Here is a 57,261-nt window from a genome sequence, read left to right as displayed (position 1 = left end):
CAGAGTCGAGACCTGGCAGATCCACGACTTGTCGTCGGCCATGATCACTTCCAGCGCCAAACCGAATTCCGAGAGCGCCTGGCGGCAAGCGCCGCACGGCGAGGCTCCGTCCTTGGTCATCACCGCGATCGCGTCGAACTCCCGCTCGCCCGCCGCCACGGCGGCGAACAGCGCCACCCGCTCGGCGCACAACCCGACGGGGTAGGCGGCGTTTTCCACGTTCGCTCCGCGGTAGATCTTGCCCGCCCGCGTGCGGATCGCCGCGCCCACCGCGTAATGCGAATACGGCGCGTAGGCGTTGCCGCGCGCATCGCGCGCTTCGGCCACCAGCGTTTTCCGTTCCTCCGCGGTCAGTTCACTTTTTTCGGACATTTTTTTTCCGCGCGGCCTTTTTCTTGAACGTCCGCGCCGGCACGCCCACGACCACGCCCCCGTCCGGAACATCGTGCGTGACCACCGAACCGGCGCCGGTCTTGGCGCCGCGGCCGATCTTCACCGGCGCCACCAGCATCGAATCCGATCCGATGAAAGCGCCTTCACCGATTTCGGTCGGATGTTTCTGCTTGCCGTCGTAGTTGCAGGTGATCGTCCCGGCACCGATGTTCGCGCTCGGCCCAACCGTGGCGTCGCCGAGGTAGGAAAAATGGCCCATCTTGGCGCCCGCCCCCAGCCGCGAGTTTTTCATCTCGCCGAAATTGCCCATGTGCGCGCCCCGCTCGAGCCGGGAGCCCGAGCGCAGATGGCCGAACGGCCCGATGTTCGATTCCTCCTCCATGACCGCATTCTCGACCACCGAGCATTCCACCCGGCAGCGGTCGCCGACCGTCATGTTGCGGAGGATCGAATTCGGCCCGATCACGCAACCGCGGCCGACGGCCGTCTTGCCTTCGATGTGCGTGTTGGCCAGGATCCGCGTATCCTCGCCGATCGTCGCTTCCAGCGAGATGTAGGTCGTCGCCGGATCCTGCAGGCCCACGCCCGCCTCCATCCAGCGCCTGTTGATCCGCCGCCGCAGGGCGGCTTCCGCCTCCGCCAGGTGCGCGCGGGTGTTGATCCCAATCCATTCCTCCTCGTCCTCCACTTCAAGCGCGGCCGCGCCGCCTTCCTGCGCCGCCATCGACACCAGATCCGTCAGGTAGTATTCGCCCTTGGGCGAAGGCTTCACCCGCCCGAGCGCCTCCCACAGCCATTCGGCCCGGAAGCAGTACGCTCCCAGGTTGACTTCCTTCACGGCCCGCTGTTCGGGGCTGAGGTGGGCGTCTTCGACGATTTCCCGCACGGCGCCCGCGGCGTCGCGGATCACCCGGCCGAACAGGCGCGCGTCACTCCCTACTCCGGTGAGCATCGCCATCGGTCCGGGGCCTTGTTGTCCGGCTTCGGCGAGGCGCCGCAGGGTCTCCGGACGCCACAGCGGCATATCCCCGTAAAACACCAGGATGTGCCCGGCTCGTCCGCGTAAGAGCCCTTCCGCGCGGCGGACCGCGTCGGCCGTCCCGAGCAATTCGGTCTGCACGATGCATTCCGCCCGTTCGCCGGCTTCGGCGCGCACCGCGTCGGCCCCGTGCCCGACCACCAGGACCGGCTTTTCGGGGCTGACCGCGGCGGCGATATCCAGCGCGATCCGCACCATCGGCCGCCCGCACAAGGGGTGCATCATCTTCGGCAAGGCGGACCGCATCCGGGTGCCGAGCCCGGCGGCGAGCAGGATCGTTCGTACGGTCATAGACCACTCCTCGGATTCCTGTCGGAGGATGCGCCGGATCGGCTTCGATCCGCTCCGGCATGGAAAAAAAGAAGACCCCCGACTTTGAGATCCGTTCTCTCTGCAAGTCTTGGAGGCTTCATGGCGATCGAGGCTGGGGCGCCAGGTTTCGAACCTAGATCCACGGATTCAAAGTCCGGTGTGCTGCCGTTGCACCACGCCCCACTGGAGTGTGCGCGTCGGAATTGTAGCACAGGAGAAGGGAAGCGGAGGTTCCCGGGGTTAATCGAACACCCGGTAGGGGGTGTTGGCCGCGTCTTCGGGAGCCCAGCCGAGTTTCTCGGCCTCGTCGAACGTCAGTTTTCCGGGGGAGAGGAAGCCGGCCGCTTCCAGGACCGCGTCGTCCCAGAAGGATTTGGCTTCCTGGGCTTCCACCGACTGCTCACCGAGATTCCACTCCGGCTCGCTGATGCCGCCCCCCACGGTTTGTTGCACCCAATCGGGCATCGGCACGACTCCCGAGGACGCTTCCTGCAGCAGCCGGTCGGTGTGGAAGATTTTTTCCAGCCGGCGGACGGATTCGGTCAGCTCGTCGTATAGGTTCTGGGCCGGGGTCGGTTTGGAGAAGAAGATCACCAGGCTCGGTCCGCTGGGCATCGGCGCTACGGCCATCTGCCGCTTTTCGCCCGAGACGAGGAACATGGACGGCGGGTCATCTTTGAGTTTGCCCAGGAACGGCGCGGTGCGGTGCAGGATGCCGGCGATCGAATGCTGGACCGCCTCCATGTCCTCCTCCATTACTTCCAGCACGTCGCCCGCGCGGTGGGTCGCCTGCCCGCCCTCCTGGCACAGCCAGGCGGCGTCGGCATCCAGCTTTTGGCGCAGGTCGGTGAGCACCTTGGCGGCGCGGTCCTCGCTGGGCTGGAATTCCTCGCCGGCCAGAATCGAACGCACGGCCAGGAGGAATTCGTCCATCGGGAGCGGTTTGTTGAAGAAGGCCCGCACCCCGAGCCGTTCGGCGAGGGCGCGGATCGCCGGCTCGGAGAAACCGGTGGTGACGATGACGGGGATGTGGATCTTCTGGATCTGCCAGCGTTCGACCAGTTCCAGGCCGCTGATCCCGGGCAGGCGGACGTCGATGATGATCAAATCCGCGCCGTGTTCGGCCAGTTCGAGGGAAGCTTCCTCGGCCGAGAGGCAATCCACCACGTCGAGCGACGGATCCATCAGTTGGATCGCGCTGTGGATCATCCGCGCGATTTCCCGCTGATCTTCCACGATCATCACGCGCTTGCGGCCCATAGCAAAGATTGTAGCATACCTGTCCGTGCCGGGGCACCGGTCCGTTAGTCCGTACCGCCCGGCCGCCATGGGGACGGGTATAATTCACCGATGATGGAAACGGCTACGCCCCCGCGGCGGCGCGTCCTGCGGTATGCCATCCTCGGGGGGATCATCGCGGCGACGATCCCCCTGTATTGCAGCGCCGTGGTGCTGATCGCCCTCCATCCCACCCCCACCGCAGCGTCCACCCCCAGCGCCACGCCTCCCGCCGTTCCCACGCGCTTCATCCCGCCGCCGGCCACCGCCGCGCCGCCGCCCGGACCGCAACTCACGTTAACGCCGAGCAACACCGTCTTCATCCCGCCCACGCCGACGATCACGCCGACCCCCAGCGAGACTCCCCCGCCCACCCGGACCCGCACGCACACGCCTACCGCAACGCCGCCGCCCACCGCCACCGAGACGGAAACCCCGACCGATACCCCGCCTACTCCGTAATTCGCTTGAGCAGATCATTCCGAAGTCCGGCGTTTTTCCAAGCCGAGGAATCGGCCGGGCATGGACAAAATTCGTCCGCCCAAAAGGACGACCTTGCTCCCCACGCGCTGCCGATTCCTCGGGGCTTCGCCCCTTCGGAACGACGTCCTCCGTTGTCCTTACAGCCGCTCCGCCACCGCCTTGGCCACATCCAGCGTGCCGCTCAATCCGCCCAAATCATAGGTCCGCACTTTCCCCGCCGCGATCACGCCGGCCACAGCCCGCTCGAGGGCCGCGGCTTTTTCCGATTCGCCCAGCCAATCCAGCATCAGCTTGGCCGCCAGCAAGGTGGCGATCGGATTGACCTTGTACTGGCCGGCGTATTTCGGCGCGGAGCCGTGGGTCGGCTCGAACACGGCGAACGACTCGCCGATATTCCCGCTGGAAGCGAACCCCAGCCCGCCCACCAGCTGGGCCGCCAGATCGGAAAGGATGTCGCCGAACATGTTGGTCGTCACAATCACCCCGTATTCGAGCGGGTTCTTGATCAGCCACATGGCCATCGCGTCGACGTTGGCTTCCTGCAGGGCGATGCCGGGGAATTCGTCCGCGATTTTCCGCGCCTCGCGGGTGATCAGGCCCGAGGTTTCGCGGACTACGTTCGGCTTCTCCACCAGGGTGACGCTTGGGTATCCGTGCTTCCGCGCGTACTCGAACGCGGCGCGCACGATCCGCCGCGATCCGCGGCGGGTGACGATCCGGCAGGAGAGCGCGATGTCGTCGGATTCGTCCTTCCGGAACGCGCCCATCGCCGGGCTGTGCACTTCCAGCGCGGCACGCACGTCCGCCGGGAGCGGGTGGAATTCCACGCCCGCATACAGGTCCTCGGTATTCTCGCGGAAAACCGTCAGGTCGATCCCCTCGCGGTAGTTCAGCGGATTGCCGGGGTAGGCCTTGCACGGGCGGAGGTTCACGTAGAGATCGAACAGCTGGCGCAAGCGGACGATCGGACTGCGGTAGGCGAGGCCCTTGGCTCGCAGTTCGGGGGCCAGCTCGGCGGCGGCTTCCTCCTTGGGCTTGGAGGTGATGGCGCCGAACAGCGCGCAACGGCAGGTCCGCAAAAGGCCGATCGTGCGCTCCGGAAGCGCGTCGCCCTCCCGGCGCCAGAATTCCCAGCCGATGTCGGCCTGCGGATACTCGGCATCCAGGCCGAGCGCATCCAGCACGATCCGCGCCGCTTCCATCACATCCCGCCCGATCCCGTCGCCCGGCATCCAGGCGATTCGATATGTAGCCATCCATCCTCCGATTGTTGATGGGCCGAGAGTATAGCATGGGCCGGTGAGAATCCGTGAAGCCCGCCCCTGACCGGCGGGCCCGGGGCACGAGAGAAAACCCGAAGAACACAAAGCAATGATATTCATAATGGCATATTGAAAAAAAGTAGCTACGGGGGTTGAGTAGCCCCAGTGGTCTGACGGGGCGTATCGAAACCACCAGGAAGAAACATAAAATTTACTCAAACTGGTTTTGGTTGTAGAAAACGGCAAAGAAAAAAAGGCCACCTAACAACGGGTTGCAGCCGACTATACTTCCCTGCGCTCCGCAAAGCGGCTGAACCCGACCGTTGCACGGTGTAAAATAACGCCACCATGATATAATTTCGTAATATTTTCTAGGAGACAATAGATGCATACACGTAATTCAAGATCTGCGATAATATACAAAATTGGTATGATGTTTTTCATTTTATTTGTACCTAGTTGTGTAGCCGGAGATTTGTTTAGCCAAGAATTAACTCCAAGTCCAACCAGTACACAAACGCAAACCGAAACATTTACGCCAACCATTACCGAAACCAAATTGCCAACATCTACACAAACCAAACCGCCACCACCACAAAAATTATTTATTTGTTATCACAATAACAAAACGGAGTTGTCGCTTAATTGCCTTTCGTCACGGGAAGATACTTATGTATTTATCTACTTTAATAAAGGGACAACTTTAGAGTACGAATTTGTATTAAATGGCGATATTCATGGGTTTATATATATTTTTAGATTATATATAGGTGTAGATGCATGTTTTACCGAAGGCACATTTCCGGAATTTATCGCTCAAATATTAATCGAACAAAATAACCAAGAGAAAGTCATTGCAGAAGTAAGTTTCTATACATTGTGCGCAAAACCAAGATTCTTGGAAGAATCAACACAAGGAAAAGATCCGAACACCAAAGCCGGTGACAAATTGATATTTCGAGTAAAAAATAATAGTAACTATAATGTTCCCGGAATATTTCAAACAGGAAATAAGGCAAACATCGCATCATATCTTTTAATTCCGGCAATATATTAATACCTGCCCACCGATGAATTGAAGTTGTGAAGAGGGAAAGCGGATCGAAAAATTGGACTGCTTCGCCAGTCCTCATATATGCGGAGGAAGAAGAATGGAATAGGAAGCGACCGCACGGCGGATAAGCCTTCGCGGTCGCTTTTTTATCCAAGAGTGCCCGCCTTGGAATGTCTCCGTATACGATAGAAATAAGTTCGTGGCCAAAGTTCAAACGCATCAGATGACAGCGAATTAACTCTTCAAGAAACAAGCAAAATAATCACCTGGGCGGGAAGAAAATGATCAGCGGATAAAGCAAATAGGCCTTGTTCGACATTTTTATGTCAGTAGGCTATCTAAATAATTAGGAATAAAGTATCAGCTTAACCTCAGTAATCTTGAAAAGAAATCCTCCTCTTTTCCATCCTCACCCCAATCCCCTGGCCCTCCTCTCGCTCCGCTCGAGGACTGGCTTTCCCCCTCTCCTGACAAAAGTCAGGAGAGGGGGAAAGGGTTGTGGGGGCAGGAGGTGAGGAAAGGGCAGGGACGGGAGGATGAGGAAATACGACAACATCTGATTTGCTATCCCCGGAACCCTCTGCTATCATCGAAACGCCATGGACGACAAGCTGCTTGCCGCGCATCTTAAAGATCTGGTCCGGGCGCCGGGGCTCTCGGCTTTCGAGGCGCCCGTGCGCGCGGTGATCGCCGCCGCCTGGCGGCGGTACGCGCCCAAGCAGACCGTCTCGCGCCTGGGAAGCCTGCACGCGCTGCTGCCCGGCACCAGCCGGGGCAACCGGCCGAAAATTCTCCTCACCGCCCACATGGACAAGATCGGCCTGATGGTCACCCAGGTGATCGACGGATTCTGCCGCCTGACCGAAATCGGCGGCGTGGATCCGCGGATCCTCCCGGGCCAGTTTTTCACCATCCACGGCCGCGAAGCGGTTCCCGCCGTCGCCGTTCTGCCGCCCGCCGCGCTGCTGCCGCCGGACCGCAAGACCGAGACGGCCCGTTTGAAAGACCTCTGGCTGGATACCGGGCTTCCGGCGGCGGATGCGGCGCGCCTGATCCGCACCGGCGATCCGGTCTCGTTCCGCCAGGAACCGCTCGACCTTGCCGACGGCCGCTTCGCCGGCCCTGCGCTCGACGACCGCGCCTCCGTGGCCGCGCTCACCGTGTGCCTAGAGGATCTGGCCGCGCGCCCCCACCGCTGGGACGTCATCGCCGCCGCCACGGTCCAGGAAGAGGAAACTCTCGGCGGGGCCTACACCTCCGCCTTCGCGCTCAAACCCGACCTCGCCGTCGCGGTCGACGTCACCTTCGCCGCCGGACCCGGATTGCCGGAGCATAAAACCTTCCCCATCGGCGAAGGACCCACCATCGGTTGGGGCCCGAACGCCCATCCCGGATTGTGCCGGGCGTTCCGGCAGGCGGCCGAGCGGGCGGGCATCAAATACGCGTTGGAGATCATGTCCCAGCATTCCGGAACCGACGCCTACGCGATGCAGACCGCCGGGGAAGGAATTCCCACCGCCGTGATCGGCATCCCCCTGCGCTACATGCACTCAGCGGTGGAGACCGCCGCGCTGGCGGACATCCGCCAAACCGGACTCCTGCTGGCGGAGACAGCGGCTTCGCTCGGCGACAATTTTCTGGATGCATTGACCTGGGAGTAAGCGGATGACTCCGTCGAAGGTCCGAAAAAAAACCGCCCGGCCTCGGAGCGCCCGGCCGCACAAAGCCGGGGCGGTCAGCCGCGCGGACCTCGCCCTCCTGCGCCGCCTGAGCGAAGCCTGCGGCGTATCGGGCGACGAAACCGCCGTCCGCAGGATCGTCCAGGACGCGCTCAAGGGCAAGGTCCGGGAGATGCGGACCGACGCGCTGGGCAACCTGCTCGTCCGCTGCCGGACCCGCGGCAAAGCCGCGCGGCGCGCGATGGTCGCGGCCCACATGGACGAAGTGGGATTGATCCTGATGCAAGCCGGGAGCGACGGCCTTTGGAAATTCGAGACGGTCGGCGGGATCAACGAGAAGACCTTGCCGGCCAAGCCGGTTTGGATCGGCGGCGGGCGAGTCCTCGGCGTGATCGGCACCAAACCGATTCATCTGGTCGAAAAAGAGGAAGCCGAAAACCCGATCAAGAAGGATTCGTTGACGATCGACGTCGGCGCGAAGGACAAGAACGGCGCCGCCGCGCTCGCCAAACCCGGCGACCGGGCCGCCTTCGCCACCCCCTTTCATGCCGAGCGGGGCCTGCTGTTCGGAAAAGCGCTCGACAACCGCCTCGGCGTGGCCGCGCTGATCGAGCTCGCCGCCGATCCGCCGCCGGGAGTCGACCTGTGGGCGGCGTTCACCGCGCAGGAGGAGATCGGCGCGCGCGGCGCGAAGGTGGCCGCCTACGCCCTCCGTCCGGACATTGCGATCGTCCTCGACGCGACTCCGGCCGTCGACCTGCCGGCGTGGGACGGCGCGGAAAACGCCGCCTACAACGCGCGGCTCGGCGGCGGGCCGGCGGTCTACGTCGCCGACCGCGCGACCATCTCGGATCCGCGCCTGGTCCGCCTGCTGAGAAGCGCGGCCGAACAGCGCGGCATCCGGTACCAGATCCGCCAGCCGGGCGGCGGCGGCACCGACGCCGGGGCGATCCACACCGCGCGCTCGGGCATCCCGAGCGTCTCGGTCTCGGTTCCCTGCCGTAATCTGCACGCCCCGGTGGCGATCGCCCGGCAGGATGATTGGCGCGCGCTGGTCGCCTTGGTGCGCGCGGCGCTGGAAGCGTACGGCCGGCGCGGCCTCGCCTGACCGTTCCCGCGCGCCTTGCGGCCGAAGGAGGAGCACCCGTGAAAGCGTTGATCCGAAAACTCACCGAAGCCTACGGGCCCTCGGGGCGCGAAGCCGAACTGCGGCAGATCGTGCGGGCCGAGATCAAAGGCCAGTGCGATTACATTTCCGAGGACGCGCTCGGCAACCTGCTCGGGGTGATTAAGGCCAAGGCGAAAACCGGCAAGCGGATCATGCTCGCGGCGCACATGGACGAAATCGGCCTGATCGTCTCGCACATCGACGAGCGCGGATTCGCGCGGGTCGCCCCGATCGGCGGCGTGTTCCCGCTGAATTGCGTCGGCAGCCGGGTGCGCTTCGCGTCGGGCAAGCCGGGCGTGATCGGCCTGGAGGAGCGCGAAGACCCCAAGCGGGCGCCGACCCTCGACCAGCTCTACCTCGACCTCGGCGCGGCCGACCGGGCATCCTGCCCGGTGCAGGTGGGCGAGATGGCCGTGTTCGACCGCCCGTTCGTCGAAGCCGGGACCCGCCTGATCTCCAAGGCGATGGATGACCGCATCGGGGTGGCGGTCCTGATCGAGGCCATGCGCCGCCTGAAGCGCACGCCGCACGAAGTCCAATTCGCGTTCACCGTCCAGGAGGAGGTCGGCCTGCGCGGAGCGCGGACGGCGGCCTTCCACCTCGACCCGGACCTCGCCCTCTCGGTGGACATTACCCTAACCGGAGATACGCCCCGCTGCCCGCCGATGGCCGTCAGCCTCGGCCGGGGCCCGGCGGTCAAGGTGCGCGACGGGCTGATGATCTCCGATCCGCGGGTGGTGGAATGGATGACCGCTACCGCCTCCGCCCAGCGCATCCCGCACCAATTGGAAGTCCTCGAGCGCGGCTCGACCGATGCCTCCGTCATCCAGGTATCGCGGGCCGGAGTCCCGGCCGGCTGCTTATCCATCCCATGCCGCTACGCCCACTCGCCGTCCGAGATGGTGGACCTGGGGGATGTGGAACATGCGGTCAAATTGCTGCTGGCTATGCTGCAGGGACCGGTGGGCTTTTAAGCGGATCCGCCCCGGCGCGGGGCAGGCCAAGACCGCTTCTTGGTGGGGAGTCCGCTTCTCCACCCGAGATTCATCGTTGCTTCCATTCCCGCCAAGAACTCCGGAAAACCTACGTTTCCTTGACGATCCTCCGGCGAATCGCCGCAAACACAGCGTCCGAATCCGCCCGCCTTGCCGGATTGGTAAAATCTCCCTTGGGGGTTCCAGGACAACCAATAGAAAGGGAGGGTTCATGGAAAAATACGCCATCAAGACCGTGTGCATGCTGTGCGCCGCGGCCGCGTTGAGCGCCTGCAGCCCGGGCGCGTCGAGCCCCAGCGATTTCGAAGCTTCCATCACTTCCGCAGCCCTGACCGCCGCCCGGATCGTAGCTTCCCCGATCCCCTTGGACACGCCGACGCCAACCGAGGCGGCGCAGACGGCGGAGTCGAGTCCGACCCTCTCATCGGCCGGCTCGTCGGCCTCGCGCACGCCAACCCGTCCGCCGCAAAACACCATCGTCTATTGCGACGACGCCGCCTTCGTCACCGATGTCACCATCCCCGACGGAAAAGTGATGAATCCCGGCGAGGAGTTCATCAAGACCTGGAGGATTAAAAACACCGGAACCTGCACATGGACGACGTCCTACCAGCTCGTCTTTGTCAGCGGCGAGGCCATGGACGGGGTCGATACCGCGCTGGAAGGCGACGTCGGTCCCGGGGAGACGGTGGATGTGTCGGTCAACATGGAGGCGCCCGCGGCCGCCGGATCGCACATCGGGTATTGGCGGATGAAAAACGAAGCGGGAAATCAATTTGGGCAGTTGATGTACGTGCAGATCACCGTGGCCGCCGCGAAGACCGAGTCGGCCATCCCGTCGCCGACGGATGCGGAGCCGACCGAGACGGACGTGCCCACGGTAACGCCTACGGAGGAAGAACCCGGTTAAGGGCTCTCCCGGACCGGGACGCCCGGCATCGGACCGCGGATTGCGGCTTATTGCGGTACGGAAAAAGGCTGTCAAGAATTTGCCCGCGGAGTGCGAGGGGGCTTCGGAATTTTCCTTATCCGGTCGTTGGCAGCCGCGCGTCTTGCGGAGGGATCCGCCCCGCTGACAGGTTGCTGATAAAGGCCATAGACAATCTCACCGCGGTCATGTCCCTTGGCTCGCAAAGACATCGCCTGCCTTTTTCCCGCGCCCTGCTACAGGAGAAGGAGAAACCCGACCAAGTTCACGCCCGCGTGCACCAGAATGGGCGGGAACAACGACCGCGTTTTTTCACACAAGAAGCTCATGAACAAACCGAACACAAACGCGCTCACCACCCAAGCCGCCGCCGCCCCCCAGGGAATCCGCGGATACAGGAAGAAAAAGTGAGTCGCATGCCGGATCCCGAAAAACGCGGCCGACGCCAGGGCCGATCCGCCGAAACCCAAAGGGGAGCGCAGCGCCCCCTGCATATACCCGCGGTAGAACAGCTCCTCCCCGACGGGAGCCCACAACAGCAGGAACACCGCGTAGAGGGCCATCGCGGCTTCCGGGGAAATTCCGAATTTGAAGGCCGCCCCGTCCGCCAGAGTCTTCAGCGCGGCCTCGAGCGAATAAAAGGGGTTGGCGCCCACGCCGAAGGAATCCAGGATGCGCTGATACGCCCATCCGGCCAGCCCCTGATCCACAATCACGGCCGCCAGGAACACCCCGAGGGTGAGCCGCCAATGCTTGCGGATCACTTCCGCGAAGGATCCAAACGGATAGGTGCCAAGCACCAGGGGGAGGATGATGGCCAGGGCGGCGTACACCATGAAGTACGGAGACCAAGCCGGAAACATGCTCTCGGCCAGGACGATCAGCGTGAGCGCCGCCGCGGCAATGAAAACGCCCGGAACCGAAAGCAGCCATTCTTTGACCTTCATCGCTCCCTCCTCGTTGGAAGCGCCGGCTTCCCCGCCGCCGGATCCGCGCCGTCCGGGATCCCGGCCGGCCGTTCGACGATGTCCCAGACGATTATATCAATCGCGCTTCCGGAGCGCATGCTCCACGGAAAACGGTTGGTGCGGCCCTCGCGGGAAAACATCGCTCGGGTTGAGTGGTAGAATGAAATCATGGATAGTTGGAAGGGAGGGCGATCCATGTCCCGCACCTGTCCACGCGTCTTCTGTGTTCTGATCCTGGCGCTGGCCGCAAGCGCCTGCGGCTCCGGCGCCCCGGCCGGCGAATACTCCGCAACCTTCACGCCGACCCTGACCGCGTTCGCTCTTCCCCCGGAAGCCACAACCGCCCCCACGCCGACCATGGAAACCGCCCCGGCCGAAGCGGAACCTTCCGGCGAAGATGCGGATCCGTCGACCGAGTCCGCTCCCGAGCCTTCGGAGGAAGCCGCCGGCCCGGCCACGTTGACGCCCGACTCCGGGGAAGCCGGCGCCGCCACCCCGCCGCCCGCCGCGGGTTCCTCCGACGTCCGGTGCAACGACTCGCTGTTCATCGAAGACATGACCGTCCCCGACGGCACGATCCTCGCGCCCGGGCAGACGTTCGAAAAGACCTGGCGCTTGAAGAACATCGGCGTATGCGCGTGGACGACCGGCTACGTCCTCGGTTTCTCCCACGGCGAACGGATGATGGGAGCCGAGTCGCATTTATCCAAGCCCGTCAGTCCGGGCTATACCATCGACGTCACGGTCCAAATGACGGCGCCCATGGAAAACGGCTGGTACGGCGGGTGGTGGAGGTTGAGGAGCAACACCGGCGAGAATTTCGGGGATTTCGTTTTCGTTTCGATCTTGGTGTCCGACGGCCGGGAATCCCCGACGCCCGGCGGATAGGCTTTCGCGCGGCACGCCCCCCTCGTCCGGAAAAACCCTCCACAACCCCGTTCCCATCGGCGCCGGACCGCAAAGCCGTTCCCTCACCTCCGGCCGCCCGGGTTCCAACGGATCTCAACCGCACCTTTTCCAGCCAGCCGCAGGGGGATCTTCCAGATATCCTCCCCCGCCTGTTCGAAGGACGCCGGTTTGCCGTTCCACCGAACGGCGGTTGGACGGGCGGGCAAGGCGATCCAGACGGCGCCTTCGGCCTCCCGCCCCAAATTTAAAACCGCCCGCAGCGAAAGGCGGGATTTCCTCCACTCCGCCACTTCCATTCCCTGGCTGAAATGCAGGTTCGATCCGGCATACTGGACTCCCTTTGATTTCATCCGCGCCGCCAAGAGGATCGACCCGTGCGGTTGGATTGTTCCGCAGTCCAGGATTCCTCCCGCTGTTTCGATCATCCGTTCGTCCCAAAGCGAGAAGGCCCGGGCATCCCCGCGGACGCCGGTCAACTCCCGCAGGTCGACGGACCGGTCCGCCGGGAGGTCGCCCCAATTGAAGATGCCGATCACCCACCATGCTCCCTGCGGCCCGCGCATCGGCAAAACCGCCAGCGAAGACGCTTCCTCGCCGCGCCAGCCGGGCAGATCCGCGGCGCGGTGCAGCGGCGGGAAAAGCATCTGCGCCAGCCGCACGGCATCCGGTGAAAGCTTGGAAAGGTCGTCCGACAGCAGGATCATCCCGCCCGAAAGGGCGATCGCCGCGGCGAGGGTCCGCCGTTCGTCGCGGGTCAGGGTCGTCTCCGAGTCGCGCGCGAGCAGGCAATCCGGATCGTTCCACCACCAGCGGCGGTGCAGCGGCGCGCGGGCGAACGCATTGCGCACCGCGTTCCAAGCCGAGGGGACGGTCGGATCGCCGAGGCCGGCCCAAACTTGATGGAAGAGGTGCGGTTTCCAGACCGAATCGACGTCCGGTCCGATGCGCATCGCGTCGAAGACGCCGATCCCCGAGCCGAGCGGACAGCCGCATCCGAGGAGGAAGGCTTTCTCCCCGGCCGCCCCGCGGACCGCTTCCAAAGCCCGGCGCAGCGCCTGGGCCCGGGTGGCGGTCGGGTCGGCGTACCGCGTGCCCTTCGCCGCCGGGTGGTACAGAAAATCCAATTTCAAGAAGTGAAATTTCCATTCGATTACGGCGGTTCGGATCAGCCGCCGGATATGGGCCAACACCTCCGGCCGGGTGACGTCGAGCGAGCGCGTCCGCCGGACGGCGCCGACGGCGACGTTCGACATCACCCCGCCCGATCCCGGGGCCACCCAGTCCGGATGCTCCCGGGCGGTGCGCGAATCCATGCGCAGAATGAACGGAGCAAGCCAGATGCCCGGGAGGAAACCGGCCTTGCGGATGCGGGCTGAAAGCTCCGGCATCGGGGATGGGAATTTTTCGTTGCGTTCGAACCAGTCGCCGACGTCCGCCTGGAAACCGTCGTCCAGCTGGATCAATTCCAAAGGAAGCTTCGGCCTCAGCGCTTTGGCCGCATCGGTGTTCGTTTCCAGATCGGTTTGGCGGACCTGCGAATAATAGTAGTACCAAGAACCCCATCCATCGGGCGCGGCGCGGCGGGTGCGGGCCCGGTTTTCGCGCGCCGCCGCATCGAAATATTCCGCCGCGGAGGCTTTCCGGCCAAGCGCAAGGAATGCCCGGTCGGTGGCGAGCGACTTCTCCGGATCGAGCCGCACGCCGTCGGCGTCGGCCTCGATCCGCAGTGAAAGGATCCCGTCGCCGAGCCAGGTTTCCACGATTCCGAATTGTTCGCGCTGGGCCAGGAATCCCGCCACGAGCAATTCCCCGCCGGATTCGCCGCCGAGGGCGGCGAACATGTCGGAGACGAAATGGCCCGGCCGCCGGGAGGTTTGGACGTCCGTGCCGATGTGCATCGACGCGTTGATCGGACCCAGCTTGTGGGTCGGCTGGCGGTCGCGGCCGCGCCGTCCGCCGGCGAAGCTCCACGTCTGCCAGCCGTTGACGAACATCGTCCGCCGCGCCGGATCCATCGGCAGGCGCACGCCGCCCTCCGCCGCGAACCGCGGTCCGGCCCGGCACAGGCCGATCGAATCGATCCTCAGCGGCCGGGTTCCTCGATTGGTCAGGATCATCCGCCAAAGCAGGAACGGGCGGGCGGCGGGCAACGCCCACTCCATCCGCACGGTTAGCCCGCCGTCGGCGTCCGCCTCCGCCGCAAGCAGGCGGCACGGGCCATGAAACGGGTCGCGGCGCGTCTTCGCCGGCCGGCATCGAACCGGCCCGCATATCCACTCGGTCCGGCGCGCCCCCTCGCGGTAGGCTACGGTCATGCGCGCGCCTTCGAGGGCGGCCGCCTCAGCTTCCGGGAAAACAAGCCCCCAAGTTCCGGTTTGCGGATCAAAGAAAAAACGCAGTTGCGGATTCGCAAAGGCAATCATGGAATCCATTGTATACCAGGAGCAGAGCGGAGTACGCCGCCGAACTGGGTGCTTCCGGGCAGTACGGCATCCTCTTTCGCGGCCGACCGATTCCCGGGGGCATGAAGGCCTCTCCGGAGGACGCGTTGTGCGGGCAGTCTCTTGAACCGCCCGGCGGTCCGAGGGAACGGTTGCCTCTGTGCCGGGGCGGCTTATTCCGCCAGTTCGATCCGCGCGTCCGCCACGGGGACGATCGGCTCGCGCCCCAGATCGTAGAAACACGCGCTGGAATACACATACTCGGAGCGCTTGGCCGCCAGGCGCCACTCCGCGGACAGCGGCTTGTCGTGCAGAAAATCCAACACCGACGCCAGCCGGTTCCTGGAGGAGATCTCCTCGACCCGCAGATCCCCCCAAATCGGCGCTCCGTGTTTGACGTTCTCCGACCGTGCGTGGAGGTAGTGCATCAGCGGATGCCGTCCCCGCCGGCGCAGCGCCGAAACCATCCGCGCGGCGGTGAAATCCGCAAATCCTTCGAGGACCCGGCGGAGATCCCCTGACTGCGGGCGGCAAAGCAGGTTCAGGTGCGAAGGCAGCAGGACGAACGCGTACAGCAGAAGCTTCCGCGTGCGCCCCAGGTGCGCCAGCGAATCGAAAACGATCCGCGCGCAGGCCTCGTTGGCGAACAGGTGCTTCCAGCCGCCGACGGCCGCCCTGACGTAAAAAACCGGCGTCGATAGAGTATTCTCAGTTGGGTTCATCGTCTCCCCCTTGATGGTTTTTTTGTAAGCCGGCGGATCCGGCCTTCCTACGATTGAGTTTTCGCCATGCTCGTGATCTCCGGTCCTTCCTGCGCCTCCGAAGGAGTCGGCAATCCGCGCAGGATCCGCACCTCCCTCGCTTTTTGATAGAACAATTTCAAAATCGCTCCGGCCCGCCAAAACGCGGTGGCCGCCATCCCGTGCGCCAGCACGGCGAACAGCGGGGGAGTCTCCCGGGTGTAGTAGGTCCAGCACTCGCGGGTCGTCCCCCACAACTCGAGGAAATACCCCAGCCCGGCCCCGCCCGCGAACAACAACAGCGCGGCGCGCTTGTCGCCCGGAGAGATTATGATCAGGGCGCACAACAGCAGCGCGGCGAGGGTGAACGGCTTGTCGAAGGTTCCCCGGACGTAGTAGACCATCAGCAGGTAGAAGCCGCCGAACACGATCCAAAACAGGCGCGCGGTCCACCGTTCAGGCACCCGCCGGTAAAGCCCCCCGAGAAGGCGGCAGATGCGGTCGATCGCCAGGGTCGCGATCGGCCAGGCGGGGACGATCCACAGCGGCGGCCGTTCGTCCGTATAGTAAGTCCACAGCAGGGTCTGGGTTCCCCAGGCTTCGATCGTCAGGCCGCCGACCGCTGCCACGAACGCGGTCCAAGCGTCGACCCGCAGATCCGCGCCCGACATGATCAAAACCGACATCACCAGGAAGATTCCGATCAGCAGCCAATCCACCTGGGCCCAGATCGGAAAATCGGGGTTGATCGATCCGAGGTACGCCTCCGCCAGCGGCCACCAGACGGCGATGATCAGGGCGATCAGCGCCAGGAACATGCTGAGGAGAAAATATGAGGTTCGGTTCCAGCGCAAGCTGACGCCGTCCGACGGCTGCGATTCCGCCATGCCGATCGACTCCATCGTGAGGGGGCGTAGGCGCCGCGGTGCTCCCGCGGCTGCACCATCTCCCCCCTTGTCCATTACGCCCGCGCATTATAACCCGGGAGCGGACAGGCATCTTCTCCGAGGAACCACAACTCGCCTCCGGCTCCCTCCCAGCCGATTGTTTCTGCCGGATGCGCTGGACATATTCTGTCCGGAGGAAGGGAACACTTCGAAAGCAGCCGAGGACGCGGAGAAGCGCAAGCGGATAAAAAAAGACGCCCTTTCGGGCGTCTTGAAATCCATTCGGATTCGATGGATATCAGCAAACCGGATACCCCCCCGGACAGGTCGCCGTTGGTGTCGGGGTCAGGGTCGGCGAACCGGTGGGCGTGAAGGTGGGCGTGGCCGTCCGGGTCGGCGTCTTCGTGGGCGGCGGAGTTCCGACCGTCTTGGTCGCGGACGGCGTGCCGCTCTTGGCGACGACGATGATCACCCAAAAGGATTGGTCGCCGTTGTCGCCGGTTCCGAACCGGCCGCCGTTGGGCACCTTGAGCATCCAGTAGCCCTCGTATTTTCCCGCATCGTTCGGCGCCTTCATCGTCAAAGAAATATCCACCTCCGCGCCGACCGCTACCGCTTCGCCGATCTCCTGAGATTCGGGAGCCCCCATCTTGTTCCCCGAAAGGAACACCACCTGGATCCCGGCCGACCAGTTGCAGGTCCCGGAGTTCCTCAGGCGCCACGTTTTCACAAACGTCTCGCCCGGATCCATCTTGGTCTCGTCCGGAACCGTCATGTCCTTCACGAAGTAAGCCCGGTAGCAGGGCGTCGGCAGCTGCGACGACGTCGGGGTCACCGAAGGCAATTCGGCGGTGTTGGTGGGAGCGGGCGTGAGGGTCTCGGTTGGGATCCCCGGAGTGGCCGTGGGAAGCACAATCGGGTTGGTAGGCGTGGTGTTTTGGACCGGCGCACTGTCGGTCAGGACGGCGTATAGAGTCAGGATATGCGCTGTCGCCTGGTTCATCTGCGACGGTGGCTGGACCCCGCCGCATCCGGTCGTCGCCAAACCAATCAGAAGCGTCACCCCTATTATTCGGATATTTTTTATCATATTTCCGCCTTTCCCGGAGTATTTTAGAGCGAACCACCGTCCGGTTTCAATCCTACTTTCACCTCAATCTCTTGGGTGCAAGTTTCATTCCCGGACCGGTCTTTTCCGCATACCTTAACTTTATGGGTTCCAGATGATAAATCCCGCCAGCGGACGGAATAAGGCCCCACCTCCAATCGGGTGCGGACCGCCCCATCCAGATAAAAATCCACCCGCTCGACCTCCAAGTTGTCCGCGGCCTCCACCTGCAGGATCAGCGCCTCGCCCCTTAAAAGCGAGATGGTTTTCGGAACGGTCGGCTGGATCCATCGCAGGACCGGCGGCGTGTTATCCAAAATCACCGGAATGGCGACCGAAAGAGTTATCCCGCCCTCGAACACGGCCGTCAATTGGATTGACCAGATTCCTTCCGCCCCCGCGGCGTTCCATTCTCCAAGGGTGCCGCCCCGCACCGGCCTTTCCCCCGATCCGAGGGTGTACCAGACCGAGGGGTAGAGTCCGGGACCAGCCTGCAGAAGATAGCGTTCCATACCCGCCGCATCCGCGGTGCCCTTCAGGCTGATCATCCCCCGCAGGGAGGCCAGCGGTGAAGGACTGGCGATATGCAGGCCTTCGTAATACGGAAAGGAGTGCGGAAGCGCGTCGTAGGTATCGGGCGGGATGGGAAAGCCGGAGCGCTCGGCCCAGATCCGGGCTTCGCCCTCCGTTATAAAGAACACCTTCTCCTCCACCAGGTCGAGCGGAGTCCACAGCGTAGCCAGGCGCCCGCTTTCGCGGTTGACGGCCACCGGCCGATAATAGGTGTCCGTCTGAATTGGTTCGTTTCCGGTCAGGAAGAGTTCCGAAGCCACGTTCGGGCAGTAGCGGCTCGGCAACAGGCCCGTGGGGACACATACATCCCGGCGGACAATCCCGGGGGGTTCGGTCCAAACCTGCATCGGCATTGCCCGCAAGGCCCAGCCGGCCGCGGCCTGGGCGAGCATCCAGGGCGAACGCGGATCGGTTCTTCCCGCCGGGTAAGCCCGGCCGCGGACCCCGACCGCCAATCCGGAGCTCGCGGCGAAGGCCCAAGCCCCTTCGCCCTGCAAGCCCTCGGCCGGCATGGCGGCGACCGCGCTGCGCGATCCGGCCAGGGCCGGGGCGGAGAGGTCCGCGCGGCCGGAGGGATCGGTGAGGATATCCTGGACCAGGAAAGCCAGATCGGACCCGAAAATTTTACGGGTCTGGCGGCGCGAATATTCCTCCAGCTGTGCGCCGTCGCTCCGTTCGACCCGCAGAATGACGGCGGCGGTTCCGCTTCCCGCGTCGGCCGTCTCCAATCCGCCGCCGGCGAGCGTGGCATACGCCTGCGTCAGATCCAGCAGATCCGCTTCCTGCTGCCTCCAGAGCTGCAACGAGGGATCCGCCGTGGTTTCAGTCGACACGCCGAGCAGGGAAAGCGTGCGGGCCGCCTGATCGGCGCCCGCGGCGGCGACCATGCCGTCGGCGGCGGCCAAAGCCCGCCGTTGCAGCGCCGTCCGCGCGGAAACGGGCCCCAGATACTCGCGGCTCTCCTCCTCCGGAAAATCCGGGCGGGGGATGTCGAGCAGCATCGAACCCGGAGAGAAACCCCGCGCGAACGCCGAGAGGTACACGAACGGCAGCACGGAGGATCCGGCCGGACCGCGGGCCGCCGATCCGTTTCCGCGCGCCGAATCGAAATAGGCCAGCAATTCCCCGCTCGCGGGATCGATCACCGCCAGCGCAAGATCCTCCGGGAGATCCCCGGCCCCGGCCGGCCCCAACAGCGCCGCCAGATCGCACGGGTTTCCCTCGAGTGTGGTCCGCGGTCCGGAAGCGCCGTCCGCCGGAGCCAGCAGGTTTTGCGCCGCGCACAGCACCTGCATTTCGAAGGCGGCGTCCATCGTCGTGAATACCCGGATTGCGGCGCGCGGTAATTCCTCAGGCGGGAATCGTCCGCCGAGGCGGTCGACGGCCAGCTCGAGGAAGGAATCCAGGATCGGCAGCCTTCCGCCGAAAATCGGATCGGTCGCCGCGCCGTCCGCCTCCCGGGCGCCGATCTCTCCGGCAACGGCGCGCTCCCACTCCGCCGATCCGAGGAAACCGCCGTTGAACATGCGGTTGAGCACCGAATTGCGCGCGATTTTCCATCCCGCCGGGTCCTCGCCGCGCCGCGGGTCCTCCGCCAAGGCTTCCAACGCGGCGCATTGCGCGGGACTCATCCCATCGGCGCGCACCCCGAAGTAGGTCAGCGCGGCGTCGTCGATCCCGACAGCCCCCCGCCCGTACAGCCGCACGTTGATGATCCATTCCGCCAAAGCCGACGGGGTATACCGCAAGGCCAGCGCGCCCGCCAGGCGCGATTTCCGCCAAATTCCTCCGGATGCTCCTTCCATGGAAAGCAATTCTCCGGCCGCTTCCCCCGCCAAGCCGTCAACCCCCGCCAGTGCGCCGGCCATCGCCCGCAAGCCCGCCGCAAAAACCGTCCCGCGGATTTCTTCCGCCGCGATCCCGCGCGCCGCCAGGAATGCCGGCAGCACGCAATCGTCCGCAGCCGCCTCATCCAGGGCGTACCAGCGGCTCATCGTTGCGCTGGCGGATCCGGCTTCGGCCAGCAGCCTTCCCGTGCGGTCGTAAAACCGCGCCGCTTGCGGCCGGTTTCCCAGGTTCAATTCGGGTTCGGGCGGCGGCAGAGGATACAACAGGATTCCCGCCGCCGCCGCGCAGATCAAGTTCACGGCGGCCAGCAGGATCCTTCCCGCCGGGCGGAAAACCCGTCCGGCGTCCGCTTCCCGCACGCGCCGCCGGCGCACGATCCGCAGGATGCGCATTTCCTCGGACATGCAAAGGATTATACTTTAGCCTCACGGCTGCGCCATTACATCGTTGTGCGCCGGAACGCCGGAAAGCGGAGCAGGAAACCCCGGCTTCGGTTTCATCGGCCTGGGCGGCGCCTCGGTGCGCGTTTTCTGGGAGGACCATGCCGGAATTGAAAGCGGGATTGACGCACGAAATCGCGATGACCGTCACTTCAGACCGCACCGCCAAACACCTCGAAACCGGAGACGCGTCGGTGCTCTCGACGCCGTCGATGGTCTGGCTGGTGGAGCACGCCGCGCAGGTCCTCGCGCAGATGCACCTGCCCGAAGGGCAGACCACCGTCGGCGCGGAAGTGGCCGTACGCCACCTGGCTCCCACGCCGCTCGGAATGCGGGTGACCGCCAAGGTCCGGATTGAGGAAGTGAACGGCCGGAAAATCCTCTTTTCCGCCGAGGTGACCGACGAGAAAGAGAAGGTCGGCGAGGGGCGGCACGTGCGCGTGATCGTCGATCAAAAACGGTTCATGGAGAAAGTAAAGGAGAAGACCTAGCCCCCATACCCCTGGACCCCTTTCCCCCTTCCCTTAAGGGAAGGGGGAAAGGGGACGGGGGATAGGGGATTAGGTCGGTCGCCTTATGTTCTACCACCTCTGGACCGAAGGCTGCCAGATGAATGTGGCGGATTCGCGGCGCGTGGCCGGCGCGCTGGAAGCGCTCGGCTACCTGCCCGCCGAACGCGCCGAAGCCGCCGATGTGATCGTCCTCAACACCTGCGTCGTGCGCCAGAGTGCGGAGGACAAAGCCTGCGGCCGGCTGACCTCGCTGCGCCCGCTTAAGGACCGCAATCCCGAGTTGGTGATCAATCTGATGGGCTGCCTGGTCGGCCGGCGGGATCCGGACGGTCTGCGCCGGCGCTTTCCGTTTGTGGACGTCTTTTCGCCGCCTTCGGATCCGCGGCCGCTTGTCCGTTTTCTCCTGCGCGAGCGTCCGGTGCGCGCTTCGGGCGAAATCGTCGCCGCGCTCGCAGCCGCCGCGGAGGAATCCCCCGCCGGACTCCCGCGCTTTCCCTTGCTCGTCGCGGGCGGTTCCGGCGCGGCTCCGCCCGCCGCGCTGGTGCCGATCGTCCTCGGATGCTCGCACGCCTGCACCTATTGCGTCATTCCCTACCGCCGCGGAGGAGAGCGCTCGCGGCCGGAATCCGAAATCCTCGAGGAAATCCGCGAGTGGGCGGCGATGGGGGCGCGCGAAGTGACTCTGCTCGGGCAGATCGTCGACCGCTATGGACAGGATACCGGCGCGCCGGGCCTGCCCGCCCTGCTCCGCAAAGTTCACGCGATCGACGGCCTGGAGCGCATCCGCTTCCTCACCTCGCACCCGAATTGGATGAGCGACGAGCTGATCGAGACCGTCGCGGCGCTTCCCAAAGTGTGCGAACACATCGAAGTCCCGGTCCAGTCGGGCGACGACGAAGTGTTGGCCCGCATGAAGCGCGGCTACACGGTGGAAGCCTATCGCCGTCTGATCGGCCGCATCCGCGCCGCAATTCCCGGCGCGTCAATCGCCACCGACGTGATCGTCGGCTTTCCGGGCGAGACGGCGGAGCAGTTCCAACGCACGGTTGATCTGCTCGCCGAATTGAAAATGGACACGGCCCACCTGGCGCGCTACTCGCCGCGCCCGGAGACTTTTTCCGCGCGCAACTTTCCCGACGACGTCCCCGCCGAGGAGAAGATGCGCCGCTTCCGGACGCTGGAGGCACTGCAGGAGCGGATCGCCGCGGACAAGAACGCCGGGATGCTCGGAAAAACGGTTGAGGTGCTCGTGGAGGGGAAGCATAAAGGGCGCTGGTTCGGCCGCACGCGTACCAACCGCTTGGTGTTCTTCGACGACCCGTCGCGCGAGTGGTCAGCGCGCTTGGCGCAGGTGAAAATTTCACATACGTCGGCTTGGAGTCTTCAAGGGGCGGTTGAACGATAGACGGAAGTGGGGGGATTTTCTACCTACCCCTCATCCGTCCTTCGGCCACCTTCTCCCAGCGTACGCTGGGAGAAGGACGGGATGAGGGAAAAATCGCCGGACTGCGTCCGGCGATTTTTTTGTCCAACGTACCCCGCCATGCCGTGTGCTGCTGGATTTTGAACCTGCTTTCGCAGGTGGGAACCTTCCGTCGGGGTCAGCCTTGGCCGAGGCCTATCGCTTCGCCCTCCTGAGATAAGGTTCCCTGGTTCAGAGTGTTGGCTCAAAACCGTTGTGCAACATCACGAACACAGCAGGGCGCGATTCTTATACCACCATTGCCGGCGGAGCGCAATTGTCGGGCAATCCGGTTTTTCCGTTGCGGCTTCCCCCGGCACGGCTTGCACCGGAGTCGCGAGAGGGCGCCGGGCATCCGCCGGAGGAAATTTCTGCAGAGCGCAAGTACGGCGTCGTTGGCGGATGCCTTTCGGCTTCCCGATTGTCATTCCCGCGCCCGCTCTCGGCGAAGGACATCCGCAATCGGGTGCGGATTCGATGCCCGTCTGAAACCCGCGGGCGCAGTGGCCTCCGAGGCCTTCTTACCCCATCGCCGGCAACCCCGGAGTCCCCGGAAAATTAATTCTCCTCGATCAGGCGGATGTGCAATTCTTTGAGCTGTTTTGGATCGGCCGGCGAAGGCGCGTCCGCCATCACGTCCAGTGCCTGCTGGTTCTTCGGGAAGGCGATCACCTCGCGGATGTTGGGTTCGTCCGCCAGCACCATCGCCAACCGGTCGATTCCCGGCGCCATGCCGCCGTGGGGAGGAGCGCCGTACTCGAAGGCTTCGAGCAGATGCCCGAACCGATCCTTGATCTCCGCGCCGCTTAACCCGATGCGTTCAAACACCTTTTGCTGGATTTCGCGGCGGTGGATTCGGATCGAACCCGACCCGAGTTCGATGCCGTTGATCACCAGATCGTAGGCGTCCGAAAGCACCGCCCCCGGATCCGAGTCGATCTTGTCCAGATCGGCCTCTTTGGGCATCGTGAACGCATGGTGCTCCGCCTCCCAGCGCTTCTCGTCCTCGTTCCAATGGAACATCGGAAAATCGATCACCCACACCAGGGAGACGGTGCTCGGATCGGCGAGGCGCAATCGCTCCCGGAACAGCAGGCGCAGCGCGCCGAGCACCTTGTTGGCCGTCATCAGCTTGTCGGCCGCTACCAGGATCAGGTCGCCGTCCTTCGCCCCGGCGAGGGCGCGCAGGGCGTCGGCTTCCGCGGCCGAGACGAATTTGGACACGTTGCCTTTGACCCCTTCGCCGGTGTAGGCGACCGTTGCCAGCCCCTTCCCGCCCTGTTCCTGGGCGAAGGCGGTCAGGTCGTCCACTTCCTTGCGGCTGTACGCCGCGCACCCGGGGACAACGATGCATTTAACCACTCCGCCGTTCTTCAGGGCTTCTTGGAACACTTTGAATTCGCTCTTCGCGAACACCGCGCTCGCGTCGAAGAGTTCCATCCCGAAGCGCAGGTCGGGTTTGTCGATCCCGTAGCGGTTCATCGCCTCGTGCCAGGTCAGGCGCGGGAAAGGAATTTCCTGGATTTTCTTCTGCGGGGCGACCGCGGGGATTAATTCGGTGAAGAGGCCTTCGATCAGATCGAGCACGTCGTCGCGGTGGACGAACGACATTTCCAGGTCCAGCTGGGTGAACTCCGGCTGGCGGTCGCCGCGCTGGTCTTCGTCGCGGAAACAGCGGGCGATCTGGAAGTAGCGCTCCACGCCGGCCACCATCAGCAGTTGCTTGAGCTGCTGCGGGCTCTGCGGCAGGGCGTAAAAGCACCCGGGATGGACGCGCGAGGGGACGAGGTAATCGCGCGCGCCCTCGGGGGTGGTCTTGAACAGGATCGGCGTTTCAACTTCGATGAAGCCGCGCGCGTCGAGGTAGTCGCGCATGTACTTGATGATCTTGTGGCGCAGGAGAAGGTTCTTCTGCATCCGCTCGCGGCGCAGGTCCAGATAGCGGTACTTGAGGCGCACGTTCTCGTCGACCGGGAGCTCTTCGTTGATGTTGAAAGGAGGGGTCAGGGCCGGGTTGAGCACCTCGACCGCGCGGCTTTCGACCTCCACTTCGCCGGTGGCGAGGTTTGGATTCTCCATCCCGCTCGGGCGGCGGCGGACGACGCCGCGGATTTGGACGACGAATTCGTTGCGCAGTGTCGCGGCCGTTTCGTGCGCGGCGGGGGCGATCGCCGGATTGGCCGTCGCTTGAACCACCCCCCAGCGGTCGCGAACGTCGAGGAAGATCACCCCGCCGTGGTCCCGCCAACGGTCGACCCAGCCGGCCAGGGTGACTTCCTTGCCGATGTCCGCGGCCCGCAACTCGCCGCAGCGAACAGTCTTGTACATGCCTGCCTCCAAAAACGCGACTTCCGCGGGCCCGACCGACCGCGCGGATGGATGCGGATTATACCGGATGGCCCCCTCCTTCATCCTCCCCCGTTTAGCGTAACGCGCTAAACGGGGGAGGATGAAGGAGGGGGCTCTCCGCGGGCGATGCTCAGGATATCTGACAATAGCCCGTAGGCGGTCGTCCGGGGGCTGGGTTCGGCGCCGCTGATGCTCAGCCCTGGCAGTGCGTCGGATTCCAGGCATAGCATCGTCCCGGTGCCGCGGACGGACGCCAACGGATCGTCCGCGGCGACCTGCTCCGGCCGCACGGATGCCGCCACCCCCGCCGCCGCGCGGGCGGCGCGGCAGACCAATTTATATGGGCGCCCTTCCGACCGGGCGCGCCGGACGGCGGCGGGGTTCAATCCGCCGATTCCCTGCCGGAAGACCTCCTCCGGCCGCATAGGGTACTCCATCCAAACGTTTACCAAAGCCGCCACCTTCAACACCGCGTCCCAGCCCTCGACGTCCGCCATCGGATCGGTCTCGGCGATTCCGACCTTCTGCGCCGCCCCGACCGCCTCTTCGAAATCCATCCCCTCTTCCATCCGGCCGAGCAGGTAATTCGTGGTCGAGTTCAATATCGCGCGGAATCCCAGGATGCGCGCCGACGGCAGCGCCTCCCGCCGCAGCGAAAAAACCGGCGTGCCGTCCATGACGGCGGCCTCGAAAAGGAATCGGCGCCCGGCTTTTTCCGCCAGATCGCGCAATTCGCGGTAGGCGAAGGCCACCGGACCTTTGTTGGCCGTGACGACATGCATCCCGGATTGTAGCGCGGTACGGATGTGGGCGATCGCGGGTTCGCCGCTTGCCCGGTCGGTCGGTGTAAGCTCCACCAGGATGTCCGCCCGCGACGCCCTCAGCGCGGTCTCCAAATCTTTTTCGTCACACGCCTTCTTCCCGATCGGCGCGCCGGAATCCGCGTGTCGGAGCACTTCGCTCAAATCCAATCCCGCGGGATCCATCGCGCAACCGTGCCGGCGGGTGGCGACCGCGGCCGTCGCGAACGACACCCCGTACATATCGCGCAGGATAACGTCCTTTTCCAACAACAGGCGGGCCAACGCGCGGCCGATGGTTCCAAAACCGAGGAAAAAAAGTTTGTAGGTTTTCATGGCGGATCCGGAATAGGCGGGGATTGTACTCGATATCCCACGAAATACCCCATTTATCGCAAAGGACGCGAAGATTTCTGTTTTTATATCCTTTTTTGCGCCTTTTGTGACTCTGCGGTGAAAGGGGGTGGAAATTCAATGGGGCTGGAGGGCCATTCCCAGCAGAAAGTTTTGGCCGCCAGGACAGCGCCCTCCGCCCACGTCACTGCACGGATAGAGCGCCTGCCCATGGGTTTGCAGGTTGGCAGGCATCAGAAATATTGCAGATGCCAGCAGAATGCAAAAAACAAGAACTGACGTTATTGCGCGTTTTGGCATAGGCGAAATGATAATACCAACTGGTTCGGGACTAGCGGACTGGCGGGAGAAGCGCCGCCTAGCTCCTGATAGGTGCGGGTCGTCATCTCCAGGACGTCATCGGGGCAAAACAGCGTCTCTAAGTTAGGAACAGGCAGCGACCTCACCATCTGGACGGGCTTCGACTCCACTGCTCCTCCGTATTGTCCAAGCTCGGCAAGTGTGGCGGTCTGCTCATAGACTGTCGGATCAAAACGCACAGAAATGACGTTCCCTGTATAGGAACTGATGGTCAGGAGCCTCTCCTGCCAGTCCCATGCGACCACCCTGCCGTACGATATATAGCCAATAGTCTCTCCTTTAAAATCATACCGCGCCATAATGCGCGGCGGAAAGAATACGATCTTGTCGCTGTTGCGTAGTACTGTGCGGTACACTGTGCGCGCCCACGCTGCCCGTTGTATCCATGCGGACCGAAGCGTCCTGCCAACCGCCACCCTGATCGTGTCATACGGTTCGCCTGCCGGAACCGGACGGACATATGCCTGAAGCAGGATGTAGAAACCAAGAAGAATGATGAAAACACACGAGCATATGGCAGTAAGAAATTTCATAGTATAGATTAAGTAAATACTACCCCGAACGTCCCGCAAGGCGGGGCGGTTACAGTTAGAGGAAGTTCGGGTCTATGCGGCTCAGCCACACGGGGACATACTGCATGGCATCGGTGATGATATGGTCATCCTCAAATGTGTCCACCTCTTTCTGTTGCTCTGGTGGCCTATCTAACAGCAGCGTATTGAGTGCCGGATTGTCAAACGTCTTGTAAAGTGTTGTTACCAAATAGAAGTCAAGGCCAACGCCACGGCCTTGTTTATACATATTTATTTGATCGAGCATTGCCATTATGTCTCCTTGAATATAATTAGCCTCTTTACTATTCCCACCGACATACGTAGTCACCGATCTTGATTGTTTATCTCCGGGATTACGGATTTCCCAGACGATATAATGATCCTCGCCGACGCGCACATACGCACGGTCTATACACGTTATGCCGTACTTGCAGCGAAAAATAATTGCTGTACGCGAGGATTTGATATCCGTCCGAAACGGATTGAAATCAACCGGCCCGGGTTCTGCCAGGAGCGGATGGTCAATAACGTCCTGTTGTATGGGCCTCAAGCTTTCATGGACTGAAAAATCTTTCGGCCGAACGGCTTCCGTGGCATATATTGGCCTCGGCTCGGCTGTTTCTGTGGGAGCAGGGCCGATGTTCATAAACTTCCCCAAATCCGCGTTATACCATTCTGTGGGCGTATTTTCCCAATTAACGTTTACGAGTATCGGCCAATGAGTAGCCATGTCGGCACCAGGCTCGCTGGCTTTAATCAGTGTAAATTCAAAATACCTATGCCCTTCTATTTCTCCGCCGATCGGGCTATCTACCACCCATCGTGGAATCATGAGGTCCCGGCACAGTTGTCCCGCCTCTTCCCCTGCGGTCAGGCGCGGAACCATGAACTCACCGGTTGCTTTTTTCTGGAGAACAAGAAGCGATCCGTCACCGGCAAATGCGCTCAGGTGAACGTGATATTTCTCAAATAAATCGGCATCCAGCTCTTCTATAGTATCTCCTGAAATCATCTTCTCATATGCCAGATGTGCCTGGAGGTGCCCGAGCATCGATTCGGCAACATTGTCCTTCGTCTCCAGAAAATACTCCCGGTTGGGAACCAAAATGTGGGCGCCAAAATCAATGTCAAGCACTTCTGCGGGGTATACCATTCCTTCCGGAATCCGTGCTTCCGGATTGAGGACTATAGCCGGCGCCGCTTCTTGCATCGGGGTGCCCGATGGCGCAGAAGAAACGTCCATCGTCGGCGCCGGGTCTTCTTCGGCCGGAGCACACCCGCCCAAATATCCCACCGCTACAGCGCCTCCGGCGGCCCGGAGCATAACGCGAAGAAAATCCCGCCGGGTCACCCCGTGAGTCGGCTGTTCCGCCGGTTGATCCGCGCCAGCTTTTCGCAAAGGTGTCATGACATCCAATGGTTTCATTATACCCATTGTCGGACCATTCCCGCGGCGGCGCATAAGAGCAGGGTGGGCTGACGGCACTGTGCAATCCCCGGCCCGTCAGCCCACCTTGTGGTTTTTCTGAAGGACAGATCCTTCAACCGTAAAGAACGCGACCCCCGGCCCGCCCGGTGGGCGTTCCGGGGCGGGCTCAGGATGACTTATTCGGCGATCTCAGGATTACTCCCAGCGGAAGGTTTTCGCCGCCAAGAACACCCCCGCCACCAGAATGCCCGCCAGGACGAGCGCCTCGGTTCCATGGGCGCTCCACGAATCGCCCTTCCACAATCCTTGCATCAGGGTGACGACATGGGTGACCGGAAGGAATTTTCCGACCGTGCGGACGGTATCCGGAAGGAATTCCGTCGGGATGGTCGCTCCGGAGAGGAACATCATCGGAAAGGCGATCACCATCCCCGCCGTCTGGGCGATCCGGGCCGTCGGCGCGAGGCCGGCGATCAGGTATCCGCAAGCCAGGATCGCCAGGGTTCCCAGGCTGAAACCGCCGAGCACGCTTAGGATGTTCCCGTCGAACCGCATGTTGTAGCCGAACCGGCCGACCAGGACAAGCAGGATCACGCCCGCCAGGGTCATCAGGAAGTAGACCGTCACGTCGGAGAGCAGGTACAGCGCCGGCGGAAGGGGCGTCACCCGGAAGCGGCGCAGCACCCCGGCCTCCCGGCTGCTGGAAGTGGCGATCGGAACGCTCATCAAACCCACGCTGATGATGATCAGGCCGATGTAGGCGGGGACCGAGACGTCCACCGTTCCGCGCCCGCCGAACGTGGCGATCGGCTCGTTGCCGTAGATCGACCCGAACAACACCAGCATCATCGGCGCGTAGGCGAGCGTAAAGAACAGCGCGATCGGCTCGCGTAGGAAGAGTTTGATCTGGATCAGGGTCAGTTTGGCCAAAGCGCGCATGGGTCCTCCTTAATCCCGGAGTTCGCGTCCGGTCAGGGCGAGAAAGACGTCGTCGAGCGAGGGCTGTTCGGTTCGCAAGCCGCGGTAGCGGATGCCCTTCGCCGCAAGCAGGTTCACCACTCCGCCCACCAGCGCGTCGCCGCGGCCGTACACGGTGACGCGCTCCCCCGTCCGTTCCGCCCGCGCCGCACCCGGCGCCCGGCACAGATCCTCGGCCGGGAACCAATCGTCGGTTTCGAAGATCACCCGGTTCTCGGCGCCCAGCCCGCGCACCAGGTTTTGCGGCGCATCAAGCGCGATGATCCGCCCATGGTCGAGAATCGCCACCCGGTCGCACAGCCGCTCCGCCTCTTCCATGAAATGCGTCGTCAGGAACACGGTTTTGCCCTTGGCGCGGATGTCGAGCACCAAATCCCACATGGCGCGCCGCGCCTGCGGATCCAACCCGGTGGTCAGCTCGTCCAGAAACACCAATTCCGGATCGTTGAGCAGCGAAAGGGCGATGAACAGCCGCTGGCGCTGGCCTCCGGAAAGCTTCGACACGTACGCGTTGCGCTTCTCCGCCAAACCCATCCGCTCCATCAACAGCTTCCAATCCGCCGGGGGATTGTAGAACGCGCCGAAAAGATCCAGCGCCTCCCAGACCTTCAACCGCGGGGGGAGGGCGGCGGTTTGCAGTTGCACGCCGGTCCGTTTGCGGAGCGCCTTCTCGTCGGCCCGCGGATCCATCCCCAGAACCCGCAGCGATCCCCCGTCCGGCCGGCGCAAACCCTCGCAGCATTCGATTGTGGTGGTCTTGCCCGCTCCGTTGGGGCCGACCATGCCGAAGATTTCACCGGCGCGGACTTCGAACGTGACCCCGTCCACCGCCGCAACCGGCCCATACCGTTTCACCAATTCTTTGGCTTGGATGACATCCATGGAAACCTCCCGCCTTCCCGGCCGACCCGGGGGAATCACCTGCTCGCTCCAGTATATTTTTACTCCTGGGGCGGAAACAGGGAAACAGAGGGGCGATAGGGGTTCAAAACCGGGCCGGCGGCGGGACGCGGACGCGGAACGTCGGTCTGCGGAGCCGCCCGGTAACGCAAGGGGCGGAAATTACGGGAACGTCACTTTCGTCCACGTCAGCGGATTGACTTGAATTCCCCCGACCCAAATCTCCCAATGAAGGTGGGGGCCTGCCGCTCGTCCCGTATGCCCGATCAGGCCGATTTCCTGGCCGGGTTGAACCATCTCGCCCACTTGCACTTTGATCGTTTGCTGATGGCAGAAACGGGAATACACGCCCCAACCGTGGTCGAGGATCGTCGTGTTCCCGCAGATGGTCAGCGGCCCGGTGAAGATCACCCGGCCGGCGGCCGGCGCGTAGAACGGATCCTTTTCCAGGGCGGCGTAGTCCACGCCGGTGTGAAAGTAGTAATAGGCGCCGTTGTTGTAGCTGCGCCGGTTGCCGTACAGCGACGTGATCCCTTTGTTGGCGGGCGCGAGGAACAAATCGTCCCAATACCGCTCCTGGGTAAATGGGGCGACCATCGATCGGACCTGCTCGGATTCCGAATCGATCGTTGCCGGATCGAGCGTTTCGGGCGGGACTTTAAGATCGGGCTCGGTCGGGTAATTTCCGCTGATCACCAGCACGTCCTGTTGGAAGGCGGCGGTGCGGCCGTCGGCCAGCGCGACCGTCAGCGTGAACGGGTAGGTTTGCGGTTTGGCCTGGCCGTGGATGCCCTGCAGGCTCACCCATTGCCCATTCCAGTCTTGGAAGTGCAGCGTGTATTCTCCAAGGGTTCCTTCCACCTGCGCTTCTTGGGAAAGCGAAAGGATGACTTCGCCGGTTTCCCCCTGGACCAGCGGCAGGGATTTGAATTGAATGTCCTCCACGGGAGCCGGCCACGCCCGCAACGGCTGATCCCCTCCGACGACGAGCAGATTCTGCCCGGAAAACTGGCCCGCCGGGGAGGAAACGCCGTTCCAAGCGGCCAGTTCCCACGGATTCGCCCCCTCGGCGGCGGCCGCCGCGAGCAACGGAGTCCCCGCCGCGAGCGTGACGGTCTTTCCGTTTTCCCGGCGGATCAACTCCGGGGATCCTTCCTCGGGAGCGACGACGATCAGAGTCTGCCCGGCATACAACCGCTGAGGGTTGACCAGGCGGTTCAGCCGTAACAGGATGTCGGCGGGGATTCCGGTGCTGAGCGAAAGGGTCGCCAGCGTCTCGCCCAATTCCACCGTCCGGGTCGAAAGGATCCCTTGAATTCCCTCGTATCCGGGGATAACCATCCGGTCGCCGGGGTTGATGATATGGTTCTCCCCGAATCCATTGGCGGCGAGCAGATCGGGGATGGTCACCTTAAACGTGTCGGCGATCGCCCAATACGAATCTCCCTCCTGGACGATGTAAACCGGACCGTCGACCTGGGCCCGTACGGCAGGCGTCCGCGGCCAAAGGGCAAGAATCAAAATCAGGCTAAGAAAGAGGATCCGCTTCATACATCTCCACACGGCCGCCACGAGGCAAGACATCCAAAGCGCGCGGGTGCAATTCCAGCACGTAGCAGGCCGGAACGGCCGAAGCATAGAACGGCCGCCAGGGCATGGCGCGCACGCGGTCGACCACCGTTCCCCGCTCGTCCAGCCAGAAAACCCCCAGGGGGAACGGGACAAAGAACATATGGATCACAGTTTCCGTCCGCGAAGGGCGGGAATACACCAGCAAGGCGCCTTCGGTTTCCGCCAGGCGCCTGCGGAACATCAGTCCGAGCAGCTTGGCGCCGAATCCGCGGCAGATTTTCACCCGCCGGGCGAGCCGCCTGCCTTGCGGCGCCAGCCGCACGGCCGCTGTCCGTCCGCACGAACGCGTCAGCTCCGCTTCGCGCATCATCCCTCAATTAAAACGCGCCGGAGACGGCGCGCTGGCGGTTTCCATATAGGCTTGCGGGATCATCCGGCCGGCGGCCTGCCGGTGAACCTTGCCGCCAGCACCCGCTCCACGCTCTCCACCAAATCCTGCGGGGTGAAGGGTTTGGAGACGTAATCGTTCACCCGGGCGACATGCAACCCCAATACCCGGTCGATGCTCTGGGCCCGGGCGGTGACCACAATCACCGGGACATTGGCCAGAGTGTCGTCCGCCCGAATGCGGTGGAACACCTCCCAGCCGTCCATGTCCGGCATCATCAGGTCAAGCAGAATCAGATCCGGCTTCCACGAGCGCGCCTTCGCCAGCCCCGCCTCGCCGCCGATGGCGCCTTCGACTTCATACCCCTTGCGTCCGAGAATCAGACGGATCAGGTCCAGGATTTCTTTTTCGTCGTCGATGCTCAGCACGCGGACAACGGGCATCCATCCTCCTGCGACGGTCTCGGCGGCCTCCCGGCAATCATCGCGAGTAGTCTACCACCTCACGGTCAGAATGCAAAGAAGGCGGATGGCCTCCTGCGCGATGACGCGCATGCGCGCGGCGAATCCCCAACCGGATCGGGCCCGGCCTTGCGCGGAATCGGCCGATTCCCGCCGGCAATACCCCGCCGCGGCGGATCGGCCGGCGGAACGGCCGCCGGCTACCGGGGGCGGCAAAGCAAGGGCATACCATCGTTTTGCAGGATCTCCTTCGGGTATAATCCCGGCATGGCGAGGATCTTCCCGTTTGCATCGCGCTCGACCGAATTGCCGATTCGGCGATTCCACCGCGGGGGGTTATTCAAGCCCCGCGGCCGAGCAGACTTCCGTTCGGCCGCCGCCGCGGCGCTGATCTGCGGCGGATTGTGGGCTTGCGGGTCGCCGCCCGCGGCCGTTCCCGCCTCCACCGCCAGTCCGACGCCCTTTCTTCCGTCCCCGTCCGCCACCTCCGTGCCATCCGCCACCGCCACGGCTTCCGCCACCGCATCGCCGACCCCCACTCCGGAGCCGATCGCGGAGCGGATTCCCGTCATTGAATACCACCACACAACCTTCCGCCTCAGCGACGAGGTGATGATGCAGACCGAATGGTTCCGTTCGCAGATGGACTGGCTGTCGGATAACGGATACCGCACCATCACCGCCGAGCAGTTGGCGTCCTTCCTCGACGGCAGCGGCGTCCCGGCGAAATCCGTCGTCCTGACCTTCGACATCGGCACCGCCCATCGCGACGACTACGAGGAAAACATCCTTCCCCTGTTCCGCCAATACGGCTTCCACGCGCTTTTCTTCGTCCTCACCAACGCCATCGGCGAGGAATGCGGCGGGGAAAATAAAGTCTGCTGGCAGGATCTAAAGGATTGGTCCGCGGAAGGATTGGTCTCGGTGGAATCGCACGGGGTGTACCATCCCGACTACGCCCAGTTGTCCGCCGCGGAGCAGCGCTGGGATTCGGAAACCTCGCGGCAGATCATCGCCGAAAAAACCGGCCGCGCGCCGGTCGGCTTTGCCTACCCCTTCGACTCGTCCGACGAGAGCGCCAGGAAGGTCGTCGAAGCCGCGGGGTACCGCTTCGCCCTTTCCGGCAACACCCGCGACGACCGTTCCGTTCACCGCTCGGATCCCGACCGGTACAACCTCCCCCGCGTGTACCCCTACTCCAATCCGCAGATCTATCCGGCGGTCTACGCGGCCTACGGAAAAACTTTTGGGGAAGTCATATCCGACAACAGCGAAACCGCGTCCTCCGCTTCTTCCGCGCCATCGCCGACGGTCTCCGTCAGCCCGACCCGGACCACAGCCTCCGCGGACGAATATTTCGCCGCCTGCGCCGCCGTCGACCAAATCGCAAATCCCGCCCAGCGGTCGTCCGCCCTGAACCGGCTCTCCTTTCCGCTGGACCTCACCGCCGAAGCCCAAGCGGAACTGTCGAGTCCGGTGGTCCTCAAGCCATCCTGCAACATCGCCCGGGGAAACCTCCCGCGCGGAGTCGTGCTTCACATTACGCGCGGCACGTTGACGGCATCCCTGAGCCAGTTTCAACAGCCGGGTTCCACCAGCGCGCATTACGTCATCGATCGCAACGGCCAGGTCTACCAGCTCGTCCCCGAATCGCTGGGCGCGTTCCACGCTTCCTGCGGCGGGAGCCGCTCGGTGTGCATTGCTTCCTGTCCGCTGTGCGAGAATCCGGACGGAACCTTCCGCGAGCCGTACCTGCAATCGGTCGGGATCGAACTGGTCAACGACGGCCAGCTTCCTCATCCGGAGACGTACGCCGGATTGATCTACGAGGACTACCTGATGGCGTTCGGATACCGCTATTGGGAGGATTTTCCCGACGCGCAGCTTAAGGCGATGGTCACCCTGGTAAACGACATCCGCGCACGCTGGGGAATTCCGCTCGAACTCGTCGTCGGCCACTACCGGATCAACAATAAAACCGATCCCGGACCGGCGCTGAACATTTCTTGGCGTCGGGTGGGAAATCCGGCCCGGGAACCGATTTTTTCAGAATAGCTAGTAACATCTTTACAGCCTCCCCCCTCATCCGTCTTCCCTCGCCTTCCCTCGCCTTCCCTCGCTCTCCCTCGCTCTCCCTCGCTCCGCTCGGGACAGGCGCTCGGGACAGGCGCTCGGGACGGGCTTTCGGGGCAGAGGTTCAGGCGCTTTTACCGGAATTGCGCCGGGACCGGCTTCCCAGCCCCAAACCAGCGGAGAATTTTTTTCATTCACAACCATCAATCTTGAGAGATGGGCTGGGAGAAGGGATCCCGGAACGCTTGTCCCAAGTGAAGCGAGGGACAGGAACGGGAGTATGAGAGGAGAATGAAATGAAAAAAGGTTTTCTTCGAGTCCCGGCGTCTTCGCGCCAGAAAACGCTAATCGATTTCGCGGATCAACTGAAACGCTTCGGCGGCCGGCACGCCCACGGTGCTGCCGCGCAAGCGGGCAAGGGCTTCCACGGCCTGCAGAGACCGGGGATGCGGGAATTCCTTCAACTGGCTGCGATAGGCCGCCAGAGCCTGTTTCTTCCGTTCCAAGAAATCCGAAATCTCCAGGAACACCGAGGGCAGGAAGGCGTCCTCGGCAACCGGTGCGGTCCACTCCGTCTCCGACAGAGTCTCATAGCTCAGCAGGCGCCGCACGATGCGCCCGCCGATCGGACGCGCCGCGACCAGCGCGGCCTGGAACACGGCGCGATGGTCCGAGTGCAGGTCCCCGCGATGGGGGATGAAGGTTGCAGCCGGCCGGAGTTCCGCGATCTTCTTCGCCATGGCGTCCGCCAACTCGTGGGTCGGCACCAGGTCCAGCTTGGGCGCGGGGAAATCCAGGAAATGCACGGTCGATACGCCGAGGATCGCTTGCGCGGCGTCCAGCTCCTTGCGCAAAGTTTTCACCTGCTGGTCGTCGTAGAGGTCCGAGGATCCGCGCGTGACCACCAGCACGTCCACCTTGTCGCCGCGGGAGGCGTGGCGGGCGATCGTCCCGCCGCAGCCGAGCACTTCGTCGTCCGGATGGGTGGCGATGACCAGGATGTTCATGAGTCCTTCCGATTCGGAGCGTTTTCCAGCGCCCGGAGCCGCTCCTCGAGCTCCTGCACCCGCTTCCGCAGGGCGGGGATCTCGGATTCCGGGTCTCCGCCCAGCCGGGTCCCGATCCGCAGTTTGGGATTCGGCTCACGCCCGTCCGCGGGGTCGAACTCCGTTTCCGTCAGCCACAGCAGTCCGTTTCCGGTCTGGACCAGCCATCCCTTTGACTTCTCGCGGTGCACGATGCGGCCGACCACCCCGCGGTAAGGCAGTTCCGTCTCCGGCTCCGCTTTCCACACCACAAGCCTGCGCCCCTCGACGAAGGTGAACGCGCCCGGGTACGGCCGCGAGGCCGCCCGGACCAGGGCATGGATTTTTTTGGCCGGCCACTCCCAGTGGATGACCCCGTCCTCCGGAGTCCGCTTTCCGGTGTAGGAGGCATTGGCTTCCTCCTGCGGCGCGGCCTTCCATTCGCCGCGCTTCAAAGCCGGAAGCCAGCGTTCCAAGGCGGCGTCCAGGGCCGCCTCGAGTTTGCGGGTCACGTCGGCGGAATAATCCGATCCGTCAACCGCGAACGGCTCCTGGACCAGGATCGGTCCGGCGTCGGCGCGCTCGTCCATCTGGAAGAAAGTCGCCGCGCCGCTCCGCCCCTCAAGGACCATCCACGCCACCGGAGCCCGGCCGCGGGCTTCGGGAAGCCGAGTGGGATGAAAGCCGACGCATCCGAGCCGCGGGATCGCCAGCAGGTCCTTCTTCACCATCTGCGAAAGTCCGACGATGAAGAACACGTCCGGCGCCCACCGGCGCACCCGCTCCGCCGTTTCCGGCGCGTTCAAGTCCTTAAAATCCGCGTAGGGGATCCCGGCCTCCGCGGCGGCCGAATCCATCCGCACGTATCCGCTCACTCCGGCCGAGGCGGCGGGCGCCAGGCCGAGGATACCAACCACCCGCAGGCGGTGGCGGACGAGGGCCCGCAGCGTGAGCAGCGAGCTGTTGACGCTTCCGGCCAGGACGACCGTCGGCTCACGGGATTCGGCCATCAGGCTTCCCGGGGCTTCTTCGATTGCGGATGTTCGAGAAATTTTTCTTCGCCGAGAAACATCACCGCGATTGTACGCCAGATGATCCACAAATCAAGTCCGAGCGAGCAGCGGTCCACGTACTCCGCGTCGTACTTCCATCGTTCCGGCCAGGAAAGATAAATGTTCCCGCGCACCTGCGCCAATCCGGACATTCCGGGTTTCACCCACAGCCGCTTGCGGCCGTTCTCGTCGTATTCGGCCAACTGGCGGGGCAGGGCCGGCCGCGGACCGACCCATGACATTTCCCCCCGCAGAACGTTGAAGAGTTGGACCAGTTCGTCGAGCTTGTAGCGCCGGAGAAAGGCGCCCACCCGCGTCAATTCCGGATCGCCGGGATGGATCTCGCGGTTCGGAATCCGCGGCGCGTGAACCATCGTGCGGAATTTGTAGGCGTTGAAAATTTTTCCCTTGCAGCCCAGGCGCTCCTGGATGTAGAGCACCGGCCCGGGCGATTCCAGCCGGATGGCCAGCGCCGCGATCAGGAAGAAGGGGCCCAGGAGGATCAGCGCGGCGAGCGAAAGCAGAAGATCCAATCCGCGCTTTCCGCAGCGCCGGTAAAACCCGCCGGGACGGGAAAAGTCCGCCATCGGCTCCTTATTGGCCTCCGCTTCCGTTTTCTTCTTTGTCCGCCTCCGGAGCGCTTCGGCCGCGGTATTCGCGCAAGGCCTCCAACGCCTCCTCCCGATAACGCGCCGGCACCAATATCTGCGCTTCCCCCAGGCCGTCCACCGTTATCCCGATCACGTACCCGGCGGCTTCCTGGGAGACTTCGCACGGGATCCCGCGCGCGCGGAGATAGCTTTGCACGATCTCCGCCTCCTGCCTGCCGAACGCGCTGTCGACGATTACGAATTGGTCTGCCATCGGGTGCATCCTCCCGCGTCCGAATCCGGACGCCGCCGCCGGTTCACCAATCCCCATCGGAGTAGAATGGTTTCGCGACCGCCCGGGTTCCCTCCCGGACCCGTTCGGCCTCCTCCGGCGTGAGGATCCGCCTCCAGACGGATACGGTCTTGCGACTCTCGCGCCGGATATCCGTCGGCCGCCCCCCCGAGAGCGGTCCGGCGTCGGGGCGCTCGGAATACTTGCGGATTCCGGCTTCCGCCGCGGCGTTCCAGGTCAGTCGGCAATGCCGGTACAGCGCCGGAAATTCCCGGAGCGGCTCGGCCGCGAGGTCTTCGTGCCGAACGAACAGCCAATCTGGATGCTCGGTGCGGTAGCGGGACACCGCCGAGTACATGCCGTTCCACATCAGAACCGCCTGGTCGACCAGATCCTTCTTTCCGGCGACGTAGCGGCGGATCGGTTCGGCGAACGCCGCCAAGTCGCCGCCCATCAGCCGCTCCTGCTCCAGCCAATTCGAAAATTTGAACCACCACTCGAGCCGCTTGACGCTGGCCGCGAATGCCGCCGGATGGCGGATGAGGACGACGACCCGCATGCCGAACCGCCGGGCCAGCCACTCCGCGCTGAACAAGGCAATCGGGTCCTTGAGCAGCGGCCGCCGGCGCCGCAGGCGGGCGGCCAGGCTGAGCGCCCAATCCCTTGCCGCCCGGCCGAAGTGGGCCGCAGTCCGCGATTGGGCCAGCGCCGGCAGGAGCGGGTAGCGCATCTCGACGACGTTGCGCAACAGCCGCGCGTACTCCGCATCCGCGTCCGCGATGGAATAAAACCAATGCGGGAAGGGCTTCGGCACCCAGGTCGGTCCGCTCTGGCGGACGTTGTTGAAAGGCTCGTGGATGTAGAACGCTTCGCCGCCGGCGCAGAGCATCCTGCCCACCCAAGTGGTTCCCGAGCGGTGCGCCCCGGTCACCAAAATCGGGTCCGTCATTTCGGATCGTCCGGTCCCATGGTCGTGGAATCCGCCCTCCCATATTTGCCAAACCGCTTAAAAAAGCCGGGCGAGCCCGCCCCGGTGCGGGTCAAGCCGATGCTGCGCCCCGAAAAACCGCCCAAGACGCTTTTCCAGCGCAATTCCCGTTTCTTGGCAGCTTGGCAGGGACCAGCCACATGCACGGGGGATTGTACCCGAAGCCGTGCGGAGGCGGGGAAAACCGGAAAGGCAAGCCCGATGGTTAATAATGAAGATACCCGCTCAGCGAAAGCGCCGCGCGGCCCGCGATCCGCACCCGGCCCTCCGCCGGAAGGTCCTCGCAGAAGAGCTCGCCGCCGCGCCGGGAGGCTTGCCGGGCGTGCAGTCGTGCCTGGCCGAGCCGCTCCGCCCAATAGGGGATCAGGGCGGAATGCATCGAACCGGTCACCGGATCCTCCGGGATTCCGATGCTCGGGGCGAAGAACCGCGAGACGAAATCCTCGGCCTCTCCCGGTGCGCTGACCGCCACTTGACGGGGATGGAGTTGCGCCAGCCGGGCCATGTCGGGCGTCAGATCGCGGATTGTACGGGCCGTTTCGAAGATTGCGTAATAATTCTCATCCTCGCGCGTCTCCCACACTTCCAGCGGACGCGCTCCGAGAGCCTGCTCCAATCCCGCCGGCGGATCGCACCGCAACGGCGCGTAGCGCGGAAAATCCATCGTCAGCAGGTCGCCCTTTCGCGCCACCGAGAGTTCCCCGGCGCGGGTGTGGAAGCGCACGGATCTCTTCGACGGCCGCAGAAGAAAGAGGATCACATACGCCGCGGCCAGGGTGGCGTGCCCGCACAGCGGAACCTCCGCCGCGGGGGTGAACCAGCGCAGGCGGAAGGCGGATCCCTCCGGAACGAAGAAGGCCGTCTCCGAAAGGTTGTTTTCCATCGCGAGGTTCTGCATCAGCGCGTCGTCCAGCCAGCGCCTCAAAGGAACGACCGCCGCCGGATTGCCGGCGAACACCGTGTCCGTGAACGCGTCCACGCGGTACATTCGCAATCGCATCGGTTTTTTCTCCAGGGAGGATTTTTCCTCAGCGGCAGCGATTCTTCGTTTTCCTCCGGCGGTTATTTTCATGCCGGCTGCAGATTATCGGAATCTTGGGAGATACCGCGGGACCCGTTCGCGATATTCGCCGTACCCCGGTATCCGCCGCACGAGGTCCGCTTCCTCGAACCGAGTTTGCAGGAAGACCCAGGCCAATCCCAGCGCGCAGGCCAACGCAACGGCGCCGGTCGGCCGGATGAGGACCAGGCCGAGGAATTCGAGTATCGTCCCGGAGTGAATCGGATGCCGGACCCAGGCGTAGGGGCCGGTCTCGGCCAGGGAATCCCGCGCCGTCGGCGCCGCGGCGAGCATCCGGATCGCCGCCAGCGCGGCCGCGATGATCACTGCGCCGGCGGCGATCAAGATCCATCCCAGGATTGTCGTGACCAGTGCCGGCCGGAAAAGCGCAGGCGATGCCGCAAGCGCAGCCAGCGCGAATCCCGCCCCCCAGACCGGGATCCCAAAAACGTCCCTTAAGAGGATTGTGAGAATCGAACCGGCGCGCTCACCCCACTTTTTGGAATAGGCGCCCGTGAAAGCGCTGGCGAGGTTGCAGGCAAAGCCGAGGAGGAGCAGGAAAAGGGCTAAAAGTAAAAAATTTTCCAATAGTTTACCTATCTGGCAGGACCCCGGGATGTCTTTGCGGGCCCCGCCCGTCCGATGGGCCGGCAGGGACGGGTTTCGCTTCCGGAACCTGCCTCGCACGCACATGCGGGGGTCGCCCGCAATGATACCGGGGAAATGCCTTTTCAATATCCTGCAAGAAGACAACACTCTATCGGATTTCGAAAACCATCCTCGTGGTTCCAAAAAACGAAGCGCCGCTTCCGCCTCCGGCGGCCGCCGTGGCTCCCGGGCAGACCGGGGCGACAATTCCGCGCACCGCAGTCAATCCGTCGCCGAGTGCGATCTGGTACGTTTTTCCCGGCTCGATCTCATAATCGGCGTAGCCGGCGCTCAATTCCGGTTTCATCCCGGTTACGAATTGCGATCCGCCGCCCTCCCATTGGATGCGGATGACCACACCCGCGACGCCCTTGCCGTCGGGCGTGCGGACGACGACCTGGACCAGCGGCCGGACGATCTGGGGGTTGCAGACCTGCTCCCGGGAGATGAGCAGGTAACCGGGCAAAGCCGTCGGGGTGGATTTCAGCGTCGGCCTCCGGGTGGCGGACGGCAGTACCGGCACGGTCAACGCCAGCGTCGCGTGCGTCGTCGGGAGACTTTTGGTCCCCGTCGCGCCTGCGAGGGTGACGCCCGGCGAGGCGGTCGGGGTTTGGCCCGCCAGCGCGACGGAAAGCCGAGCCAACCCGCGCGCGGCCTCCTCGGATCCGTCGGCCGCCACCACCTGCTGGGCGAGCGAACTCAGCACTTCGGGGGACATTTCGGGGAAAAGGTCAAGCCGCTCGCGGGCCCGGTCGAGGTTGCCGGTGGCCTGGTAGGCCGTGGCGATCAGCAGGATGTATTCTCCGCGGTAAAGCGGCTGCAGCGACGCCGGTTCCGCGCCGCGGAAATCCGCCGGCCGGATCACCCAGGCGTAGCCCACTCCGAGCGCCAACCCGAGCAACGCTCCGACCAAAACCCAAACCCATTCCAGAGTTTTCTTCACGGCGCCGCCGTCGGAATCGTCGAAACCCGAGCCAGGTCGCGCGCCAGATCCTCCAATCGGGCGCAGTCTTCTTCGGAGTATCCGGCCGCCTCATACGCGTCTGCGATCCGGCGAACCAACCCGGCCAAGTCGGATTGACCCAGGCGCGAGAGCCGCACGGCCGCCTGCCCCAGGTCGTGGTCGGCGGCGTAGGTTTCGGCCACCATCAGCACGTAATCGGCTTGGTACTCGGCCCGTAGCTGGTCCGGGGAGATCTCGGTGTAGGTCACCGGGCTGATCGACCAGCCGTACCAGGCGCCGATCAGGACCCCGGCCATCGTTCCGCCGAGCAACAAGAGAAACCGCTTCATCCCGCCTCAGGAAAACAGAACCGGGACGCTGCGCGTTGGTTGCCTGACGCATCGTCCCGGAACACGAAAGGTTACCGCGATACTCCCATCCAGTGCCGAAGGAGGGAATCGAACCCTCATCCCGCCGAGCGGGACACGATTTTGAGTCGTGCGCGTCTGCCAGTTCCGCCACTCCGGCAAATCAAGCGAATTATACCGTATCCCATGCCGTGAATTTTCCGAGTCGGTTGCTTTAAAAAACGAGCGCCGTCCCGGTTGCGGGAGCGGCCCATGCTATAATCTGATTGCGAGCCGCTAACCCGGCTTGCTCACGGCCCGGCCGCCCCCCTCGGTTGGGCCGTGTTCTTTCAATCCCATTATATCCTACGCGTCAATTTCCCCCCCGTTGCGCGTCCTGCCACCCCCCCGGAAATGGGGTCTATCGAAACTCCGCCGAACATTTTACCATCCCTCGAAGTCATGCCGCCGGAAAAACTCGACCATTCGTTTCCGCAAAACCGGGTTTGACGGCATAAGAATTTTTTCCCCGGAAGGCTTGCGCATCGGGTAATACTCATCCCGGCACAGCGGACACAAGTAAGACTCCGCCCCGGAACCTTTCACTAACACCACATCATCCGCCGTTCGACCACAACGATTGCACCTCATGGTTCCTCGCCTTCTACGGGAATTGGAATCCCGTTCTCTAGAAATAGCCTCCGGGCGTTCTCCGCGCCATACTCTCCGGAGATTTGTTGCCAAGTGACTCGCCCTTCTTGGTAATATCTCAAAATTACCCTATTGGCCTCTTCTACAAACTTCGCGGGTGGTAGAACATCCATAACGGGAAGCGGAGTCTTCCCGTCGGTCCGCTCCATGATGAGATTCCATACTCCGGGGGAGAAATCTCTCAACAGCGACGCGAACGCATTAGCGCAAACTAAGGTTTGTAGACTCACACCTTCCGGAAGTCGTTTGAATTCCCGAAGGTGGTCCGCCCATGCCGCAATCGTCGGACCGTCGGCGGATTGAATCAATCTCAAATTCTCCGCCCAGGAATTCCCCTTTGGGGGTCGTCCCTTGCGATTGATTCGCGGGTCGTCTTTTGAAAAGGGTTTGCCCGGCCCGCGTTTCCTGTTAGCTGATTGTTTTACACCCATAAAACCACCTCGTGATTATCCTATGACGAAAGACCGCTAATCGTCAAAAACCTTCCGGGGGCCGAATTTACTCCCAACCATCGCGCCAGGAAGGCCCAGGAACGGTTTTCACAACTTGCAGGTATCCGCCGCAATCCTCCGCTTTCCGCAAGGGTGGGGGCGTAGTTTGACGACGGTTCCTTTTTGTTACCCTCGTGAAATCGCGCCTTCCGCCGTTCTTCTGGCCCTCGCCCATCACGAGGGCCAGAAGAATTACGCCCTTTTACGTGATGGACCTACAGCGGAACCCCACCGCTTCCGGGCGCTTGCGGAACCCCACCGCTTCGCGCATCATCCCTTGAAACTTGGATGGGGCGCGTCCGGTGGTTTGCCGGCGCGCGCGTAGGGGTGTTCTACCCCGAAGCATTCCGCATCGAACATCGAACATCCCGTTCCGGGAAAACGGAATCAAAGTACCATGAAGGAACTTTGATTCTCAATCCATTCCGGGAAAAGAGAATGTATGCTTTCCGCGAAAAAATGATTATTCTCGCGAAGAAAAAAATTATGGTTGCGCCGCATTTTCTTGACCTCGCACCCGGCTAGTATCACGGCTGCCCTCGCGGTCCCGTTGTCTCGTGCATTACATCTCCCCATCACGGGCGGGCCGGGCGATTCTGTCCAACGGCTTTTGTTCTAAGTGTGAAACGAGTTCTTTTTTGGCACTCGTTCCACACTTATCAATCATGTATGATTGCGATTCTCCGGGATTGCATTACTTCCAACCCGCCGAATAAAAACCTTGTCATAACCACAAGCTCCGCAGATGTATCGCTGTATCTCAAGCCGCCCGTTCTCGCACAGGCTCCAAGCGGCTCTATGGAATGCGGAATAATCCGAATGTGTCTCCCCCGCCATTTCCCGAAGGTAGAATCCTTCCCGTTCCTCCAACGCATTGAGTATTAGCCTTTGCCGTCTTCCAAACCCTCGACTCATTTTAAAAACCCATCGCCAATTGCTCAACCTTCACCCGTTCGACCGGCGGACGCTGAAGAGTCAATCCTTCCCCGTCCCGAATAGTCCACCAAGACAACAGAAGCGCATATTGCTTTCCAAAGCCCCGGTCAAGGATGAAGGCGTGTTCCTTGAATAGTGGGATAGGGCATGAGTAGACTTTCCCCGATTCGGAATCCCTGATTCGAATTTCCACCGCTCCGGCCTCCCGCGCTTGGAGTAACGCGCATTCATCCACGGCCAGGGCGGGCGGACGGCGCAAAGCGTGACGGGAAAAGGCGATTGACTTACGGAACACTCCGCCGTTAACGCTTCCGATAACCTTCCCCGATTCGGAATAGATTTGATTTGTTTTCGTTTGGGTGGTATGCTGTGTCTGCATAGATTTTTATTCCTTTCTGCATCCGCCACCCAGGGCACGGGGGGCGGTTTGCTTTTAAGACAATTATTGTCCGAATACCGCGCCGGTAAAATCAGGCTCCAATTAAGCCGAAAACGTCATCGGAGAATTGCTCCAGCCGACGCCGCAACGTTCCGGTCCCTCCAAAAGCCGTCCCGGATGTAATCGCCTTGCGGAGGTCGGCCGAAAGCTGGTCGGTCAAGCGCCTGCAATCATCGGCCAAAGCCTGCCGGGTTGCCGCGCTATGCTTTGCTTCCTTGACTTTTGCCTCGAACCCGTCCGGATGGGTTATGGAATTCGTCAACGCTTCCCCAAAGGTCGCCCGGCGCAGGTCGGCCCCTTTGGTATATGAGTCTGGAAATATCACGGAAGCGAATCCTCCGCGCCGAACGCGCAACGGCTCCGCCTTTGCCTTTTCTTTGAGGACGGATTGCATCCCGATGTAAAGATGTTTCCTAAAATTCTCTGCTGAAGTATTCATTTGAAAACCTTTCGATTTTTCAAAATTGAGTCTCGCCTTTTGATAAGACGGGCAAGCTTCTTTTCCGAATTAGCCAAATCCTTTTCGTGGTTTTTGCCCCGGTCGGACCGCATCCACTTAATCAAATTCCGCTGATTCTGAATCTCTCCCTCCAATTCGCGCAAGTCAATCAAGGTTTCTCCTCCAGCATCTTCCGGGCGATACTCTCCGTAGTCCATTGACCGGGTTGGGGCGCGCGCGGGGGCGGAGAGAAGCCCTTCATTTGACGCCCCATGAGGATATCGAAACTTGGCGGTTCGGGCGGAGTTTCGGGTTTTTTCAACTCACGGAACGCACCGAATAGCCTCGCCTCATCCGCCCGCCTTTGCGCCTCGGTCAAAAAAATTTGTAGTCTGAAAAGGTGCCGCGACTCGTCGCCGGATGGCGCGCGATGGCCTAATGACTTTCGGTACGATTCAATCTCCGCTTTCAACCGCTCAACCTCAAGGTCTGGGTCCACTAGATAGGCTTCATTCATTTTTCCGCCTTTGGAAGCAAGACGCTTCCGGCATTCCTTACCAGAAAACGGACCACGGCGGAACAATCGCGGTCCAACTTCCGGGATAATCCGGTCAACGTTTTGCGGTCTTTAGGGTCGAACCAAACTTGAAAAAGTTTTTTGTCTTTGCGTTCCATGTTTCCTCCGGTTAAAAGCAACGGGCCAGCCTTTCGGCTGGTCCGCCTCTCTCTGATGATATTTAATTATCCTCGCCTTGCACCGCCCCGCCTCGCACCGCCTCGCCCCGCCGGGCCATTCACTTTACACTATAAGGATAAGACAATTTTCGCGAGTTGTCAAATCCGCCTATTCCAGAAACAAGCCCAACAATCCCAGGGGAAGCCCCCAGCGGTTAAAAAGGTCCGCCAGGTGCCTAAGGATTATCAACGTTAGGAAGTCCATGGTTCACCTCCCTTCATGGAAGATTCCTTTTTGACCATCCTCCGCAAGACGCGAATCACCTCGCCGCGCTCCGAGTCGTTCGGCAGGTCCGGGATTAGCGCCCGGTCGATGCTCCGACAAATCGTATCGGGGGTCAAACCGGCCGAAGTCATAAACGCCGCCGACCTCAATATCAGCGGATGATTGAGAAGCCATGCGCGCGCGTTCATTTTCCACCCCCTAGCGGCCCCGCCTTCTCATGCGCGGCCCGTAGGTCGTCCACGTTCTGCCTTGCATACCGCGCCAATAGACTCAAATCCGAATGCCCCATGAGTCGGGATAGGCTTAGCAGGTCCATCCCGGCCCGTAAAGATTCAATTGCGAAGAACCTTCGGAAGCTATGGATTGACGGCGCATCCATCCCGGCCCGTTCCGCCAGCCGTTCCAATACCTGCCGCAAGCCGCCATAGGTCAACCGCGTTTTTTCATCCGTGATAAACAGCGGCCCCGACTTCTCACCCCGGACGCGAATCCACGCCCTAAGGATTCTCCGGGTCCGGCTGGAGATAAAAACGGTCCGGCTTTTCCCGCCCTTGCCCCTTCGGATTTTTACTTCCCCACCGAACGGGTCCACATCCGCAACGTCAAGCCCTAGCAATTCCCGCGCCCGGACGCCGCTATCGGCCAAAATCAGAATGATGCACCTATCGCGGCCCATCATCCGGCCCGAGGCCGCCTTGAATAAACGCTCCACGCCTTCGATGCTTACAACGGGTTGGGGATGGTCCGGGTTCTTCGGCGGCTTCACCTTCCCGATAGGGTTCCGCCAGCCTTCGGGTTCCGCTTCCCGCTCAAACCAATTTAGGAATGAACGTACCGCCCGGAAGTGACCATGTACCCCGCCGGGATTATGACTCTCCCGAAGATGTAGCAGGTACATTCTCAAATGGTCGGGGGTGATTTCTTCGACCGTCTTCACGAATTGCGAATTAGCCCAGGTTAAAAAATTATTCAGGTTCGCGCGATAGTATTCGAGGGTCCGGGTTGATACCGCTTCCGCCTTGCGGGCCGTGAGGAAAGACTCAATCCATTCTGCGAGGGGAGTACTTACTCTGAATTGCGGTTTTACTTTAAGGGGAGTCGTTTGCTTGATTTCCATGCCGCCATCCCTTCGGGGCATGGAATACGGTCGTCTCTACGATTCGCGGGGAGCGTCCGATTTTGAGTCGTGCGCGTCTGCCAGTTCCGCCACTCCGGCATTCCCGTCCGAGTATAGTCGAGCGGCGGCATCCGGTCAATACAAACCCCTTCCGATCCTCGTTTCCCGCCCAGCCCGGTCCAATCCTCCGAAAGAAAACCCGATAATCCGGCGATCCTTTTCCCGCGGTCACGGTTTTTCTTGGTTGACCCCCGCCGCTTGCCAATTTTTTTTCACGGGCACATCGGATTTGAACGGCGGGATTACCCGCAAAGTGAAAATGCTGGCGTGATCGACTCTTTCCGTACCCCCCTGGGAAGATGCCCGCTTCGTGGGAGGGGAAACCACGGGGGATTCATTTTCTCGTGAAAGCGTGAGATCACCGCCGCCGTGGCTTCGTCCATGACGCAAGCCCTCCCGGCTCGCGAAGACCCGACCGCCGTGACGGCGACCGCGCAAGCCGGACGTTGCCCCCAAGGCTGCGACGATCCCGGAAGCCGCCGGGGCTATGCGGGAAAGCGCGGAAGCCATCCATGCAACCGGGGGAAAAGCTTGTGCATGGAGCCCGGGGTGATCAAACAGACGGCCTCGGCCTTTCCCTCATGCCTGCATCCGGTAAATGTACTTATAGTCCTCGCGGAATCCCATCCCCGCATACAGCGCCGCGGCGCCCGAATTGTCGGTCATCACCTGCAGGAAGGCCGTTGCGGCGGATTGATCCTTGCCCCAGGCCAACAGGGCGGCGACGATCCGCCGACCCAAGCCTTGCCGCCGGAATTTCTCATCCACGACGATGTCGAACAGGCCGATGAACCCGCCGCGCGCCACGCCCAGGCCGCACCCCACGATCTTCCCGTTCCGGACCGCGGAAGCGAAAACCCTCGGCGGGTGAACCCGCGCCGTCAGCTTGCCGACGGTGGAATGATGGCACGGGTCGTAGCCGTTCAAGGCGCACAGCGCGTCGATCCATTCCTGGATCAGCTCCCCCCGCAGAACGACGTCGCCCCCCGGCGGCGCATGCCGCCCGCCGAGCGAGAGCGTCTGGACGCTGGTTTCCGCGTCCGCGGAATACCCGCTTTCGGCGAGGACGCCATCCAATTCCGCCGGCTGGCTGGCGGGAGTGATCTTGAACGTCGGCCGCAGTCCGCGCTCCCGGAAAAGCCGTTCGCACGCGCGGATTTTTACGCGGACGTCCTCCCGCGGGGGATACAGCGGAACGACTGAGTTCGAGCGCCTTGAAAACCCGTCGGCGAACCGGATCACCCAGCCGTCGCAGTGCACAGTCTGCAACGCCGGCCAGGCGTCGATCGAAACCTCCTCCAAGCGCCGGATCCGGCCCGCAGCCTTTTCATCCACCGGCATACAGATCCTCCCCGAGCGGCCCGATCAACGCGCCGCCGTCGAGCCCGAGCTCCCACACCATGGCGCCTCCCAATCCCCGTTCGCGGATGTAGTCCGCCTTCCAACCGACGGATTCCGCATCTTCGTAGGAAATGAAAATCCCGCTTTCGGGATCGTACAGCCAGGGGACTTTCGCGTTGTCTTCCCAATAGCGCCGGAACGTCAACATCGGACCCCGGGCGATGTCCGCATAACTCAGGTAGCCGGATTCCTCCGGCCCCGGCGCGGGCCCTCCGGCCGGCTGGAACAATCCGTCGCCGCCGGCGGTTTGCCAGGACCGCCCGTAGAACGGGATCCCGAGGACTATCTTTTCGGGAGGAACGCCCGCGGCCAGATACGCGCCGGCGGCCGCGTCCGCGTTGTACGATTTCCGCGAATTGGAATCCGGATCCCGCGGGGATCCGTACAACGGGGACAGCAGTCCGGTGGACGGCTCGGAGGCGACGTGAAAATCGTACGCCATCAGGTTGATCCAATCCAGATCCGGATGGATCCGGCCGAGTTCGAAATGGGAGATGACGCTTGGAACGGAGGGACCGGCGATCGTCAGCAGGTACCGCCGGCCGGCCGCCTGACCCAGGGCATCCAGTTGATTCCGAAATTCCCGGATCAACAGGGAGTAATTGTCCCGATCCTCCGGGAGTCCCGCATGCAATCCGCCGCCGACTGGGTATTCCCAATCCAAATCCACCCCGTCGAAGGCCTCCCCGTACCGGACGAGGAAAAGGTCCAGACAGGACCGGACGAGCCGTTCGCGGGATTGATGAGTCCGCGCCGCGGCGGAAAAATTCCCGGAAAACGTCCATCCGCCGATGGAGATCAACACCTGCAAGCCCGGGTATTTTTCCTTTAATAATTGCAGTTGCCGGAAATTCCCCCGCAGCCCCTCGGCCGGATCCGCTTGGCCGTCGACGCTTTCCCGCGAGTCGAAGAAGCGCATCGTATCGGCCTCTCCGTCGCCCAGCGCGCATTCGCCCTCCGGGGTGACGTCTGCAAAGGCGTAATTCAGGTGAGTGAGCCTTTCGCCCCGGATCCGGGAGAGGAACGCGGCGCGGCTGTAGACGTTCCAAGACGCGTAATAGCCGACGAGAAGGTAATCGCGGGCGGTGCTATCCGCCGTCGGCGTCTGCGCCGGCGCCGCTGCCGTCGCAGATTGCGGAAGCGGAGTTGCGACTTCCACACCGGCGGCGGGGATGGAGCACCCGATGCCGGCCGCGGCCAAACCGGCCGCCATCAAGAATAGCCTTCGCATTCCTGACCGTGTCCCCGAATCGATTCCCATTCCGTCCGCCTGAGGCAACGCTTCCTCAGAGTCGGCTTGCCGTTGTAATCCGTCTTCTGGAAGCGGATTCTACCCGATCCGGGACCGGCCTCCGCCGCCGTTTCGGGTGTATGATTCATAGCGTGCCCGGATTCCCCCTTCGCCGGGATAGTCCCGGCTTTGCGAAAGGATGTCGGATGGCGAGAATCGAAATCGATCCGATGGACCTGGCCTTGCGGCCTTTCCGCCAGTGGGACAAGGGCTGGTTCGCTCTCTGCGCGGGGGATTATTCCTCGCGCAAGTTCAACGCGATGACGGTCAGCTGGGGCGGCTTGGGAATCATGTGGAACAAGCCCTTCGCCCTGGCGGTTGTCCGCCCGACGCGCTTCACGCATACGTTCACCGAAAATCAGGATGCCTTCACGCTGTGCGCATTCCCCGAGCCATTCCGCCCGGCCTTGAACCTCCTGGGAAGCAAATCCGGACGCGGTGTCGACAAAATTTCCCTCTCCGGCCTGACCCCGATCGAATCGAAGCGCGTTTCCGCGCCGGCGTTCGCGGAAGCCGAACTCATCCTCGAGTGCCGCAAGATCTACCGCGACGGAATCGATCCGCGCGGTTTCCTCGATCCGTCGATCGCCAAGCACTACTCCGGAGACTACCACAGCGTGTATTTCGGGGAAGTGCTGCGGGTCTTCGGCGAGGAAAAATATAGCCGCCCCGGAGCACACGGATAGAAAACCGATTTCCCCGTGTTTCAACCGGGCAATCCTCTTTGCTCTCCGCGCCTCTGTGGTGAAAGGCTCCTCATCCCCATGCTATAATCCCAGCCAATCCCATTCCACCAGGAACGAATTATGCGCCTCGGCATCATCGGCCTCCCGCAGTCCGGAAAAACCACCGTCTTCAACGCCCTCACCCGCGGCCACGCCCCGACCGGGGCGATGATCGGCGGCGGCCGGTTCGAGGTGCACACCGCGGTTGTGGCGGTCCCGGATCCGCGGGTGGACCGGCTCTCGGCGATGTTCCAGCCGAAAAAAACCATCTACGCCCAGGTCACCTATGCCGACGTCGCCGGGATCGAAAGCAATCCGAGCGCGCGCGGCGAGCTCAAGGGCCCGCTGCTCGGCGAACTGCGCCAAATGGACGGACTGCTGACCGTGGTGCGCGCCTTCGAAGACGAAGCCGTGCCCCACCCGCTCGGCAAGGTCGATCCGGCCCGCGACGCTGCGGCGATGGATTCGGAATTGCTGATCAACGACCTGATCACCGTCGAACGCAAGCTCGAACGGCTGGAGGAGGAATTGCGCAAAGGGGGCGCGAAGGACAAGGCTCAGGCGCAGAAGGAAGCCGAGCTGTTCAAGAAGCTGCACGCGCATCTGCAGACCGACAAGCCCCTGCGCGAATTGGAACTCGCCGCGGAAGAGGAACGCACGCTCTCGGGGATGGGCCTGCTCACCCAGAAGCCGATGCTGATCCTTTGGAACCTCGGCGAAGGGAAGCCGGAGCCGGAAGCGCCCTCCGCCGGCCGCCGCTTCGCCGCCGCCGGAATCCAGGGAAAACTGGAGATGGAGATCGCGCAAATGCCGCCCGACGAAGCGGCGGCTTTTCTAACGGAATACGGGATCGCCGAGCCGGGATTGAACCGGGTCATCCGGCTCTCCTACGACCTGCTCGGGCTGCAATCCTTTTTCACTGTGGGCGAGGACGAGGTGCGCGCCTGGACCGTGCGCCGGGGCGCGCTGGCGCCGGAGGCCGCGGGCGTGGTGCATACCGACCTGCAAAAGGGTTTCATCCGCGCCGAAGTGGTGCCCTACGAGGAATTGATCGCCCTCGGCTCGTTGGCCGAGGCCAAAGCCAAGGGCAGACTGCGGCTGGAGGGCAAGGAGTATCCCGTCCAGGACGGCGACATCCTCAACATCCGCTTCGCGAACTGATCCCCGGCCGGCATCCCTCGGTTTTGATCGGCCTGCTTTTCCCGAAACCGGAACAAGCCGCGAGACGCCCCCGGCGTACGCCGGCTCTTGCCCGGCAGGCGAAACGCACCTTCTGTTTTTCGCAAGGATGTGGTTGCTGCGCTCCCGAAAAGCACCCCGCACGGAGGAGGCCTGCCGAGGCCGCTCAGCGCGTCCGGCTCTAAGGCCGTTGCCGGCAATCTCCAGGAACACAAAGAACCGAATCGGTTCTCCAACCGAGACGGTTCTCGATGACGGATCGGGGTGTACCGCCCGGCTTTCGGCCGGGGGACAGGGCTCGGATCGCGACCGCGTTCCCGCAGGGAACGGTTCGATCAGGATTTTTTCTCTTCTTCCGCCGGCTTGGCCGCTTTCTCCTCGTCGTCGTCCTTCAGGCTTTTGCGGAACTCGCGGATGGCGCCCCCGATTTCCTTCACCCGGCCGAGACCGAAGATCAGCACGATGATCACGAGAATGATCAACAGCTCCGGAACTCCAAGTCGAAATGGCATGCGTCGCTCCTCTCAGAAGTAGGTTGCTCCGTCGCTCACCAAGCCGCCGGCGTTATTTCCGCTTCAACAGGTCCTTCGCGCGCCGCGCGAGGGCTTCCGCCGTGAACCCGAACTTTTCCTGCAACACGGCCAGCGGCGCCGACGCGCCGAATCGGTCGATGGACACGACCGCACCGCGTTCCCCGACCCATTTTTCCCAGCCCTGCGCCGCGCCGGCTTCCACAGCCAGACGCGCCGGAATTTCCTTGGGCAGCACGGATTCCCGGTAGGCGGCATCCTGCTCCGCGAACAGTTCCCACGAAGGGAACGAGACCACCCGCGCCGCAATGCCTTCCTGTTCCAGCTGCTGCGCCGCCTTCAGAACGGGGTGCACCTCCGAGCCGGAGGCGATCAGGACTAATTCGGGCTTGGCGGATTTGGATTCCCACAGCACGTAGGCGCCCCTGGCCGTCCCTTCCGCGCTTTGAAGACGCGTGCGGTCCAGGACCGGGAGATTCTGCCGGGTGAGGGCAAGAATCGTCGGGCCGTGCCTGCGCCGTAAGGCGATTTTCCAGGCTTCGGCGGTTTCGGAGGCGTCCGCCGGGCGGAGGACGGTCACGTTCGGGGTTGCCCGCATCGCCGCCAAATGCTCGACCGGCTGGTGGGTCGGGCCGTCCTCTCCGAGCCAGGCGCTGTCGTGGGTGAAGATCCACAGCACATGAAGGTTGGAGATCGCGCTGATCCGCACCGCCGGACGCATGTAGTCGTAGAACACCATGAAGGTCGACCCGAAGGGGATGAATCCCCCGTGCAACGCGAGCCCGTTGCAGATTGCCCCCATGGCGTGCTCGCGCACTCCGAAGTGCAGGTTGCGCCCGGCGTAATCCCAACCGCCTTCCACCGCGCCCTCGATGTGCTCCTGCGGGGTGCCGGGCTTTTCAAAGTTGCCCTGCTTCTTCATCCAGGTGAAGGTCGAGGGGTTGAGGTCCGCCGAGCCGCCGAACAACTCCGGTAGGGGATCCGCCAGCGCCTGCAGGATTTTTTCCGAAGCCTTGCGGGTGGCGATGTTCCCGTCCGCCGCGGAGAAGGCGGGAATTTTCTCTTCCCAGCCCTTGGGCGGATCGCCGGCCATCCGGCGGTTGAGTTCCGCGGCGGCGTCGGGGTATTCCTTCCCGTATTTCGCAAGCAGGGCTTGCCATTCGGCTTCGAGCGTTTTGCCTTCCGGCACGCATTCCCGGTAAACCGCCAGCGCCTCCGCCGGCAGGTGGAACATCGGCTCCGTCGGCCAGCCGAGTTTTGCTTTCGCGGCCTTCAGCTCTTCCGCCCCCAGCGGGGAGCCGTGCGCTTCGCTTGAATCCTGCTTCTTGGGCGAGCCGTACCCGATGTGAGTCCGGACCCGGATGAGGGTTGGGCGGACCTCCTGGGCGCGGGCTTCGGCCAGCGCCTTGGCGACCGCCGAGGGATCATTGCCGTCGTCCACCCCTAGCACGTTCCATCCGTAGGCGCGGAACCGGCCGGCGACGTCCTCGGTAAAGCACAGCAAGGATGAACCGGAAAGGGATATCCGGTTGTCGTCGTAGAGGACGATCAGCCGGCCCAAACCCAGATGGCCGGCGAGGGAGCAGGCTTCGGCGGAAACCCCTTCCATTAAATCCCCATCGCTGGCAATGACGTAGGTATGGTGCCGGATGACCGGGAAGCCGGGCCGGTTGAACCGCGCCGCGAGGTGCGCTTCGGCGGCCGCCATCCCCACCGCATTGGAGATGCCCTGTCCCAGCGGGCCGGTGGTGGCTTCGACGCCGGGGGTGATCTCCGCTTCCGGATGCCCCGGCGTGCGGCTTTCCCATTGGCGGAAGCGCTTGATCTCCTCCAGCGGGAGGTCGTATCCGGTCAGGTGCAGGAGGGCGTAAAGCAAGGCCGAACCGTGTCCGGCGGACAGCACAAACCGGTCGCGGTCGAACCATTTGGGGTTCGACGGGTTGTGGCGCAGGACCTTGGTCCACAGCGCATAGGCGGCCGCCGCGGCGCCCATCGGCAATCCGGGGTGGCCGGATTTCGCGGCTTCCACCATGTCGGCGGCCAAGAACCGCAGGGCGTTGATTGAGAGAGTTTCAAGCTCGGGGGAAAGCGTTTTTTTCGTCAACTCTGCTATTCCTTCCTTTTTTCTTTCCGCAATACCTGCCGGCGGGCCATCGACCATTACCACCGGAAAACCGGCCTTTTCAGGGTGAGGTTTCGATGGTCGATCGTCGATTGCCGCTTCTGCGGAGGTGTATTTTACCGCACGGCTCCTTGGGCCGGTAGACGCGCCGCCGAATCCCTTGTTTTTCCGCCGATTCGGGTAGAATACCCCCATAAACCGGATGACCATTGAATCGGACCAGATCCTGATCGGCGATTGCCGGGAAGTGCTTCCCCGCTTTCCGGCCGAATCCGTCGATTTGGTGTTCGCCGATCCGCCTTACAACCTCCAGTTGCGGCAGGAGCTGCACCGTCCCGACAGCAGCCGGGTGAACGCGGTCGACGATGCCTGGGACCGGTTTGATTCTTTTGAGGAGTACGACGACTTTACCCGCCAGTGGCTGGACGCCTGCCGACGGATCCTCAAACCCTCCGGGAGCCTGTGGGTCATCGGCACCTACCACAACATCCACCGCGTCGGGGCCATCCTGCAATCCCTCGGCTATTGGATTCTCAACGAAGTCGTGTGGATAAAAACTAACCCGATGCCCAACTTCCGCGGTGTGCGGTTCACCAACGCCCACGAAACCCTGTTGTGGGCCGCACGCGGGCGGACATCGCGCCACACTTTCCACCATCATGCGATGAAGTCGCTCAACGAGGAACTGCAGATGCGGTCGGACTGGTCCCTTCCGGTTTGCTCCGGAAAGGAGCGGCTGCGCGCGGGCGGCGAAAAGGTCCACTCCACCCAAAAGCCGGAAGCCCTCCTGTACCGCGTGATCCTCTCCAGCACCGATCCGGGGGATTTGGTGCTGGATCCGTTCTTCGGCTCCGGGACGACCGGAGCGGCGGCCAAGCGGCTCGGCCGGCGGTGGATCGGGATCGAAAAGGATCCGGCCTACGCGGACGCCGCCCGCCGGCGGATCGATTCCGTCCCCGCCGCCGCCGCCGAGGCCGCGCTGCTCACCACCCCCGACCCGCGCAAGCGTGAACGCATCCCCTTCGGACGCCTGCTGGAAGCAGGCCTGCTTTCCGCGGGCGAGACTCTCGCCTTCGGTTCGGTGGCGGGGCCGCAGGCCCGCGTGTGCGCCGACGGCTCGCTGGCGTGGAAAGCGCAGCGCGGCTCCATCCATCAGATCGCGAGCCTTCTGCGCGGGGGCCCCTGCAACGGATGGGAGCATTGGCTGGCGCTCGACCGCCGGACGGGGAACTGGATCCCGATCGACCAACTGCGCGAAAAGCTAAGGGGAGCATGATCCATAATCCACCTCATGAGGTCTCTATGACGATCGACAAACCCACCCGCTGGTCGCTCGATGCCCTGTTCCCTTCCCCCGACGGGCCGGAGATCGCCAAGGCCTTCGCCGAATTGGACCGTTTCGTCGCCAAGTCGGAGAAGGACCGGGCGCGGCTGACGCCGCGCATCTCGGCGAAAGCCTTCCGGACGATGATCCGGGAGCGCGAAGAGATCCGCTCCCTCGCCCGGCGGCTGATGTCTTACGCCGAACTGCATTTCTGCGAAAACACCCAGGATCAGGCGGCGATGACGTTTTTGGCCAACACCGAACAAAAAATGGCGGAAATCGAAAACCGGCTCCTGTTTTTTTCGATCTGGTGGAAATCCCTTCCATCCGCGACCGCCCGGCGCCTGATGGCGGATTCCGGACCGTACCGTTATTTCCTCCAACAATTGCGGCGGATGGCGCCGCACACGCTGTCCGAACCGGAGGAGAAAATCGTCAACCTGAAGAACGCCACCGGCGCTTCCGCCCTGACGACTCTCTACGAGGCGATGACCAACCGCCTGCGGTTCGAATTGGACGTGGCGGGGGAGAAGAAAAGCCTCTCCAGCAGCGAGGTGACGGTGTACTTCCGCTCCCCTTCCCCGGAGATGCGGGAAGCCGCTTACCGCTCATACTACCGAGTCTACTCCCGGGAAGGCCCGATCCTCGGGCAGATGTACGCCGCGCTGGTTCGGGATTGGCGCAACGAGAATCTCAGCCTGCGGAAATTCCGGTCGCCGGTTTCCGTGCGGAATCTTTGGAACGATCTTCCGGACAAGGTGGTGCGCCTGCTGCTCGACGTGTGCCGCGCCAATGCGCCGCTGTTTCAGCGCTATTTCGAGCTTAAGGCGGGCCTTCTGGGAATGCCCCGCCTCCGCCGCTTCGATATTTACGCGCCCCTGACCGCGTCGGAGAAGCGCTACCCTTTCAGCCGAGCCTGGGATCTCGTCCGGCAGAGCCTTGCGGAATTCGACCCGGTGATCGCCGGACTCGCCGAGCGGGTCCTGACCGACCGACATTTGGACTCCGAAGTCCGGCCGGGGAAGCGGGACGGGGCGTTTTGCCTAAGCGTGATCCCCTCCCTCACGCCGTGGGTGCTCACCAACTACCAAGGCCGCGCCTACGATCTGGCCACGCTCGCCCACGAACTGGGGCACGCCGTGCACGCGATGCTCGCCGCGGACCTGCCGCTGTTCACCTACGACGCCACCCTGCCGCTGGCCGAGACCGCATCGACCTTCGCCGAAATGCTGTTGGTCGATAATCTGCTCAAGGGGGAATCCGATGATTCGGTGCAGCGGGATCTGCTCTTCCGGCAGATGGACGACGCCTACGCCACGATCCTGCGTCAAGCGTTCTTCGCGATGTTCGAAATCGAGGCCCACGATGCGATCGCCGGCGGCGCGACGGCGGAGGATCTGTGCGAGCTATACTGGCGGAACCTGAAAACGCAATTCGGAGATTCGGTCGAACTGGCCGAGGAGTTCCGCTGGGAGTGGGCGGCGATTCCCCACTTCTTCGAATCCCCCTTCTACGTCTATGCCTACGCCTTCGGGCAGCTGCTTGTCTTGGCGCTGTTCCACCAGTACCAAACCGAGGGTCCGGCATTCCTCCCGCGCTACAAACGGATCCTGTCCGCCGGCGGTTCAGCCAGCCCGGCGGCGATCCTCAAACGCGCGGGGATCCGAATCGATCAATCCGATTTTTGGCAAGGGGGATTCGATCTGTTGGGGCGGAGAATCGCCGACTTGGAATAATCCGGCAAGGCGTCAACACACCGCCGATGGGCCTTTTCCATCCAAGGCCGCGTTCGCTTCCCTAAGAGTCTTGGGAGAACGGTTATTTGTATCTCCTCAGCCCCCCGTCCCTGCCCTTTCCTCACCCCCAACCCCACAACCCCTTCCCCCTCTCCTG

General features: G+C 62.9%; 50 protein-coding genes, 2 tRNA genes and 1 other RNA gene (1 of these 53 only partly in view). 15 read left to right on the top strand and 38 right to left on the bottom strand.

The annotated features are described in order from the left end of the window. From cdd to JW929_16490, 4 genes are all read right to left on the bottom strand, one after another. On the bottom strand, positions 1-372 hold the 5' portion of the coding sequence (cdd, locus tag JW929_16505; protein ID MBN1441007.1) for a cytidine deaminase. The gene continues 42 nt to the left of window position 1, outside the view; the window shows 372 of its 414 coding nt (coding positions 1-372); the start codon lies at positions 370-372; the stop codon falls past the left edge of the window. After that, complete coding sequence (gene glmU, locus JW929_16500; GenBank protein MBN1441006.1) at positions 356-1,723, bottom strand: bifunctional UDP-N-acetylglucosamine diphosphorylase/glucosamine-1-phosphate N-acetyltransferase GlmU; 1,368 nt, start codon at positions 1,721-1,723, stop codon at positions 356-358. Before glmU ends, cdd begins: the two co-directional genes overlap by 17 nt. Before the next feature lie 133 nt (positions 1,724-1,856). Further along, positions 1,857-1,927 (bottom strand) — tRNA-Gln (locus JW929_16495). Between the two features lie 57 nt (positions 1,928-1,984). Further along, the gene (locus JW929_16490; protein MBN1441005.1) at positions 1,985-3,004 is read right to left on the bottom strand and encodes a response regulator transcription factor; all 1,020 of its coding nucleotides are present in this window, start codon (positions 3,002-3,004) and stop codon (positions 1,985-1,987) included. A gap of 90 nt (positions 3,005-3,094) precedes the next feature. On the opposite strand from JW929_16490, the gene JW929_16485 reads away from it, so the two are divergent. Then, entirely contained in the window at positions 3,095-3,484 is a 390-nt protein-coding gene (locus JW929_16485) for a hypothetical protein (GenBank protein ID MBN1441004.1), read from the top strand. 158 nt (positions 3,485-3,642) lie between these two features. Here the strand turns inward: JW929_16485 and JW929_16480 are convergent, their stop codons facing one another. Then, positions 3,643-4,761 carry an isocitrate/isopropylmalate dehydrogenase family protein gene (locus JW929_16480; GenBank protein MBN1441003.1) on the bottom strand — a complete coding sequence of 373 codons (1,119 nt, stop codon included), beginning with the start codon at positions 4,759-4,761 and terminating at the stop codon, positions 3,643-3,645. Positions 4,762-5,152: 391 nt separating this feature from the next. On the opposite strand from JW929_16480, the gene JW929_16475 reads away from it, so the two are divergent. The 5 genes from JW929_16475 to JW929_16455 all read left to right on the top strand — a co-directional run bounded on the left by JW929_16475 (position 5,153) and on the right by JW929_16455 (position 10,573). Beyond that, the gene (locus JW929_16475) at positions 5,153-5,824 is read left to right on the top strand and encodes a hypothetical protein (GenBank protein ID MBN1441002.1); all 672 of its coding nucleotides are present in this window, start codon (positions 5,153-5,155) and stop codon (positions 5,822-5,824) included. Between the two features lie 596 nt (positions 5,825-6,420). Further along, the gene (locus JW929_16470; GenBank protein ID MBN1441001.1) at positions 6,421-7,482 is read left to right on the top strand and encodes a M20/M25/M40 family metallo-hydrolase; all 1,062 of its coding nucleotides are present in this window, start codon (positions 6,421-6,423) and stop codon (positions 7,480-7,482) included. A 4-nt stretch (positions 7,483-7,486) separates the two neighbouring features. Next, complete coding sequence (locus tag JW929_16465) at positions 7,487-8,608, top strand: M20/M25/M40 family metallo-hydrolase (GenBank protein ID MBN1441000.1); 1,122 nt, start codon at positions 7,487-7,489, stop codon at positions 8,606-8,608. A 38-nt stretch (positions 8,609-8,646) separates the two neighbouring features. After that, positions 8,647-9,642 carry a M42 family metallopeptidase gene (locus tag JW929_16460; protein ID MBN1440999.1) on the top strand — a complete coding sequence of 332 codons (996 nt, stop codon included), beginning with the start codon at positions 8,647-8,649 and terminating at the stop codon, positions 9,640-9,642. A gap of 232 nt (positions 9,643-9,874) precedes the next feature. Then, entirely contained in the window at positions 9,875-10,573 is a 699-nt protein-coding gene (locus JW929_16455) for a hypothetical protein (protein MBN1440998.1), read from the top strand. A gap of 254 nt (positions 10,574-10,827) precedes the next feature. Here JW929_16455 and JW929_16450 read toward each other — a convergent pair whose 3' ends face one another. Further along, complete coding sequence (locus JW929_16450) at positions 10,828-11,538, bottom strand: CPBP family intramembrane metalloprotease (protein ID MBN1440997.1); 711 nt, start codon at positions 11,536-11,538, stop codon at positions 10,828-10,830. A 216-nt stretch (positions 11,539-11,754) separates the two neighbouring features. On the opposite strand from JW929_16450, the gene JW929_16445 reads away from it, so the two are divergent. Then, positions 11,755-12,447: a hypothetical protein gene (locus JW929_16445; GenBank protein ID MBN1440996.1), complete on the top strand. Its 693-nt coding sequence runs from the start codon at positions 11,755-11,757 to the stop codon at positions 12,445-12,447. 83 nt (positions 12,448-12,530) lie between these two features. Here JW929_16445 and JW929_16440 read toward each other — a convergent pair whose 3' ends face one another. From JW929_16440 to JW929_16420, 5 genes are all read right to left on the bottom strand, one after another. Beyond that, positions 12,531-14,891 (bottom strand): alpha-galactosidase, encoded by a 2,361-nt coding sequence (locus JW929_16440; protein ID MBN1440995.1) that lies wholly within the window; start codon positions 14,889-14,891, stop codon positions 12,531-12,533. 191 nt (positions 14,892-15,082) lie between these two features. Then, entirely contained in the window at positions 15,083-15,631 is a 549-nt protein-coding gene (locus JW929_16435; GenBank protein ID MBN1440994.1) for a hypothetical protein, read from the bottom strand. Positions 15,632-15,678: 47 nt separating this feature from the next. Then, positions 15,679-16,536: a hypothetical protein gene (locus tag JW929_16430; protein ID MBN1440993.1), complete on the bottom strand. Its 858-nt coding sequence runs from the start codon at positions 16,534-16,536 to the stop codon at positions 15,679-15,681. Between the two features lie 298 nt (positions 16,537-16,834). Further along, complete coding sequence (locus tag JW929_16425; GenBank protein ID MBN1440992.1) at positions 16,835-17,599, bottom strand: hypothetical protein; 765 nt, start codon at positions 17,597-17,599, stop codon at positions 16,835-16,837. 50 nt (positions 17,600-17,649) lie between these two features. Further along, positions 17,650-20,469 carry a transglycosylase domain-containing protein gene (locus JW929_16420; GenBank protein ID MBN1440991.1) on the bottom strand — a complete coding sequence of 940 codons (2,820 nt, stop codon included), beginning with the start codon at positions 20,467-20,469 and terminating at the stop codon, positions 17,650-17,652. A gap of 137 nt (positions 20,470-20,606) precedes the next feature. Here JW929_16420 and JW929_16415 point away from each other — a divergent pair, with 137 nt between their 5' ends. Continuing rightward, positions 20,607-20,996 carry a thioesterase family protein gene (locus tag JW929_16415; protein MBN1440990.1) on the top strand — a complete coding sequence of 130 codons (390 nt, stop codon included), beginning with the start codon at positions 20,607-20,609 and terminating at the stop codon, positions 20,994-20,996. A gap of 85 nt (positions 20,997-21,081) precedes the next feature. Continuing rightward, positions 21,082-22,422 carry a tRNA (N6-isopentenyl adenosine(37)-C2)-methylthiotransferase MiaB gene (gene miaB / locus JW929_16410; protein ID MBN1440989.1) on the top strand — a complete coding sequence of 447 codons (1,341 nt, stop codon included), beginning with the start codon at positions 21,082-21,084 and terminating at the stop codon, positions 22,420-22,422. A 126-nt stretch (positions 22,423-22,548) separates the two neighbouring features. Here the strand turns inward: miaB and ssrS are convergent. The 10 genes from ssrS to JW929_16360 all read right to left on the bottom strand — a co-directional run bounded on the left by ssrS (position 22,549) and on the right by JW929_16360 (position 33,196). Then, a non-coding RNA gene (gene ssrS, locus JW929_16405) (6S RNA) lies at positions 22,549-22,724 on the bottom strand. Positions 22,725-23,037: 313 nt separating this feature from the next. Further along, the gene (aspS, locus tag JW929_16400) at positions 23,038-24,807 is read right to left on the bottom strand and encodes an aspartate--tRNA ligase (protein ID MBN1440988.1); all 1,770 of its coding nucleotides are present in this window, start codon (positions 24,805-24,807) and stop codon (positions 23,038-23,040) included. Between the two features lie 107 nt (positions 24,808-24,914). Continuing rightward, positions 24,915-25,964 (bottom strand): homoserine dehydrogenase, encoded by a 1,050-nt coding sequence (locus JW929_16395; GenBank protein MBN1440987.1) that lies wholly within the window; start codon positions 25,962-25,964, stop codon positions 24,915-24,917. Positions 25,965-26,930: 966 nt separating this feature from the next. Next, positions 26,931-28,331 carry a hypothetical protein gene (locus tag JW929_16390; protein ID MBN1440986.1) on the bottom strand — a complete coding sequence of 467 codons (1,401 nt, stop codon included), beginning with the start codon at positions 28,329-28,331 and terminating at the stop codon, positions 26,931-26,933. A gap of 189 nt (positions 28,332-28,520) precedes the next feature. Next, positions 28,521-29,264 (bottom strand): ABC transporter permease, encoded by a 744-nt coding sequence (locus JW929_16385; GenBank protein ID MBN1440985.1) that lies wholly within the window; start codon positions 29,262-29,264, stop codon positions 28,521-28,523. A 9-nt stretch (positions 29,265-29,273) separates the two neighbouring features. Next, on the bottom strand, positions 29,274-30,185 hold the full coding sequence (locus JW929_16380; protein ID MBN1440984.1) for an ABC transporter ATP-binding protein: 912 nt from the start codon (positions 30,183-30,185) through the stop codon (positions 29,274-29,276). 180 nt (positions 30,186-30,365) lie between these two features. Then, positions 30,366-31,754, bottom strand: coding sequence for a peptidoglycan DD-metalloendopeptidase family protein (locus JW929_16375; protein ID MBN1440983.1), 1,389 nt, complete (start codon positions 31,752-31,754; stop codon positions 30,366-30,368). Then, positions 31,732-32,142 carry a DUF192 domain-containing protein gene (locus JW929_16370; GenBank protein MBN1440982.1) on the bottom strand — a complete coding sequence of 137 codons (411 nt, stop codon included), beginning with the start codon at positions 32,140-32,142 and terminating at the stop codon, positions 31,732-31,734. The genes JW929_16375 and JW929_16370 overlap by 23 nt, the downstream gene beginning before the upstream one ends. A gap of 62 nt (positions 32,143-32,204) precedes the next feature. Next, positions 32,205-32,606 carry a response regulator gene (locus tag JW929_16365; protein MBN1440981.1) on the bottom strand — a complete coding sequence of 134 codons (402 nt, stop codon included), beginning with the start codon at positions 32,604-32,606 and terminating at the stop codon, positions 32,205-32,207. Positions 32,607-32,824: 218 nt separating this feature from the next. Then, on the bottom strand, positions 32,825-33,196 hold the full coding sequence (locus JW929_16360; GenBank protein ID MBN1440980.1) for a hypothetical protein: 372 nt from the start codon (positions 33,194-33,196) through the stop codon (positions 32,825-32,827). Between the two features lie 43 nt (positions 33,197-33,239). Here JW929_16360 and JW929_16355 point away from each other — a divergent pair, with 43 nt between their 5' ends. Next, complete coding sequence (locus JW929_16355; GenBank protein MBN1440979.1) at positions 33,240-34,679, top strand: polysaccharide deacetylase family protein; 1,440 nt, start codon at positions 33,240-33,242, stop codon at positions 34,677-34,679. 362 nt (positions 34,680-35,041) lie between these two features. Here JW929_16355 and JW929_16350 read toward each other — a convergent pair whose 3' ends face one another. The 10 genes from JW929_16350 to JW929_16305 all read right to left on the bottom strand — a co-directional run bounded on the left by JW929_16350 (position 35,042) and on the right by JW929_16305 (position 41,823). Beyond that, positions 35,042-35,704, bottom strand: coding sequence for a PIG-L family deacetylase (locus JW929_16350; protein MBN1440978.1), 663 nt, complete (start codon positions 35,702-35,704; stop codon positions 35,042-35,044). Beyond that, positions 35,701-36,732 carry a methionyl-tRNA formyltransferase gene (locus JW929_16345; GenBank protein ID MBN1440977.1) on the bottom strand — a complete coding sequence of 344 codons (1,032 nt, stop codon included), beginning with the start codon at positions 36,730-36,732 and terminating at the stop codon, positions 35,701-35,703. Before JW929_16345 ends, JW929_16350 begins: the two co-directional genes overlap by 4 nt. Next, entirely contained in the window at positions 36,732-37,361 is a 630-nt protein-coding gene (locus JW929_16340; GenBank protein ID MBN1440976.1) for a sugar transferase, read from the bottom strand. The genes JW929_16345 and JW929_16340 overlap by 1 nt, the downstream gene beginning before the upstream one ends. A gap of 7 nt (positions 37,362-37,368) precedes the next feature. Next, entirely contained in the window at positions 37,369-37,638 is a 270-nt protein-coding gene (locus tag JW929_16335) for a DUF2007 domain-containing protein (GenBank protein ID MBN1440975.1), read from the bottom strand. Positions 37,639-37,681: 43 nt separating this feature from the next. Beyond that, positions 37,682-38,605 (bottom strand): sulfotransferase, encoded by a 924-nt coding sequence (locus JW929_16330; GenBank protein MBN1440974.1) that lies wholly within the window; start codon positions 38,603-38,605, stop codon positions 37,682-37,684. Between the two features lie 244 nt (positions 38,606-38,849). Next, positions 38,850-39,644, bottom strand: coding sequence for a PhzF family phenazine biosynthesis protein (locus JW929_16325; protein ID MBN1440973.1), 795 nt, complete (start codon positions 39,642-39,644; stop codon positions 38,850-38,852). A gap of 84 nt (positions 39,645-39,728) precedes the next feature. Next, a complete protein-coding gene (locus JW929_16320; GenBank protein ID MBN1440972.1) occupies positions 39,729-40,292 on the bottom strand; it encodes a hypothetical protein in 564 nt (187 codons plus the stop codon). Positions 40,293-40,461: 169 nt separating this feature from the next. After that, a complete protein-coding gene (locus JW929_16315) occupies positions 40,462-41,295 on the bottom strand; it encodes a hypothetical protein (GenBank protein MBN1440971.1) in 834 nt (277 codons plus the stop codon). Next, a complete protein-coding gene (locus tag JW929_16310; protein MBN1440970.1) occupies positions 41,292-41,645 on the bottom strand; it encodes a hypothetical protein in 354 nt (117 codons plus the stop codon). Before JW929_16310 ends, JW929_16315 begins: the two co-directional genes overlap by 4 nt. Positions 41,646-41,738: 93 nt before the next feature. Beyond that, positions 41,739-41,823: transfer RNA gene (locus JW929_16305), tRNA-Leu, on the bottom strand. Between the two features lie 1,309 nt (positions 41,824-43,132). Between JW929_16305 and JW929_16300 the strand changes: the two genes are divergently transcribed. After that, a complete protein-coding gene (locus JW929_16300; protein ID MBN1440969.1) occupies positions 43,133-43,369 on the top strand; it encodes a hypothetical protein in 237 nt (78 codons plus the stop codon). 391 nt (positions 43,370-43,760) lie between these two features. Here JW929_16300 and JW929_16295 read toward each other — a convergent pair whose 3' ends face one another. The 5 genes from JW929_16295 to JW929_16275 all read right to left on the bottom strand — a co-directional run bounded on the left by JW929_16295 (position 43,761) and on the right by JW929_16275 (position 49,410). Beyond that, the gene (locus tag JW929_16295) at positions 43,761-44,159 is read right to left on the bottom strand and encodes a hypothetical protein (protein MBN1440968.1); all 399 of its coding nucleotides are present in this window, start codon (positions 44,157-44,159) and stop codon (positions 43,761-43,763) included. 668 nt (positions 44,160-44,827) lie between these two features. After that, a complete protein-coding gene (locus JW929_16290; protein MBN1440967.1) occupies positions 44,828-45,175 on the bottom strand; it encodes a hypothetical protein in 348 nt (115 codons plus the stop codon). Positions 45,176-45,803: 628 nt separating this feature from the next. Then, positions 45,804-46,736, bottom strand: coding sequence for a tyrosine-type recombinase/integrase (locus JW929_16285; protein ID MBN1440966.1), 933 nt, complete (start codon positions 46,734-46,736; stop codon positions 45,804-45,806). 639 nt (positions 46,737-47,375) lie between these two features. Continuing rightward, on the bottom strand, positions 47,376-48,137 hold the full coding sequence (locus tag JW929_16280) for a GNAT family N-acetyltransferase (GenBank protein MBN1440965.1): 762 nt from the start codon (positions 48,135-48,137) through the stop codon (positions 47,376-47,378). Continuing rightward, positions 48,124-49,410, bottom strand: coding sequence for a glycoside hydrolase family 18 protein (locus tag JW929_16275; protein MBN1440964.1), 1,287 nt, complete (start codon positions 49,408-49,410; stop codon positions 48,124-48,126). Before JW929_16275 ends, JW929_16280 begins: the two co-directional genes overlap by 14 nt. A 224-nt stretch (positions 49,411-49,634) precedes the next feature. Between JW929_16275 and JW929_16270 the strand changes: the two genes are divergently transcribed. Beyond that, positions 49,635-50,174 carry a flavin reductase gene (locus JW929_16270; GenBank protein MBN1440963.1) on the top strand — a complete coding sequence of 180 codons (540 nt, stop codon included), beginning with the start codon at positions 49,635-49,637 and terminating at the stop codon, positions 50,172-50,174. A 120-nt stretch (positions 50,175-50,294) separates the two neighbouring features. Further along, positions 50,295-51,374 (top strand): redox-regulated ATPase YchF, encoded by a 1,080-nt coding sequence (gene ychF / locus JW929_16265; GenBank protein MBN1440962.1) that lies wholly within the window; start codon positions 50,295-50,297, stop codon positions 51,372-51,374. Between the two features lie 353 nt (positions 51,375-51,727). Here ychF and JW929_16260 read toward each other — a convergent pair whose 3' ends face one another. Next, the gene (locus tag JW929_16260; GenBank protein ID MBN1440961.1) at positions 51,728-51,904 is read right to left on the bottom strand and encodes a twin-arginine translocase TatA/TatE family subunit; all 177 of its coding nucleotides are present in this window, start codon (positions 51,902-51,904) and stop codon (positions 51,728-51,730) included. A 52-nt stretch (positions 51,905-51,956) separates the two neighbouring features. After that, positions 51,957-54,083 (bottom strand): transketolase, encoded by a 2,127-nt coding sequence (tkt, locus tag JW929_16255; protein MBN1440960.1) that lies wholly within the window; start codon positions 54,081-54,083, stop codon positions 51,957-51,959. 163 nt (positions 54,084-54,246) lie between these two features. Here tkt and JW929_16250 point away from each other — a divergent pair, with 163 nt between their 5' ends. Beyond that, positions 54,247-55,320 (top strand): site-specific DNA-methyltransferase, encoded by a 1,074-nt coding sequence (locus JW929_16250; protein ID MBN1440959.1) that lies wholly within the window; start codon positions 54,247-54,249, stop codon positions 55,318-55,320. A gap of 26 nt (positions 55,321-55,346) precedes the next feature. Beyond that, positions 55,347-57,104, top strand: a complete 1,758-nt coding sequence (locus JW929_16245; GenBank protein ID MBN1440958.1) for a M3 family oligoendopeptidase — start codon at positions 55,347-55,349, stop codon at positions 57,102-57,104. Positions 57,105-57,261 lie beyond the last annotated feature (157 nt).

Source organism: Anaerolineales bacterium, from assembly GCA_016928575.1.
In the GTDB taxonomy this organism is placed as follows: Bacteria; Chloroflexota; Anaerolineae; order Anaerolineales; family RBG-16-64-43; genus JAFGKK01.
The sequence above is the reverse complement of the archived record's forward strand: the minus strand, read 5'-3'. Positions and strand labels throughout refer to the sequence as shown.

What these genes read in the sequence shown, in the direction of transcription:
- JW929_16335 (MBN1440975.1), bottom strand. Translation starts at nt 37,638, where the DNA reads ATGGCAGACCAATTCGTAATCGTCGACAGCGCGTTCGGCAGGCAGGAG.
- JW929_16360 (MBN1440980.1), bottom strand. Translation starts at nt 33,196, where the DNA reads ATGACGGGAATCCGCTCCGCGATCGGCTCCGGAGTGGGGGTCGGCGAT.
- JW929_16270 (MBN1440963.1), top strand. Translation starts at nt 49,635, where the DNA reads ATGGCGAGAATCGAAATCGATCCGATGGACCTGGCCTTGCGGCCTTTC.
- tkt (MBN1440960.1), bottom strand. Translation starts at nt 54,083, where the DNA reads ATGGTCGATGGCCCGCCGGCAGGTATTGCGGAAAGAAAAAAGGAAGGA.
- JW929_16415 (MBN1440990.1), top strand. Translation starts at nt 20,607, where the DNA reads ATGCCGGAATTGAAAGCGGGATTGACGCACGAAATCGCGATGACCGTC.
- glmU (MBN1441006.1), bottom strand. Translation starts at nt 1,723, where the DNA reads ATGACCGTACGAACGATCCTGCTCGCCGCCGGGCTCGGCACCCGGATG.
- JW929_16440 (MBN1440995.1), bottom strand. Translation starts at nt 14,891, where the DNA reads ATGATTGCCTTTGCGAATCCGCAACTGCGTTTTTTCTTTGATCCGCAA.
- miaB (MBN1440989.1), top strand. Translation starts at nt 21,082, where the DNA reads ATGTTCTACCACCTCTGGACCGAAGGCTGCCAGATGAATGTGGCGGAT.
- JW929_16470 (MBN1441001.1), top strand. Translation starts at nt 6,421, where the DNA reads ATGGACGACAAGCTGCTTGCCGCGCATCTTAAAGATCTGGTCCGGGCG.
- JW929_16325 (MBN1440973.1), bottom strand. Translation starts at nt 39,644, where the DNA reads ATGCGATTGCGAATGTACCGCGTGGACGCGTTCACGGACACGGTGTTC.
- JW929_16355 (MBN1440979.1), top strand. Translation starts at nt 33,240, where the DNA reads ATGCAGACCGAATGGTTCCGTTCGCAGATGGACTGGCTGTCGGATAAC.
- JW929_16395 (MBN1440987.1), bottom strand. Translation starts at nt 25,964, where the DNA reads ATGAAAACCTACAAACTTTTTTTCCTCGGTTTTGGAACCATCGGCCGC.
- JW929_16490 (MBN1441005.1), bottom strand. Translation starts at nt 3,004, where the DNA reads ATGGGCCGCAAGCGCGTGATGATCGTGGAAGATCAGCGGGAAATCGCG.
- JW929_16300 (MBN1440969.1), top strand. Translation starts at nt 43,133, where the DNA reads ATGGGGCGCGTCCGGTGGTTTGCCGGCGCGCGCGTAGGGGTGTTCTAC.
- JW929_16280 (MBN1440965.1), bottom strand. Translation starts at nt 48,137, where the DNA reads ATGCCGGTGGATGAAAAGGCTGCGGGCCGGATCCGGCGCTTGGAGGAG.
- JW929_16245 (MBN1440958.1), top strand. Translation starts at nt 55,347, where the DNA reads ATGACGATCGACAAACCCACCCGCTGGTCGCTCGATGCCCTGTTCCCT.
- JW929_16310 (MBN1440970.1), bottom strand. Translation starts at nt 41,645, where the DNA reads ATGAAGCGGTTTCTCTTGTTGCTCGGCGGAACGATGGCCGGGGTCCTG.
- JW929_16380 (MBN1440984.1), bottom strand. Translation starts at nt 30,185, where the DNA reads ATGGATGTCATCCAAGCCAAAGAATTGGTGAAACGGTATGGGCCGGTT.
- JW929_16350 (MBN1440978.1), bottom strand. Translation starts at nt 35,704, where the DNA reads ATGAACATCCTGGTCATCGCCACCCATCCGGACGACGAAGTGCTCGGC.
- JW929_16275 (MBN1440964.1), bottom strand. Translation starts at nt 49,410, where the DNA reads ATGGCGGCCGGTTTGGCCGCGGCCGGCATCGGGTGCTCCATCCCCGCC.
- JW929_16445 (MBN1440996.1), top strand. Translation starts at nt 11,755, where the DNA reads ATGTCCCGCACCTGTCCACGCGTCTTCTGTGTTCTGATCCTGGCGCTG.
- JW929_16340 (MBN1440976.1), bottom strand. Translation starts at nt 37,361, where the DNA reads ATGGCGGACTTTTCCCGTCCCGGCGGGTTTTACCGGCGCTGCGGAAAG.
- JW929_16295 (MBN1440968.1), bottom strand. Translation starts at nt 44,159, where the DNA reads ATGCAGACACAGCATACCACCCAAACGAAAACAAATCAAATCTATTCC.
- JW929_16430 (MBN1440993.1), bottom strand. Translation starts at nt 16,536, where the DNA reads ATGGCGGAATCGCAGCCGTCGGACGGCGTCAGCTTGCGCTGGAACCGA.
- JW929_16365 (MBN1440981.1), bottom strand. Translation starts at nt 32,606, where the DNA reads ATGCCCGTTGTCCGCGTGCTGAGCATCGACGACGAAAAAGAAATCCTG.
- JW929_16290 (MBN1440967.1), bottom strand. Translation starts at nt 45,175, where the DNA reads ATGAATGAAGCCTATCTAGTGGACCCAGACCTTGAGGTTGAGCGGTTG.
- JW929_16250 (MBN1440959.1), top strand. Translation starts at nt 54,247, where the DNA reads ATGACCATTGAATCGGACCAGATCCTGATCGGCGATTGCCGGGAAGTG.
- JW929_16385 (MBN1440985.1), bottom strand. Translation starts at nt 29,264, where the DNA reads ATGCGCGCTTTGGCCAAACTGACCCTGATCCAGATCAAACTCTTCCTA.
- JW929_16435 (MBN1440994.1), bottom strand. Translation starts at nt 15,631, where the DNA reads ATGAACCCAACTGAGAATACTCTATCGACGCCGGTTTTTTACGTCAGG.
- JW929_16465 (MBN1441000.1), top strand. Translation starts at nt 7,487, where the DNA reads ATGACTCCGTCGAAGGTCCGAAAAAAAACCGCCCGGCCTCGGAGCGCC.
- JW929_16375 (MBN1440983.1), bottom strand. Translation starts at nt 31,754, where the DNA reads ATGAAGCGGATCCTCTTTCTTAGCCTGATTTTGATTCTTGCCCTTTGG.
- JW929_16475 (MBN1441002.1), top strand. Translation starts at nt 5,153, where the DNA reads ATGCATACACGTAATTCAAGATCTGCGATAATATACAAAATTGGTATG.
- JW929_16455 (MBN1440998.1), top strand. Translation starts at nt 9,875, where the DNA reads ATGGAAAAATACGCCATCAAGACCGTGTGCATGCTGTGCGCCGCGGCC.
- JW929_16480 (MBN1441003.1), bottom strand. Translation starts at nt 4,761, where the DNA reads ATGGCTACATATCGAATCGCCTGGATGCCGGGCGACGGGATCGGGCGG.
- JW929_16260 (MBN1440961.1), bottom strand. Translation starts at nt 51,904, where the DNA reads ATGCCATTTCGACTTGGAGTTCCGGAGCTGTTGATCATTCTCGTGATC.
- JW929_16330 (MBN1440974.1), bottom strand. Translation starts at nt 38,605, where the DNA reads ATGACGGACCCGATTTTGGTGACCGGGGCGCACCGCTCGGGAACCACT.
- JW929_16485 (MBN1441004.1), top strand. Translation starts at nt 3,095, where the DNA reads ATGATGGAAACGGCTACGCCCCCGCGGCGGCGCGTCCTGCGGTATGCC.
- JW929_16370 (MBN1440982.1), bottom strand. Translation starts at nt 32,142, where the DNA reads ATGCGCGAAGCGGAGCTGACGCGTTCGTGCGGACGGACAGCGGCCGTG.
- JW929_16390 (MBN1440986.1), bottom strand. Translation starts at nt 28,331, where the DNA reads ATGGGTATAATGAAACCATTGGATGTCATGACACCTTTGCGAAAAGCT.
- JW929_16285 (MBN1440966.1), bottom strand. Translation starts at nt 46,736, where the DNA reads ATGGAAATCAAGCAAACGACTCCCCTTAAAGTAAAACCGCAATTCAGA.
- JW929_16345 (MBN1440977.1), bottom strand. Translation starts at nt 36,732, where the DNA reads ATGGCCGAATCCCGTGAGCCGACGGTCGTCCTGGCCGGAAGCGTCAAC.
- JW929_16450 (MBN1440997.1), bottom strand. Translation starts at nt 11,538, where the DNA reads ATGAAGGTCAAAGAATGGCTGCTTTCGGTTCCGGGCGTTTTCATTGCC.
- JW929_16420 (MBN1440991.1), bottom strand. Translation starts at nt 20,469, where the DNA reads ATGTCCGAGGAAATGCGCATCCTGCGGATCGTGCGCCGGCGGCGCGTG.
- aspS (MBN1440988.1), bottom strand. Translation starts at nt 24,807, where the DNA reads ATGTACAAGACTGTTCGCTGCGGCGAGTTGCGGGCCGCGGACATCGGC.
- ychF (MBN1440962.1), top strand. Translation starts at nt 50,295, where the DNA reads ATGCGCCTCGGCATCATCGGCCTCCCGCAGTCCGGAAAAACCACCGTC.